The organism is Pseudomonas sp., from assembly GCF_030683065.1.
GTDB lineage: Bacteria > Pseudomonadota > Gammaproteobacteria > Pseudomonadales > Pseudomonadaceae > Aquipseudomonas.
Map to the genome: position 1 here is coordinate 115,344 of NZ_JAUXMX010000061.1, position 55,999 is coordinate 171,342.

A 55,999-nucleotide genomic window follows, 5' to 3' on the forward strand; every position below is an offset into this window, starting at 1 on the left:
GGCGCTGCGGTTGAGGCGTTCGAGAGAGGCTTGCGCTTCAGTCAGTTGATTCTTGCGCACTTGCAGGCGAATCAATGCCGCCAGGCCGTCGGGGTCGTCGGGGTTGAGCTTGAACAGTCGGTAGAGGCTTTCCTCGATCAACTCCACCTTGTTGCGGGACTCCCCGGTGCGTACCTGCTCCAGCAATTGCAAACGGGCTTCGCCGACATCGATGGCATGAATGCTGGTGCTCAGCAGCAGCAAGGCAAGCGGTAGGTGCCTGGTCATGAGCATTCCTCTAATGACTGTGGTTGCAATGCACCACGAGGTGAGAAGCGATAGCGCCCCTCGCTCCAGCCTTGGCCGAACAAACGCAGTACATGGTCGTAGTAGGCGTTCGCTTGCACGGGTTCTGCAGCCAGGCGAGCCAGTTGTTGTTGCAGCAGGTGCGGTTCTGCGACTCTGCTCAGCAAGGGCAGCAACGCCGCAGAGAATCCCGGTGGTCCTTGTCCTTCAGCCGCGCCGGTGAGGCTGTCGACGCGCAGGGGTGGGTAACCATGCCGCTGGATGTAGCGCAGCATTGGGCGAAATTGGTGGGTCAGGTTATCTGTTGGCTCCTGCATGCCGGCCCAGAGGTAGACGCGGATGGCGTCGTAGCTGCCCTGCCAGCCACTCTTGGCCGATGCCTGCCATTGTCCGTTGCGCCACTCGACCCAATCTGGGGCGAAGCCGCGGGCGCTGGTTTGTTCGAGCATGCGTTGGCTGGGCTCGAGCATCGCCGACCAGATGCTGTCTGGGTAGCGATGGGCAAAACTGTGCAGCAAGGGCAGGGGGGAGTAGCTGGGGTTGAGGGTCCAGTGGTCCTGCCCGCTAAAGCCTTTTGCTCCGGGAAGCAGCAGTGGCCCGAGTTGCGGCAGTTGGGCGACCTCATGCTGCTGAATCAGTGCCAGTTGCCGGGCGGACAGGCGTGAATACTCGTCGTGCTGCCAGAGTCTGCCGGCTTCCTGCAGGCTATAGGCCAGCCAGAGGTCGGCGTCTGCTGCAGAGTTGGCGTCGAGCACCTGCCATTGGCCGTCCGGGTTGCGCCCCCAGAGCCAGGCCGGCAAGTGCCGTTGCAGGTCGCCCTGGGCCAGGTTGTCTTCCAGCCAGCGCAGCAGGCGCTCAAAGGTATGCCGATCCTCAGCAACCAGGGCGAAGAACAGGGCATAGGCCTGGCCTTCCGAGGTGGTGATCGACCGTGAATCACTGCTGTCGATAACGCGCCCGCCGGTATCGACAAAACGTTGTTTGAACTGCTCCCACAATGGCCACTGGCAACTGGCATGCGCGGCATTGCCGAGCGGCAAAAGGACTAACAGCAAGATCATCCAGGGTTTCATCGCGCACCTCAGGCAGGGTCTTGCAAGCGACGCTTGGCCAGCAAACTGAGGGCGCTGAACATCACGCTGGCGATCAGTACGGTGCTCAGCGCAGCCAGAATTATCAGGAACAGCAGGTGGTCGGCGAGGTGGTACCAGAGCAGCAGCCACCAGGGCAGGCTGCCGACATGGTAGGTGTCGCCAAGCATGGCGGCATCGATGTGCTCTCCGTGCATCAAGGTCACTGAGCCTGCGATTCTGGCGCGGCGCTGGCTATCGAGCAGGTTTTGCTCGATCAGGCTGTAGCCACTGGCATCGCCCGCCATCAGTGCGACCACGCTGCGCTTATCATCAAATGGCGACTTGAATCCGACCAGGGCGGCCAGATTGGTTGCCGCGTCACTGATCTGTGGGGGCATGGCATTGTCGTCCGGGTGACTGAGACTGGCGGCGAGCTGCTCACCAAGGGCGCTCAGTTCCGGGCCTTGCTCGTTGCTGAATGCTGGCGCAACGGCGCCAATCAGCAGCAGGTCACGCTGGCTTAGCGCGGCATCTTGCCAATTGTCGCTGATGCTCAGGCGAGTGGCTGGATAACCCGTATAAGCGCCGATCCGGCCAATGATCGCCAGCAGCAGCGATAGCTCTGCCTGTTTTGGCTGGGAGGGTGTCAGCACCAAGGTTTGCGAGAGGTCGGCGATCCGGCTGTAGGGGTAGCCGGTTTCTGCGAAGGCCTGCAGATCGGGCATCGCCTTATAGTGATGGAAGGCAGAAAAGTCGATGCTGGAGTCAGGGTCGATCGCCGCCTGGATATTCATCGGCAGGCTGGTGGCGCAGTTGCTGGCATAGGCGCAACCGGGCAAGGCATTGAAGGTAAAGTTCATGCGCAGCTCGTTGTGTGGGCCGATGAGCTGGGCCGGTAGCATTAGCCGCTTGCTGCCTGGATGCTGCGTGAGCAGGGGCAGATTTTGCTGGGCCAGGCCGGCGATTTGTCCAGGCAGTGGATCGTTGAGGGGAAAGGCCTGGACGAAATGCTGGTTGATGCTGACGCTGAGCAGCGAAGATTCCTGCTGCAGCGGTGGCGTATAGCGATAGCGCAGGTCCAGCGGTACCCCTGGGCTACGCCAGATGAACAGGTCCGCCGGTACCCTCAGCGTCAGGCTCATCGGCGGAGGCACCAGGCCGCTCGCCTGCAATTGCATGGGGTTATCGATCAGTTCGGCGAAGCGCGTGGGTCCATCGCTTTTCACCCAGTTGGGCGCATCGTAGGGCTTTCTGGGTGGGGCTTCAGGGAGAATGCGCAGGGTGCTCGACGGTCCTTTCAAGCTGTTACTGCCCAGGGTAAGGGCGCGAGCTGCTGCGAGCACTTGCAGGTCATCTTCCCCCAGGACCAGCAGCAATTTGGCGAAAGGTGCAGTGGGATGGTCGACGATGGCCAGCGTAGGTTCGCTGACCTTTGGATAATCCTTGAGGTACATCGGGCGCTGAAGGTTGCTGGCAAATACCACCGCTGAACGGTTGGCCGGCAAGCCGCCAAAAGAAACCGGGAAGGACGCGCCGCGCCAGCCGCTGTGGATGCCGAACCAGGAGGCGAGGACGGCTGCGGCGGTCTGTTGGGTTGGGTTGGGCGTGCTGCTGAACACGAACGGCAACAGCAGGGGCGCCTTGTCACGGTGGTCGAAGAATGGCTCCGGCAGAATCGCCAGGTCGTTGCTGACCTTGAGCCGCAGGACGCGCAGCTGCAATGTGCTTTTGGCACTGAAGTCCAGCCACAGGCTGGCGTGCATGGGGTCCTCTGGCGCACTGTCGTTGCTGCCCACCAGCTCGAAGCGCAGGTGGTTGAAGTCGCGAATGAAGCTGGTATCCAGCGCGAGTGTGCGCCTGACCTCCTGGCCGAGTTCTTCTTCGAGGATCGGCAACACGCCCATCAGTTCGTCATTGAGGTACACCTTGACGTGGGAGCGCTTGGCGTTGAGCGCCGGTGATGGGGTGTAGAGCAGATGCAGCTCGGCGGCACTGATCAACTCATCGCTGCGCACACCGAATTCGGCGTAGAGGTGGCGCAACATATTGCGCAGCAGTAGCACGCCGGGTGAAGAAAGCTCGCTGAGACTCAGGCTGCGCTGATAGGTGGTGGGTTGCGTGGTGTCCGTTGTGGGCGACTCCGGCGCAGCAGCAAAGGTACTGTTCGCGATCAGGATCGAGCTGAAAAGTATGAATATGCAACGGGTAAAATACTGGATATTCATGGGTGCGGCCCTGCCTTGACGATGCTGAGTACGGGGGTGACTGGTACGAAAGAGGCGAACCACCGACCTGCGCTGCCTAGAAAAGCAATCAGCGGCTGAGCGCAACTCGGGGCATACAGCAGTGTCTGCCGATAGCCGCTGATGCCGACGCGGGCGATCCCGCTCAGGCTGCTGAGCGGCTTGTCCTGCTCGAAGCCGTCATGCCAGCGCGCCCAGGTGTCTGCGCGGGCAAACGTGCATTGCACGAAACGGCCATGGCGGCGCAGGTCCATCGGCTCCAGTTCGGCACCGAGGAGGCCTTGAGTAATGCTGCGCCCGCGGGCGGGGAATTCGAATTCCTCGTGGCCGCGCCTGAGCAACAGCGACAGCCTGGTCACGTCGGTCAGGTTCAAGTTCAACCCCTGGGGGAGCTGAATGCTCACGCCGCCGTCCGAGTAGTTGAGCAGGGTGCAGGGGTAGGCATGGCCGGATGGCAGGCGGATTCCTGCGTCGAGGTGCAGGTTAACGCGGTGTGCTCGACGGATTTGCCGGACTTCTGCCGCCACCGCCAAGGCGCCGCCGAGTATGACCAGGTTGTACAGCACCCAGCACAGGCTGATCAGTACGGTCAGGCGCTCGTCGCTCGGCCCCCAGAGTAGGCGATAGACACCAAATAGCAGGCCGATCAGGTTGAGTGCGGCGAGGAACAGGAAGGGCTTGGCCATCTTCCAGTCGAATTGGTCGTCTTCAATCAGGCCGCCCTTGGCGGTAACGTTAAAGGTGCCCTTGCGCGGGTTGAGCAAGGCGACACTGGTAGGGCGGGCGATGTACCAGGAGAGCACGGTTTCGTAGATTTCGCTCCAGAACGAATGGCGATATTTGCCCTGGATACGTGAGTTGGTCATGGTGCTATGAGCGATGTGGGGCACTACAAAAAGCAGGATAAGCAAGGCCGGGGCATAGATGATGTAGGCGTGCAGGACCAGGAAGGCCAATGGCGCCGTGAGGTAGATCAGGCGCGGTACCCCGGACAGAAAATGCAGCATGGCATTGAAGTAGCAAAGCCGCTGCCCGAGCGAAAGTCCCTGGCCAAACAACGGGTTGTCGAGACGGAAAATCTGCACCATGCCGCGGGCCCAGCGGATGCGCTGGCCAATGTGTGCGCTGAGGCTTTCGGTAGCCAGGCCGGCTGCCTGGGGAATGCGAATGTAGGCTGAGGTCCAGCCTTGGCGGTGCAGGCGTAGCGAGGTGTGCGCATCCTCGGTTACGGTTTCCACGGCGAAGCCGCCAATGCTCTCCAGTGCGGCACGCCGCAAAATGGCGCAGGAACCGCAAAAGAAGGTCGCGTCCCACAGGTCGTTGCCATTCTGGGTCAGGCCGTAGAACAGGGTGTTCTCGTTCGGCGTCTGACGGAAGTTATCCAGATTGCGCTCGAAAGGGTCGGCGGAGAGGAAGTGATGCGGTGTTTGTAAAACCCCAAGCCGCGGGCTGTGCAGAAACCAGCCCATGGTCATCTGCAGGAAGGAGCGGGTCGGGATGTGGTCGCAGTCGAAAACGGCGATGAACTCACCGTTGGTCTTGCCCATCGCAGTATTCAGGTTGCCGGCCTTGGCATGCCGGTTGTCCGAGCGGGTCAGGTAGCCAACCCCGGCTTCAGCGGCAAACTGGCGGAATTCTTCGCGTTTGCCATCGTCGAGAATCCAGATGTTGAGCTTGCTTTGCGGCCAGTCGATGCCGAGCGCCGCCAGCACGGTCGGGCGTACCACTGACATATCTTCGTTATAGGTCGGAATGTAAATATCCACGCTCGGCCACTTGGTTGCATCGGCAGGTAGCGGGCAGGGCTGGCGGTCGAGTGGCCAGATGGACTGCAGGTAACCAAGAATCAGTACTAGCCAGGAGTAGCTTTCGGCGGCCAGCAACAGCAGGCCACAACTCAAATCCAATGGGTTTTCCCAATTCAGGGTAGAGCTGTAGCGCCACCAGAAATAACGACTGGAAACCAGGATCGACAGAACGATCAGAATCAGTGTTGCGCGGCGCCCGGAAAAGCGCGCCACGCTCAAGGCGATTAGCCAGAGTAGGCCGGCAAACAGCGCTTGCTGGTACGGTTCAAGGGGTTGGGTTATGCACACCGCCAGCAACGCTATGGCCACCAGCAGTATCGGCAGCTGCAGCCATGCGCCATTGTCGTTGGACCTTGCTGGTGCCGGTTGTGCGCTGATCTGGCGGGTGCCATCGCGCGCCAGCATGCGTATATACAACGCTTGCCGGCAGCGACTTAAGGCCGGCAGGCACGAGGTTGCCAACCACGTGGCTCTTGGCGGACGTTGTTGGACAGGCTTTCTCAATAGGTACCACAGGCTCTGCAGCAACACACGCAGCGGATCCGCCGGGCGCAAGCGTAGCCAGCAAGCTTGGGGATAAAGCTGTTGCCGGTGTTCCAGCAGCCAGCGCCAGCTGGTTGACTCCAGGCGCAGCAGCGTCCAGCACAGGACGCGAAACAGCGCCATCAGCAGGGTCGGATGGCGGGTAGCGGAGGGGGAATTGCCGGCCTCGCTGGGAGACGGCTGTGCTGGCAGCGGTTGGGTGAGCTGATTCATGCGGCCTCCAGCGTTTTGACGCACCAGTTAGCCAGTGCCATGAAGTCCTGCATGGCCAGCGACTGTGGCGCGCTTTGGGCCAGTAGTTGCTTGCGCGCCAGCGCTTCGCGAACAGCCTCGTCTTCATGGATCACGCAAGGTACCAGCAGCTGCCCCAGGGCCAGGCGCCAGAGTTCCAGCAGATCGTGGGAAAGTTTCAGCGCTGGTTGCAGGCGGTTGATCAGCCAATAGTGATTGCGTGGCAAGTGCTGGTTGTCATACAGCTGGTAGTTGAGCAAGACATGACAGGCCGGGTCCGCCTCCAGCACATGCAGCCAGTGGATGTCGGGCCGCTGGTCGAGGAGGGTGAGCAGGTTCAGGTAGGGTGGAATGTTGACCAACACAAAAGTGTCGCTCGACGGCGCCAGTTGTTGCAGGGCCTGTTCAAGCAGTTCAACCGCACGCTGGGGCGTATAGCCCTTGATTGCGCGGCGGCCAAAGGGCAGTACGCAGACCCGCTCCTGTTGGCGAAAGGCAACGATCGCCTGAGCGGGACTCTGCACATCTCGCGCTGTCCATGCCTTGGGTTCGTCGAACGGCAAGCCAAAATGCAGGCTGAGAATATTGTTGGGGCACAGGTCAATCGCCAGCACAGGCTGGTGCAGAGTGGCCAGAGCGGAAGTCAGTCCGGCCACTATTGACGTAGTGCCGCAGCCACCGCGCAGCCCCTGTATGGCAATCAGGTGCATATCAGTCTGCCTTGGCGAGTTTCGCGGCTTCAACCAGTTGCAGCAGTGGGCGCAACGTTTCGCTCAGCAGTGGCCAGTCGGCGACCGAAGCAAGTACAGCCTGTTCTTGTTGCAGCTCTGAATAGCTGAAGGGCTTCAGTTGGTAGTGTTCGAGGATGAAGGCCAGGTCTTCCTGTGGTTTCACGGTCTGTCGGTGCACTGCAATTTGCGGGAAGTCCATGGTGATTTTCTCGTTCTGTAGTGGAGGCTTATTTTTGCTTTTTAGTCAATTTAATGACTTCAAGGCTTTCCATGTAGCGCTAGTGTCATATTAGTGGCGTATGGCGGAAAGTGAAGGACGGAAAGCGCTTTTGTTGATCTGCCGCAGGCATCCGGCCCCCGTCGATCAGCAGCGCAGGCAGTTCGCTGGCGTGGCTTTGCGAGCAGTGGCATTAACGGTCGACGAAGTGCGTTGGCAGGCGGCAATGGCATACTGGGTGCCCACATTCGATCGAGGAGTTCGCCGTGCAACTTGATTTCAGCGCCCTGACGCCTTTGGATGCCTACCGCTGGTTGGCGTCCACGGTCACCCCGCGGCCGATTGCCTGGGTTTCCACTGTTTCCCGTGATGGCATTAGCAATCTGGCACCGTTCAGCTTTTTTCAGGTGATCAGCGATGCGCCGCCGACGTTAATGGTCAACGTCAATCTGCGTGACGACGGCAGCCCCAAAGACACCCTGCGCAACGTGCAGTCCGGCGGCGAACTGGTTATTCAATTGGTGTCTTTTGCTCAGGCTGAAGCGATGAATGCCAGCGCTGCCCACCTGCCCCATGGCGTTAGTGAGTTCGAGCGTTGCGGCATCCCCAGCCTGGCCTGTGAGCGAGTTGCCCCGCCTCGAGTGGCTGGCGCGGCGGTGGCTTTCGAGTGTCGTGTCGCGCAGGTGCTGGCGTATCCGCCGGATAAGCCGAACTGCCATCTGATCTTTGCCGAAGTGTTGCTTGCGCATGTCGACGATGCGGTGCTCAACGATAAAGGCCGGATCGATCCGCACAAACTCGATCTGGTCGGCCGTCTGGGCGGTATGGCCTACACTCGAACCCGTGACAGCTTCGAGATGTCGCGCCCCTGAAACCAGCCCGTCAATCCGCTCTGAAAGCGACCCATACATAGCTAAAAGTGCAATCGCACCGGCTATCGGCTTGTCGCCAGCAGCCTTGCGCTTCTATCGTGCAACCTGGGCGCCGTCTACATATTGGCGAGCCGGGTTAGTCAGTGACTGGGGGAACGGGATATATGTGGACTGATCTGCAGCGGCATGTCGCCAGCTTGAGTACGGCGAAGAAACTGGCTCTGGGTTTTGCGGTGGTGCTGGCACTCACCGCGGTGGTTGCTGCCACCGGCTATTCTGCGTTGCGTGAGGTCGGTGTGCGCTCGGCATTACTGGAGCGTATGAGCGCGATCAACACCCAAGTCCTGGAGATCCGCCGGAGCGAGCAGGATTTTGCCCTGACTACCAACACCGCTCATGTCGAGCGCCTGCATGAGCAGGCTCAGGCGCTGTTGGCGAGCAGCGCCGCCCTGCAGCTTGAGCTACCGGCTGCAGAAGGCCAGGTGCTGAGCGAAGTCGACAGCGCCATCGAGCAATATCGGGCAGCCTTCAATCGTTATGTCGAACTGACCGATAACATGAGTCTGTCGCTGGAGGCGGCCACTTGGCTGGTGGTAAGTGCCTCTAACAGCCTGGATTTACTCCAGGAAGGACTGGCCGAGGATGGCGTCGATCTGCTTGAGAGCAGCCAGGGTACCCAGGGTGCCGAATCAGTGCTGCAGGCCGGGCAGATCGGTAAGGTCCATCAGTTGCTATTACAAGCGCTTGATCAGGCCCGGGTGCGCCTGCAGCAGAGCCATAGTTCTGCCGAGGTTGCCCAGGGCGAGATTCAGCAGGCTCTCGATGCGCAGGTCCTGGCCGGCGAGCTTCGCGATGCCATGGACAGTCCTGGCTACGCCTCGGTGCTGGCGGAGGTCATTGGTAATGTCGACTCGTTCAATGAGCGGCTCAAGGAATACAGCGACTTCTTGCGTCAGCAGAAGCAGGAATACGCCCTGCTGGTGGGGCAGGCCGAGCGCAGCGTCGAGCTGGTCGAGCAGGCCTATTCTAGCCAGAAGCTTGCTATGCAGGCACAGCTGCAGGCCAGCACCTGGTTGATTCTGCTGGCTGCAGCGCTGGCACTGGTGATCGGTTTGCTGTCGACCTTGGTGATCACCCTGCTAATAGTGCGTCCGCTCAAACAGGTAATTGGGCAGGCCCAGCAGATAGCCGAGGGCGATCTCAGTGTGCGCATCGAGGTGCAGCGCAGTGACGAAGTGGGGCAGTTGCAGGCCGCGATGCAGGCCATGTCGAACAACCTGCGTGAGATGGTGGGTCAGTTGCAGGGCGGGGTAAGCCAGATTTCCGCCTCAGCGCAGTCGTTGTCGGCAATCACCGAGCAGACCCGTCTGGGTGTCAATGGTCAGCGGGTAGAAACCGATCAGGTGGCGACCGCCATGAGTGAGATGGCCGCCACCGTGCACGAAGTGGCGCGTAACGCCGAGGCCGCCGCCGCGTCCACCGAGGCCGCTGACAGCCGGGTTAGTCGTGGCGCTGCGGTGGTGCGTCAGACCCTGGTGCGCATCGACCAACTGGCCGCAGCGATGGACACCACTACCAAGAGCATTGAGCGGCTCAGTCAGGATACCCAGCGCATCGATTCGGTGCTGGATGTGATCAAGAGCGTCGCCGAGCAGACCAACCTGCTGGCGCTAAATGCGGCCATCGAGGCCGCCCGCGCTGGCGACCAAGGCCGCGGCTTTGCCGTGGTCGCTGATGAGGTGCGCGCGTTGGCCAAACGCACCCAGCAGTCCACCGCAGAAATCGAAGGGCTGATCGCCACGCTGCGTGAGGGCGCGCGCCGTTCGGTGGACGACATGCAGCAAAGCGCTGCTCTGGTCGCCCATGTGGTTGAGGACGCCAATCAGACTGAAGGTGCCCTGGCCGGGATCGCCGAAGCAGTGACGCTGATTTTCGAGATGAACCAGCAAATCGCGGCGGCAGCCGAACAACAGACGGCGGTGGCCGAAGAGATCAGTCGCAGCGTGACCTCGATTCGCGATATCGCCGATCAATCGTCGGTGGCGATGGACGAAACGGCGGACTCAACTAACCGGCTGGCGCAGTTGGGGCGCGAACTACAGGGCATGGCCGGGCATTTCCGCTTGTAGTTTTTTGCCTGAAACTGCCGGCCGCGCTCACAGTTTCGTCAGCAAAGGTTTCACGGTGCTTTGCCCACCCGGTACTGACCAGTAGCATCGGCGCACTTGGATAAATGCCGGAGCAAACGATGCGCACACGATTGAATGCCTGCCTGGATGCAGTGAATCAGGTGTTGCTGGGCAAGGAGCCGCAGGTGCGCTTGGCGCTGGCGTGCCTGTTGGCCCGCGGTCATTTGCTGATTGAGGATTTGCCAGGTATGGGCAAAACCACCCTCAGCCACGCGCTGGCCAGGGTGCTGGGGCTGAGCTTTCAGCGCATCCAGTTCACCTCTGACCTGTTGCCGGGCGACATTCTCGGCACCTCGGTGTTCGACCGCGAAAGCGGGCAGTTTGTCTTCCACCCCGGGCCGATCTTCGCCGAGCTGGTGCTGGCCGACGAAATCAACCGAGCCACGCCGAAAAGCCAGAGCGCGCTGCTCGAAGCCATGGAGGAGGGCCAGGTAACCATCGAGGGCGCCACCCGGCCGCTGCCGGAACCCTTCTTCGTCATCGCCACGCAGAACCCGGTTAGCCAGGGCGGCACCTTCGCCTTGCCCGAATCGCAGCTCGATCGCTTTCTGATGCGCCTGTCCCTCGGCTACCCGGCCAAGGCGGCTGAAAAAGCGCTGCTCCTGGGCGATTCGCGGCGCTCGTTGCTGCCGCGCCTGGAGGCCATTCTCGACCATGCCGAACTGGCGCTGATCCAGGCCGAAATACCCAAGGTTCGCGCCAGTGATGCGCTGATCGATTATGTGCTGCGCCTGGTCGATGCCACCCGTAGCCAGCCGCAGTTCGCCTGGGGTCTGTCGCCGCGGGCCAGCCTGGCTTTACTTGCCGCCGCCCGCGCCTGGGCCTTTCTCGACGGCCGCGATTACGTAATTCCCGAGGATGTGCAGGCGGTGTTGCCTGCGGTGGTCGGCCATCGCCTGCGTGAGCGCAGTGATCCGACCGGGCATGGCGGCGGCGCGTTAGTGCAATGGTTGCTGCGCGAGGTGCCGGCGCTTTGAGGCAACAGCTCAAACAGCGCTGGCATCGCTGGCTAGCCCGGCGAATTCCTGCCGCCGCCAGCGTGCGCTTGACCCAACGACGGATCTTTATCGTGCCAACGCGGGTCGGCTTGGCATTTTCTCTAGCGTTGATATTGATGTTGTTGGCCGCGATCAATTACCAGAACAGCCTGGCTTATGCCCTGACGTTTCTGTTGGCGTCGGTGTTTATCGTCGCCATCCTGCACACCTACCGCAACCTGGCCGGTCTGGTGCTCAAGGCCAGTGGGGCGCGCTCGGTTTTCGTCGGCGAGCAGGGCCAGTTTCGCCTGCGTCTGGAAAGCAGCGCGCGGGCGCACCAGGCCATCGCTCTAGGCTGGCCAGGTATGGCGTATCAGACGCAGGATGTGCCCGCTCAGGGCGTTAGCGAGTGCGCGCTGAGTTTGCCGGCGCTGCGCCGCGGTTGGTTACGGCCGGGCCGTTTGCGGGTCGAGAGTCGTTTCCCGCTGGGCATTCTGGTGGCCTGGAGCTGGGTCGATCTGGATCAGGCGCTGCTGGTCTATCCACAGCCGCTGGAAGGCGAGTTGCCGCTTGCTGCGGGCGCTGATGACGAATTGCATGAGCAGGGCATGCGCGCCCTTGGCCAGGGTAGCGAGGATTTCCAGGGGCTGAAGAGCTATCAGCCTGGTGACTCCAAGCGGCGCCTGCATTGGAAGGCCTACTCCCGCGGTCAGGGGCTGTTGGTCAAGGACTTCGCCGCGCTCAGCGGGCGTGATCCGTTGCTGGATTTCGAGGCGCTGGCAGGTGATGTCGAGCTGCGTTTGTCGCTGCTCTGTCATTGGGTGCTGCAACTGTCCGAGCGCCAGCAGCCCTTTGCCCTGAGGCTACCGGGCCAGGTGCTTGCGCCGGCCAGTGGCGAGCAGCACCGCGAAGCCTGCCTGCGCGCCCTGGCCTTGTTCGGGACATCGGCATGAGCAGGCTGGCGGAAATCCCACGCAGCAGCCTGATCTGGCTGCTGGTCGCCCAAGTGCTGGTGATCATTCCGCACCTGGGCCATCTGCCGCTGTGGATCGTCGGTTTGTGGCTGGGCTGCGCGGCCTGGCGCATCCAGATTTTGCGTATGCGTACGGGCTATCCGAATGCCTGGGTCAAGGGCGGCTTGATGCTCGGTACGGCCGTCGGTGTGTTTGTTTCCCGCGGCAGCTTGGTCGGCCTGGATGCCGGGGTGGTGCTGCTGGTTGCCGCTTTTATCCTCAAGTTGCTGGAAATGCGCACGCGCCGCGATGCCCTGGTGGTTATTTTCCTCGGGTTCTTCGTGGTGGTCAGCGCTTATTTGTTCGACGACAGCATGCTCGCGGCGCTATTCAGCCTGTTGCCGGTCACCGCCTTGTTGGCTGCCCTGATCGGCCTGCAGCAGAGCAGTGTTGCCGTGCAGCCCGGAGCAACTGTTCGGCTGGCTGCCGGTTTGCTCTTGCAGGCCGTGCCGGTGATGCTGCTGCTGTTCATTTTTTTTCCGCGCATGGGGCCGCTGTGGTCATTGCCGCAGCCGAGCGAGCGCGCCGTCAGCGGCCTGGCCGAGAGCATGGCGCCAGCGGATATTGCCGAATTGAGTCGCTCCAGCGCGCTGGCCTTTCGCGCCAGCTTTGAGGGTCAGGTACCGTCACGCGACCAGCTCTACTGGCGGGCTTTGACCTTCGAGCGCTTCGACGGCCGGCGCTGGTCGCAGTCCGCCTTCGCCCAGATGCCACTGACACCTGTCTGGGCAAAACAGGGTGAAGCGCTGCGTTACAGCATCGTCATGCAGCCCAGTGCGCAGTCTTGGCTGTTCGCCCTGGATATGGCCGAAACCAGCCTCGAAAATACCCGGCAGATGAGTGATTTCCGTCTGCAGCGGGGGCGGCCGGTCGAGCGCACCCTGCTTTATCAGGTGACGTCCTGGCCGGCGGTATTGCGTGATCCTGCGGCGTCCAGCGACAGCCTGCGCCGTGCCCTGCAGCTGCCGGAGGAAGGCGATCCGCGCAGTCGCGCCTGGGCCGCTGAGCTTATGCGCCAGTACCCGCAGCCCGAGCAATTGGTGCAGGCTGTGCTCAGTCATTTCAACCGCGAGCCCTTTGGCTATACCTTGCGCCCGCCACGCTTGGGTTTGAACAGCATCGATGATTTTCTGTTCGAGAGCCGCAATGGCTTTTGCGCCCATTATGCTGGCGCCATGACCTTCGTCCTGCGCGCCGCTGGCATCCCGGCGCGGGTGGTGGCCGGTTACCAGGGTGGCGAATACAACCCCGGCGGCAACTATGTTCAAGTGCGCCAGTTCGATGCCCACGCCTGGGTCGAATACTGGCAGGCCGGCAAGGGCTGGGTGAGTGTCGATCCGACCTTTCAGGTAGCTCCGGAACGCATCGAACTGGGCCTGGAAGAGGCGCTGGCCGACGAGCAGAGTTTTCTCGAAGGTTCACCCTTCTCGCCATTGCGCCACCGCCAGCTGCCGTGGCTTAACCAGTTGCGTATGGGCTGGGACAGCCTCAACCATGATTGGCAGCGCCTGGTGCTCGGCTATCAGGGCGCGCAGCAACTGGAGTTATTGCAGCGCTGGTTCGGCCGTGTGGATGCCCGTGTCCTGGCGATCAGCCTGGTCGGTGGTGGTGGGTTGCTGCTCGGCTTGTTGGCGCTCTGGTTATTCAAGCCCTGGCAGCGCGAACGTGATCCACAGCAGCGCCTGTTCCGACGCTTCGAGCGCTTGCTGGCGCGGCATGCCGTGCAGCGTGAGCCAGGCGAAGGCGCGCGCGCCTATGCCGAGCGCGCGGCGTTAGCCTTGCCAGCCCAGGCGCAGGCCATCGCTGATTTTGCCGCCGCCTTCGAGGCGCAACGTTATGCCGGAGGCGAGGTGTGCCCGGCAGTGTTGCGTACGCACCTGACGGTATTGCGTCGGGCGTTGCCCTGGCGTCCGGGGGCCAGTCGCGATCCTTAATTGGGTGGCTGTTGCAGGCGGCACCCGGAAATTGTTGGTATTACCCTCGGCAGGGTAGTTTCCTTGCGGGCTGCTAAGCTGGCGTTTTAGCAGGTTGGGGTCGAGGGTTCTATGGGAAGCTTTATCGAGGATGAGTTGCAGCAGGTTCTGCGTCTGCAGATAACCCTGTATGCCTGCCGCGAACGTTTGCTGGCCGCGACCGATCCCGAAGCCCTGCATGATTTGCGCATTGCTCTGCGCAAGCTGCGTAGCCTGCTGCAGCCGCTACGCGGTTTGCCTGCATGTGATGCACTGCAGCAACAGGCGGCCGCACTCGGACGAATCAGTGGGCCGCTGCGCGATCTCGAAGTACTGCTCGCACATTTACAAAGCATGGATATGCACGATGCAGTTAACCGGCGTCAGTTGCGGCTGCTCGATGGCTATCGAACGTTGTTGGCCGATGGTGCGCTGCCGGCGTTGTTCACGGCACTGGATCAGTGGCCACAGCTATGGCGCCAGGCTGCGGCTGACGCCGAACTGCGCGGCTTGGCTAAACGGGTCAAGCGCCGTCTGATCAAGCAACAACGGCGCCTGGCCGAAGCCTTAGCCGACCCGGCGCACGATCGCCACCGTCTGCGTTTGTTGATCAAACGTGTGCGCTACGGTGCCGAGGCTTACCCAGAGCTGAGCGCAGTGTCGGCCAATACCCAGGCGCGCCTCAAGGCAGCTCAATCGGCGTTGGGCGATTGGCATGATCGCTTGCAGTGGTTGCTGCGGGCCGAGCAGGAGACGGATCTTGCTGCTTGTGTCGACGTCTGGCGCACGGCACTGCAGGCCGCCGAGGAGACAGCGGATCTTGCGTTACTGGTGCTGCAAGAAGATTTCACCTCGGCCGAGTAGCGGTGTGTTGCCGATGCGTCTTTTGCCCGTGTCAATTGGCCGAAACGCCGTGTCGCCCTGTTGCCTATTTCCCCTAAGATCACCCGCTATCGACGTAGTGAGGTGGTTATGGAATTTTCCGAGTTGCTCCAGGCGGTGCGTACCAACCCGCAAGCTATTGTGATTCCGCCCGAGTGGGCGCAGGGGCGGGCCAGTTTCGGTGGTTTGATGGCCGCGCTGGTGTATGAAGCAATGCGTGCTCACGTCCCTGCTGGGCGCCCACCGCGGTCGCTGGCGATCACCTTCGTCGGCCCGGCCGAACCGGATGTGCCGGTGAGTTTCCAGGTCGAGGTGCTGCGTGAAGGCAAGGCGGTCAGCCAGGTGCTGGGGCGGGCGGTGCAGAATGGTCAGGTGGTGACTCTGGTTCAAGGCAGTTTTGGCGCGCCGCGTGAGTCAGCGGTCACGGTTGCGGCTGAGCCCGCGCCGCAGATCAAACCGTTTGAGGACTGCCAAGAGTTGGCCTATGTGCGCAATGTGACGCCGGAGTTCACCCGTTTCCTGGCGATGCGCTGGGGCATCGGTGGCATGCCATTCAGCAACAATCCCTCGCGGGAAATGGGCGGCTGGGTGCGCTTGCGCGAACAAGGGGAGGCTCAGCCTGTCAGCGAGGCGCATATGTTGGCCCTGGTCGACGCCTGGCCTCCGGCCGTGCTCCCACACTTGAGCAAGCCGGCACCGGGCAGTTCGTTGACCTGGACCATAGAGTTCATTCAGCCGGTTGCCGAGCTGAGTACCCACGACTGGTGCCTCTACCGTGCGCAGATCGAGCATGCTCGCGATGGCTACGGGCACATTGCTGCGGCATTGTGGAGCCCGCGTGGTGAGTTGCTGGCGATCAGCCGGCAGACGGTCACGGTGTTCGGTTAGTCAAAGCCTCCAGCGTTTGCCGCTTGAGGCTTTGTGTCATCTACAACTTGAGCTGGCGGATGGCCCTGTTCAGTTCACCTGCCAGCGCCGCCAGTTCGGAGCTGGTGGCGGCAGAGCCGGTGGTTTGCTGCACGGTCTGCTCGGTGACGTCGCGAATGCTCACAATGGAGCGGTTCATTTCTTCAGCCACTTGGCTTTGCTGCTCGGCGGCTACGGCAATCTGGGTATTGCTCTCGCGCATTTGCGCCACGGAACCGGTGATGGCAAGCAGTGCCTCACCTGCTTCATGAGCCTGTTGCACACAGTCGTCAGCCTTGAGCGAACTTTCCTGCATGAACTCGACGGCATCGCGGGTGCCGCTTTGCAGGGATGAAATCATCAGGGTGATTTCATCAGTCGAGACCTGCACGCGCTTGGCCAGGTTGCGCACTTCATCGGCTACCACCGCAAAGCCGCGGCCCATTTCGCCAGCCCGAGCGGCTTCGATGGCGGCGTTGAGGGCGAGCAGGTTGGTCTGTTCGGCAATGCCGTGAATTTCACTGACGACGCTGCTGATTTTCTGGCTGTCGATGGCCAGTTGCTGAATCATCTGTGCCGTCTGCTGGACACCGCTGGACAATCCTGAGATCGATTGACCGACACGGTCGACCACTTGCTGACCGTTGCCCGCCAGCTGCTCAGCGTTTTTTGACTGGTCGCGCGTATCCGCTGTGTGCTGGGCAATATGGTGGACGGTGGTGGACATCTCGTTGATTGCAGTGGCCGCTTGTTCGGTCTCGCTTTGTTGGTCAAGCATGCCTTGGCGTACGTCACGCATGCTCACCGCCATGCGCTCGGCGCCTTCGTCCAGGCGCGCAGCGGTCTGCGCGACGATGCCAACCACACGCTGATAACCCGCTTGCATGGCATTAAAGGCCGTGGCCATCTGGCCTACTTCGTCACGGCAGTCGAGCGGGACACGTGCCGCCAGGTCGCCGCTTTTTTCTACCTGCAGCATCACATCCTTCAGCGTGTTGAGGTGGCTCAGCAAAAAGTGGATCAGCAGCTGCGAGGCCATCAGCAGAGCCAGCATCAGCAGGGCGACAACCAGTGCATAGCTCAGGGCGCGCTGCGCGATGACCTGCATCAGGCTGGGTGCGTAAGCCAGTACGGCGAGGCGTTGGCCCTGGCCCAGTTCGATGACTTCGGCGCCAATCAAGCCGTCTTGGGTCGACAGCGGGTCACTGTCCAGGGCTACCCAGCCGCGAGCGCGGCTCAGCTTGTCGCCCTGGTTGTTGGCCAGGCGCGGTGTCTGGCCGTCGGCAAATGCCAGTAAATGCGCCCCGCCAGGCAATGGCTGACCCGCAGGCCAGGCACTCAGGAGTTTGGCCTGCGCCTGCGCGGCGCTTTTGGCCGCGTCGACGCGTACCTGCTGTTCGAGTTGCAGTGCATACAGCACCAGCATCAGGGTGGTGAGGAAGGCAACCGCGTTAACGGCCCAGAACTTGTACTTGAGTGAAAGGTCGCGAACCCAGGAGCCCATAGATGTCTTCTTCTGATAGCGGTGAAAGCAGTTTGGCAAAGTGCCACTACTGTCTCGCGAAACTGCAATGCGTCTGTTGATCTTTATCAACAGACGTTCCGTTTATGTTAACGACCGGTTGTGTGTGGACTTTAGCAAAGCACTGCCGGTTTTCAGTCGTTGTCGCTAGTAGCCGCTGCCTCATCGATCGTTGGCAAACCAAAGAACTGCCGGGCGCAGGCGGTGCTGTGGGCCGCCAGGGTTTCCAGGCTTTCGTTACGGTGCAGGGCCACCTCTCGCAGCACTTCGGTCAGGAAGGCGGGTTCGTTGCGGCCGCTCTTCGGCTTCGGACGCAGGCTGCGTGGCAGCAGAAACGGCGAGTCGGTTTCCAGCATCAGCCGGCCAGCCGGGATTTCCCGCACCAGCGGGTGCAGGTGAGTACCGCGGCGCTCGTCGCAGATCCAGCCAGTGATGCCGATGTGCAGGTCGAGGTCGAGGTAGTTGAACAGGGCGCGTTTTTCACCGGTGAAGCAATGCACCACCGCCGCCGGTAAGCGGTCGCGATAGTCACGCAAGATCTCCAGCAGGCGCTGGTCAGCGTCACGCTCATGGAGAAATACCGGCATTTGCAGATCGACGGCCAGGGCCAGGTGCTCTTCGAGCACTTTTTCCTGTTGCGGGCGTGGCGAAAAATCACGGTTGAAGTCGAGTCCGCACTCACCCACGGCGCGCACTTGCGGTTGTTGCAGCAAGGCCTGCAGTTGGCTGGCGCTGTCGGCGTTCCAGCTACTGGCGTCGTGTGGATGGATACCCGCGGTGCTGAACAGGCGCTGACCGTTTTCATCCAGTTGGCGGCACAGTTCCAGGGCCTGTTCGCTTTGTTCCAGGTTAGTCCCCGTCAACAGTAATTGGCAGACACCGGCGGCATAGGCGCGGGCGAGCAGAGCCTCACGTTGTTCGGTGAGGCTTGGGTGAGTCAGGTTGACGCCTATGTCTATGAGTTGCATGGTGCGACCTATGGGGGTGGGGGTGGCAGCATAACAGAGCTTTTTTGTATTTTTAAAAAGCCATAAATTACAAAGCTTTAGCGTTCATTTGTAATGTGAAGTAGATCATCGGGCTGGCATCCCAAAGCGAGCTGTGCGAATCTCCGCGCCCCACGCATTCCTGGAACTAGGCGAGTGCTGCGGCCCCCCGCTTGGCCAATGACGCCAGGTGGCCGCCCTTGCTGTGGAGAGTTGATGTCGCGCTCGCTGCTTTTATTTTGCCTTTTGCTGTTGCTGCCGTTGTCGGCTGCGGCCCGCGTGGCTGGGCCGTTAGAAGTGCGCCAGCCAGCCCAGGCACGTGACTTGGCGAGCATTCGCCGCAGTGGTGAACTGCGGGTGCTGGTCAACCAGAGCCGTAACAGTTCGGGTGAAGTCAAAGGCCAGAGCATCGGAGTGGAATACCACCGCCTGCGTGCGTTCGAGCAGTATCTCAATCGGACAGTCCGCGATGGCAGTGTCCTCAAGCTGAAGATCATTCCCATCGCCAAAGATCAACTGCTTGCTGCCTTGCAGCGTGGCGAGGGTGATCTTGTGGCGCCGGGAGAGTTGCTCAACGTGCGCGGTGGCAGCCGTATTAGCGCCAGTGCAGCGATTCGCAGCAATGTGCCCATTATTGTAGTGGGGCGTCAGGGTGACCGGCGCTATCAGAGTCTTGAACAGATGTCCGGGCGTAGCCTGGCTTTGGCGGCAGGCAGCGCTGCGGGTGCTGCCGTGCATGTGATCAACCAGAAGCTGCTGCAGGACAAACGACCGCCGATCATCATTGAATGGGTCGACCCCAGCCTGGCCGTCGAGGATGTGCTGGAAATGGTCCAGGCTGGCATCTTCAGCGTTACGGCGGTGGAGCAACCGATAGCCGAACGCTGGGCCAAGGTCATGCCCAAGCTGCGCCTGGAGCCGCACCTGGTGCTGGCCAATGATGGTGATATGCGCTGGTACCTGCGCCGTGAAGCGTCGATGCTCGGTGCCAGTGTCGACCGTTTTCTGGCGGCTTATCGCGCTCCGGGCGATCTGGATGGCGCATTTCAGCGGATCTATCGGCGTCTCTACAAGGTGCACTATCCACTTGGCCGAATCGAACGCCAGCGCCTGGAGGCGGTGCGTCCGGTACTGCAGCGGCATGCCGCGCAGCAGGGCTTCGATTGGCTGACCCTGGCGGCGCTGGCGTTCAAGGAATCGACCCTCAATCCGGCTGCACGCGGTGCCGGTGGCGCCACCGGGTTGATGCAGATAACCCCGGCCGCTGCGCGCAGTGTTGGGGTCGGCAATATCGGCGTGCTGGAGAACAATGTGCAAGCCAGCGCCAAGTACCTGGCGATGATTCGGCGCAACTTCTTCAACAGCCCGCAACTCAACGAGCGCGAACGCATGGCCTTCGTCCTGGCGGGTTACAACCTGGGGCCGCAACGGGTGCAGAGCATGCGCGCCGAGGCCCGGCGGCGTGGCCTGAATCCCAATCAGTGGTTCTTCCAGGTTGAGCGAATCGCCATGGAGCAGGTCGGCATGGGCGTGGTCAGTTACGTAAACAGTGTGAACAAGTACTACCTTGCGTATGACCGCGAGCGCTATTTGCTGGAGCCACAGGAGGCAGTGGTTAGTGCGCGTGATTAATCAATTTATCCGATATTTTTTAGCCAGAATATGGGCTTTTAATATCTGATAGCTGGTTTATTCTGTGCGCCATCACCCCTCCAAGGATTGCAGCCTATGAACACCCTGATCAAATCTGTCGTCGCGACTCAAGCCGGTTATGGCCTGACTATCGTGCGTATCATCGCTGGCCTGACTTTCGCTGCGCACGGTTCGCAGAAGTTGTTCGGCTGGTTCGGCGGTTATGGCCTGGTTGGCGTTGGCCAGTGGATGGAGAGTATCGGCCTGGCACCGGGCTATCTGATGGCGTTGCTGGCTGGCAGCGCCGAGTTCTTCGGCGGCCTGGCGCTGGTCATTGGTCTGTTGGCGCGTCCGGCTGCTGCAGTGTTGGCAGTCACCATGCTGGTGGCGATGGTCACTGTGCATCTGGCCAACGGCTTCTTCATGAGCAACAACGGCTATGAATTCGCCCTGGCGTTGCTGGCCATGAGTCTGGCTGTAGTGCTTGAGGGCGCTGGCAAGCTGTCGCTGGACACCTACATCGCCGGCAAAGTGTGACTGCCCAGTAGAAGACTGCGCCGTCCTGCGGCGTCAGGCCCAGAATCGTGTTGTTTCCTGCCAAGGGGCGCTTGGGCAATCCAGGGCAAACAGCAGGCGTAGCGTATCGTTTTTCATGATGTTCGTTTCGCAAGCGCGACGCTGTCTTGACAGTATTGCGCAGGCTTCTCTAGGATGCTGACCCATGCGCCGATTTAAACAGCTACTTGCGGGGCGCCGAGAAATTTGCGGTATGCAAATTTCTGAGAAGTACTCTCAGGAGGCTTCGAAATACCGCTAAAGCGCTGGTTCGGTGTCGCCTCTCACCTGCCCGGCGGGATTAATGAGGCGGAGACATGAACATGAGTTGCCCTCAACCACTGTTTCGCTTGGCCCCGATCACCTCCGGGCTCAATCAGCGCAACCCGAAAATTCTCCTCGGTGGTAGTCACCAGCCGACCCTGCTGCGCTATCTGGATGGCTGGCCCAAGCGTTGGGGCGGGCCGCGCGCCTTTCTGATTCACTTCGTCGATGATCATCAGTCGCTGGCACGTTTTGCCAGCGACAGCTTCGATATGGCAGTGCTGCAAGCCCCCAGTGCCGAAGATCTGCACGCCACCGTGCATGAGCTGACGCGGGTTGCCCGGCAGGGTTTGATCACCCGACGCTGAATCTGGTCCTACGGGTAATCGATGGCGATCACATACCAGGTCTTCTCGCCGGTCGGAGTTGCTACCCGCACTTCGGCATCCAGGGCTTTGCCGATCAGGGCGCGGGCCAGGGGCGAGTCGATGCTGATCAGGCCGAGCTTGAGCTCCAGCTCATCCGGGCCAACAATCCGATAGCGCGACTCGTTGCCGTCCTCGTCTTCGAGGCTGACCCAGGCGCCGAAATAGATCTTGTCGGCATCACTAGGTCGACTGCTGACCACTTTCAGGCTCTCAAGCCGCTTGGTGAGAAAGCGCACGCGACTGTCGATCTCGCGCAGCATTTTCTTGCCATAGGTGTATTCGGCGTTTTCCGAGCGATCACCTTGCGCCGCTGCCTCGCTCACCGACTGGGTGACTTGGGGCCGGCGCACGTGCCAGAGCTCGTGTAGCTCGGCGCGCAGGCGCGCCTCACCTTCCGGAGTGATCAGTGCTGTGCCGGCGGAGCGGGGTGGGCGATAACGACTCATTTGACTGCTCTGCGGCCGATAAAGCGCGAGTCTATCAGCCCTCGCGCAGTACCGTCAGCGGGCTGACATTCAGCGCGCGACGGGTGCCGAGTACGCCTGCACCGCCCACCAGCATTGCCCCGATCAGCGGCAATAGCAGCAGCCAGGGATGAGCATGCCAGGTCAGATCGAATGCATAGCGATAGAGCAGGAAGCTGATCAGCTCGCAGCCAACAGCCGCCATCAGGCCACTTAGCGCGCCCAGCAGGGCGAACTCAGTCCGCCGTGCCTTGACCAGCAATTTGCGCTCGGCACCCAGTGCGCGCAGCAAGGCGCCCTGGCGGATGCGTTCGTCGAGGGTGGACTGCAAGCCGGCGAATAAAACGGCCAACCCGGCGGCGAGAACAAACAGCAAGACGAATTCAATGGCCAGGGTGACCTGTGCCAGGATGCTGCGCAGTTGTGCAAGCAGCGCTTCGACTTGCAGCAGCGTGACCGCAGGGAAGGCCCGTGACAGTTCGACCAACTGCTTTTCCTGCTGGGCAGGCAGGTAGAAGCTGGTCAGGTAGGTAACGGGCAGGTCTTGCAGGGTGTCGGGTTCGAAGATCATATAGAAGTTGGGCTGGAAGCTGTTCCAGTCTACTTCGCGCAGGTTGCTGACTTGGGCGTCGCGGTCGAGGCCGCCGACATTGAAACGCAAGCGGTCGCCCAGCTTGAGCTGCAGGCTCTCGGCCAGTTCCGACTCGACCGAGACCCCCGGCAAGTCGCCGGCTGTCGCCGCGCCCCACCATTCGCCGGCGAGCAAGGTATTGCCCTCAGGCAAGTCGGCAGACCAGGTCAGGCTGAGATCGCGGCGAACCGCGCGCTCGCCCTGGGTTTCCTTGCTGACGATTTGCCGCACCGGCTCGCCATTGATCATGGTCAGGCGTCCGGGCACAACCGGGTAGAGCGGTGCCGGGTGAGGCGAAAGTTCGGCCAGGCGGGCGGCGAAGGCATCCTTGTCGGCCGGCAATACATTCAGAGCGAAGTGATTGGGCGCCTGTTCGGGCAATTGATCTTGCCAGGTATCGAGCAACTCGCCACGCAACAGGGCGATCAGGGACATGGCCAGCAGGATCAGACCAAATGCCAGGGCTTGCCCTGCGGCGGCAAGCGGGTGGCGGAGCAGCTGGCCGAGACCCAGCCGCCAGTGCAGTGGCGAGCGAGCCAGTAGGCGACGTAGGCTTTGCAGCCCGAGCAGGAGCAGGCCGCCGAGTATCAGGGCCGCGACCAGGCCGCCGCCGAGCAGGGCGAAGGTCAGTTGCAGGTCCAGACTCAGGCGCCACATGATCAGACCAAGGGCGAACAGCGCTGCGCCGTACACCAGCCACGAACTGGCGGGTACGGGTAGCATGTCGCGGCGCAGCACGCGCAGCGGCGGTACCCGGCCGAGAGCGGCCAGCGGCGGCAGGGCGAAGCCGGCGAGGGCGACCAGGCCTGTGGCGATGCCGGCCAGTGCGGGCCATAAGCCGCCTGGCGGAATTTGTGCTGGCAGTAGCCCTTGCAACAGATAAAACAGCCCGAGCTGGGAAAACCAGCCGAGCAGGGCGCCAATCAGGCTGGCGCCGAGCCCGAGCAGGGCCAGTTGCAGGCTGAACAGGCCCAGCGCCTGATTGCGTGACAATCCAAGGCAGCGCAGCAGAGCGCTGGCATCAAAGCGTCTGGCGGCGAAGCGTGCGGCCGAGAGTGCGACTGCAACCCCTGCGAGCAGGACGGCTGCCAGACTGGCGAGATTCAGGTAGCGTTCGGCGCGGCCCAAGGCGCTGCCGATTTGCCGGTTGCCGTCACGGGCATCTTCGAGGCGCTGGTTGGCCGCCAGCTTCGTGCCGATCGCTTGCCGGTAAGCGGCCAATGCTTCTGGCGTGCCTCGCCAGAGTTCGCGGTAGCGCACTCGGCTGCCGGGCTGGACCACGCCAGTGGCGGCCAGATCATCCAGGTGCATCAGTACGCGCGGGGTAAGGCTGTAGAAGTCGCCGGCACGATCCGGCTCGTAGGTCAGGACCCGACTCAGAATCAGGTTCTTCGAGCCGACTTCAATGCTGTCGCCGACGCTCAATTCAAGCGCGGCGAACAAGCGTGCCTCGGCCCAGGCTTCGCCGGGTTGCGGGCCGGGACCGGCTTGTTCGGCGGCATAGGGTTCGGCGGCGCTTTTCAGCTGGCCGCGCAGTGGGTAAGCACTGTCGGCGGCTTTGACGCTGGCCAGTTGGATGCCCGCATCACTGGCGATCACGCTGGAGAATTCGACCACTTGGGAGTGGTCAAGGCCTAACTGTTTGCCGTTGTCGATCTGCTCCTGTGCGGCGGGCGAGCTGCCGCTGAGCAGCAGGTCAGCGCCGAGGAACTCGGTCGCTCGCATCAGCATGCCGTCATTTAACCGGGCGCTGAAGTAGCCGATCGCAGTGCTGGCTGCAACTGCAATCAGCAGGGCAAAAAACAGCACGCGTAGCTCGCCGTAGCGGGCATCGCGCAGCAGTTGGCGAGTCGCCAGTGAGAGCAGTCGAACAAACGGCATGTGAGTCATCAGGGTTCCACGTGGTCGACCAGGCGGCCGCCTTCAAGGCGGATCAGGCGTTGGCAACGATGGGCCAGGCGCTCGTCGTGAGTAACCAGCACCAGGGTTGCGCCGCGCTCGCGGTTAAGCTCGAAGAGCAGGTCGCTGATGCGCTCACCGGTGTGGCTGTCGAGGTTGCCGGTGGGCTCGTCGGCGAACAGTACGTCCGGCTCGGCAACAAACGCACGGGCTATTGCCACGCGCTGCTGTTCACCGCCGGAGAGCTGGCGCGGGTAGTGGGTCAGGCGCTGGCCGAGGCCGACTCGCTCGAGCAGTGCACGGGCACGCTGCCGGGCATCGGCATGGCCCTCAAGCTCTAGCGGCAGCATGACGTTTTCCAGGGCATTGAGGCTGTCGAGCAACTGGAACGACTGAAAGACGAAGCCCACGTGCTCGGCGCGTATGCGGGCGCGCTGATCTTCATCGAGTGCGCCGAGGTCGCGCCCGGCCAGGGTGACGGTGCCACCACTCGGCAGATCAAGGCCGGCGAGCAGGCCGAGCAGGGTCGACTTGCCCGAGCCAGAGCTGCCGACAATGGCGAGGCTATCGCCCTTGTCCAATGCCAGGGACAGATCATGGAGTATGGTCAACTCGCCTTCCGTGCTTGCAACCACTTTGCTAAGGTTGCGGGCTGTAAGAATGCTTGAGCTCATGGAGAATCCAATGCGTGCAGGGTTAATGAGTGCGGTTTTTACCCTGTTGTTCTGGGGGCAGGTCGCGCTGGCGGATACCGTGCTGGTCGTTGGCGATAGTATCAGCGCGGCTTTCGGCATTGATACCCGTCAGGGTTGGGTCGCTTTGCTGGAAAAGCGCCTGGTTGAGCAGGGTTATAAGCACCGAGTGGTGAATGCCTCGATCAGTGGCGATACCGCTGCAGGCGGCGCCGCCCGGCTGCCTGGGCTGCTTGTTGAGCACCAGCCAAGCCTGGTGGTTTTAGAGCTGGGTGGCAATGATGGCTTGCGTGGCCAGGCACCTGCTCAATTGCAACAGAATCTTGCGTCGATGATTGAACGGGCGCAGGAGACGGGTGCCAAGGTGTTGTTGTTGGGTATGCGTCTACCGCCCAATTATGGTGTGCGTTATACGACAGCCTTTGCGCAGGTGTTCGCCACCTTGGCGCAGGAGAAGCAAGTGGCTTTTGTGCCCTTCTTCCTTGAAGGGGTTGGCGGCGTGCCCGGCATGATGCAGCGCGATGGTATTCATCCGACCGCTGGCGCTCAGGCGACGCTCTTGGAAAACCTCTGGCCGACCTTGCAATCGCTTCTTTGACAGGCTTTTCCGCGGCCAGTCTTTCGGCTAATGTGGCGCCCCCGCCTAGGAGCCATCAATGCCGCGTTCTGCTTGGTCCTTGTACGCCTATCAACTTATCGAGCCGGACGAGCAGCTTGATCTGTTCGCCTGTCGAGAAGTGCGCGTGCATTTAGTTGCGCGTCAGCTCGAATTGGGCGGCTTTGCCGATCGTACCCTGTGTGGCGGCCTGTTGCCGGCGCAGCCGCTGTGGCGTGAGCTGAGCAAGACCATGTTGCGCGACACGCGATTGTGTTCGGCTTGCCGCGCAACCCTCGACGCACAGCGCCGCGGAGAACGACGTCTTTGGCCTGAGGCCGGGTGAAAAGACTTCGCCCAGCGTGTCGGCGTGTTACGCGACCATCAGAGCGCGTTCTGACCACGGCGCTAGTATCCCGGAAGGCGTCTGCGCGTCAGCCATTGTTCGTTGAAAACGATGTTGTCTGCCGATCCCCTGTTGCTGTTCAATCACTGCCCAGGGGTAGGCAAGATTGATCTGGCCTTGTTGTGCTCATCGCCAGAGCGCAGTCGTTGCAGCATTGGATATTTTTACAACCGATGTACAATCACCCAGTTGAATTGTCAGCCATTTTGAAGGATTTCCGCATGTTGTCGCGTGTTCCTGCCGTCGCCCGCTGCTTGTCACTCTGCGCATTGTTCGGCGCCAACTCCGTGGTTGCCATGGAGTGGCCTTTGCCACCACCCGGTGAGGACATCGTCGGCCAGGTGCAGGTGGTCAAGGCCAAATACGAAGACACCTTTGCCGATCTCGGCGTGGCCAACGATTTGGGTTATCTGGAAATGATTGCGGCCAATCCAGGCGTTGATGCCTGGCTGCCTGGTGAAGGCACGGAAATTGTCCTGCCTACGCGCTTTATTCTGCCGCCGGGACCGCGCGAGGGGATCGTGATCAATCTCGCCGAGTATCGCCTGTATTACTTCCCGAAAGGGCAAAACGTGGTGCATACCTACCCGCTTGGGATTGGTCGCGAAGGCTGGAGTTCGCCAGTGGCTGATGCGCGCATTACCGTTAAGACACCAAATCCAGGCTGGACTCCGCCAAAATCGATTCTTGAGGAACATGCCGCCAATGGTGATCCACTACCGGCTTATGTACCGCCGGGGCCGAATAACCCGTTGGGCCCCTACAAAATGGCATTGTCGGTGCCCGGTTACCTGATTCATGGCACGAACAAGAAGTTCGGTATTGGGATGCGTGTCAGTCACGGTTGTTTCCGCATGCTTAACCATAACGTATTGCAACTGGCGGACATGGCGCCGGTTGGCACGGCTGTGCGCATCATCAACGAGCCATACAAGTTCGGCGTGAGTAACGGCAAGATGTATCTGGAAGCGCATGCTCCTCTGGACGATACGGGCGAGTCTTCTGTTGTCGACCGCCATGCTGCTGTGATCAACACACTGCTTAAGCGTGAAGAGCTCGGCAACCTGCGGCTGGACTGGGACATGGTGCGCGAAGTGGTCGCGGCTGAAGATGGCTTGCCGGTACCCATTGCAGACTCAGGTGTGGTGATTGCCGATAGCGCATCTGCCGAGATGCTGTAAGTAAGGGGCTGTTTGCCAGTCCTCTTATAGGTGTCTTGGGTATCTACCAACCCCCTCGATCAATGCGCCAACTGGCCAAGCAGTGCGCAGTCGAATCAAGCATGGCCTCGCATGATTAACCTAAGGCTGCAGCTTTGCTGCTCAGGGCCATGGCGTGGTTGTGCGCGCGGTGGCGGGCATCGCGAATGGCTGGCGTGTGCGGCCAATCTAACCTGGGCATCGCTGGTTGAGTTGTTCGGGGTGATATGGGCGCGTTGCATGTGGCTTGTGTCTTGTGCGCGCACAAAAAAGCCGATCCGTTTAAAGGGATCGGCTTTAGTTAGCCTTGAAGGGCTATTACTTGCGGCTTGCTTTTTCCAGCATACGCAGAGCGCGCTCATTGGCTTCATCAGCAGTTTGCTGAGCCTTCTGAGCTGCGGCCATAGCGTCGTCAGCCTTGCGATAGGCTTCATCGGCACGGGCTTGAGCGCGAGCAGCTGCGTCTTCGGTAGCGGTCAGACGTGCTTCAGTTTCTTTGGTCATGCTGGTGCAACCGGTAGCCAGAACTGCGGCCAAAGCCAGAGCAGAAAGTTTCAAAACGTTATTCATCGTGTTCCCCTTGAGGTGGAATTTTCCATAAAAGCAATCTCCTAACAGGAGGAAATTGGCCGGCGTACATACTACTCATAACTTTTAGTAAGTAAATGTGGCCTGCGCAAGCGAGTGATGTTTTTTTTCATCTAAGCCACGGATGTAGCGACTATTTGTGATGTTTTGTATGAAAAACATACAGCGCTCGTTGTTTTCGCTGTGTCGCGGCGGTTGCTGCTATAAGTCCTCAGGGTTGTGGAAGTATCGCGTGCCATAGCGAGACCGCCTCTAGGCATTCGCAACGCCGCAACGATTGTTTGAGCGAGAGACAAATTGCCGGTGTATGAGCAAGGCTGGACGGCGACTTAACTATCAATAACGGAGGTTCACTCATGCTTGGGAATGCGGGGCTGCTGGCTGGTTTGGCTTTACTGATGTTCATGGCCTTGCGTGGCGTGAATATATTCATTGCCGCCTTGATCTGCGCCCTGGTGGTGGCGCTGACTAATGGCTTGCAAGCGCCACAAGCCTTGCTTGAGTATTTCCCTTTCGGCCCGTTGGGCGCCTTCACCTTTGCCGGCAAGTTCTTCGTACTGTTCCTCTGCGGCGCTATATTCGGCAAGGTAATGGCCGCAAGCCAGGCAGCTAGCAGCATCGCTCAGGCCATTACGCGCAGCCTCGGCATTGGCAGGACACTGTGGGTAACCATGCTGGTCTGTGCCTTGCTGACGTATGGCGGTGTGGTGGTGTTCGTGGTGATCTTTACCATGTATCCACTGGGAATCACCCTGATGCGTGAGGCCAATCTGCCCAAGCGTCTGTTCTGTGCTGCTACCGCTTTGGGGGCCGGCACCTTCACCATGACCGCGATGCCGGGCACGCCCTCGATTCACAATGTGATTGCTGCCAGTGCCTTGGGCACTGACCTGTTTGCTGGCGCCTGGATCGGTGTATTGGCGAGCGTATTGATGGTTGCGATGGGCATGGCTTATGTCCAGCGTGAATGGCGCCTGGCGCGTGAGCGCGGCGAGGGCTTTGAGGCTAATGCCCAGGACTTGCGCATGGAGCAACTAGCCAGTGCGCCCGGGGCCGGGCCGCATTGGGGCTTGGCTGTGGTGCCGATCCTTGTGGTTTTGGGCATCATTTTGCTGCCGCGGTTGCTGCTGTTGAGTGGTTCGGTCACGCCAGGGCAGGGGGTGTTGGGCCAGCTGCTGGGGTTCAGCCTGCAGCAGCCGATTCTCTGGCCCAGCTTGGCTCTGGTGCTTGCGACAGGCGTTGCGGTTCTTTTGTTCGCGGGCTTGCGGCGCAATACGCTCGCACTGCTCGGGCAGGGCGCTGATGACGCAATCATGCCGCTGCTGAATACCGCAGCGGTGATTGGCTTTGGTGGCGTGGTCACCCAAACGCCTGGTTTTGCTCAGTTTTCCCAATGGATTCTGACCGTAGACCTGCCGCCGCTGTTGTCGATTTTTGCCTCGGTCAGCGTGGTTTCCGGAATCGTTGGCTCTTCTTCTGGCGGCCTGCAAATCTTCATGCAGACCCTGGCGCCAAAATACCTGGAAATGGGGGTGGAACCTGAAGTCCTGCACCGTATAGCCAATATCGCCTCGGGCGGCTTTGACTCGCTGCCACACTGCGGGGCAGTGATTGCCATGCTGATGATCATGGGCTTGACCCACAAGCAGGCTTACAAGGACATTTTCATCGTGACGGTGTTGATTCCGGTGATCGCGGTGCTGTGCTGCATCGCCGTTTTGAGTGTGCTCTAGAAGAGGGCTCTCACGCCCTTGGCGTGTTCGTCTTGACATGAATGAACATGCCGAGGTCGCGTCGTCCGGAAAATATCGCTAAGGTACAGCTATTGTTTTGCAGGTTATTTTCAGCGGAGTTGCAATGAGCGAGGCGCTGTCCATTCACCATGACCTTAGTAGTCATCAATTCGAGACCACGGTGGATGGTGATCGTGCGTACCTGGCCTATATGGACCTTGGCAAGCAGACCCTGGACATTTACCGCACCTTTGTACCCAACACCTTGCGCGGTCGCGGCATCGCCGCAGCACTGACCGAGCATGCATTGCTGTACGCCGACCGTATGGATTACGTGGTGATTCCCTCGTGTTCCTACGTCGAGCGCTATATGGAGCGTCGTCAGCGCCATAGCGTCAAAGGCTGAAGGCAAGGATTATGAAAACGCCGGGCATAGCCCGGCGTTTTTACATCTGCTGCACCTAGCCGCGGTGGCGTTTGGGCAGTACATCCTTGAGTTTGGCATGCATGCTGCGCAGGGTTTTTTCGGTGCTTTCCCAGTCGATGCAGGCGTCCGTTACGGATACGCCGTATTTAAGCTGGTTGAGATCTTTCGGGATCGATTGGCTGCCCCAGCCCAAATGGCTCTCGACCATCAGGCCGACAATCGATTGGTTGCCTTCAAGGATCTGGTTGGCAACGTTGTCCATAACCAGGGGCTGCAATGCCGGGTCTTTGTTCGAGTTGGCATGGCTGCAGTCGACCATGATGTTTGGGCGAATACCGGCCTTGGTAAGTTCTTGCTCGCAAACAGCCACGCTTACCGAGTCGTAGTTAGGCTTGCCATTGCCGCCGCGCAGCACCACATGCCCATAGGAATTACCCTTGGTGGTGACGATAGATACGCCACCTTCCTGATTGATGCCGAGGAAGCGATGTGGGCTGGAAACTGACTGCAGCGCGTTGATCGCGACGGTCAGGCCACCGTCCGTACCGTTCTTGAAGCCAACCGCCGAAGACAAGCCCGAGGCCATTTCGCGGTGGGTCTGAGATTCGGTGGTGCGGGCGCCGATAGCCGACCAGCTGATCAAGTCCTGCAGGTACTGCGGGGAAATCGGGTCGAGCGCCTCGGTGGCGGTAGGTAGGCCCATTTCTGCCAGGTCACGCAGCAGCTTACGGCCGATGTGCAAGCCGTCCTGAATCTTGAAAGAGTCATCCAGGTAGGGATCGTTGATCAAACCCTTCCAGCCTACTGTGGTGCGCGGCTTTTCAAAGTAAACGCGCATTACCAGATACAGGCTATCTGACACTTCTGCGGCAAGCGTCTTGAGGCGCTCAGCGTATTCATGGGCAGCTTTGATGTCGTGAATCGAGCAGGGCCCGACCACCACGAATAAACGATGGTCTTTACCATCGAGGATGTCGCGAATCACCTGGCGACCAGTCGCGACAGTGTGCAGCGCTGCGTCAGTCAGCGGAATTTCGCGCTTTAACTGATCAGGCGTGATCAGGGTTTCGTTGGAGGCAACGTTCAGGTCATCGATCGGTAAGTCAGCCATCGTGCTTTTCATGAGGTCAGGGTCGTCAGGTCACGGGTGCCGGCCGCCAGCGATCCCCGTGTGGCGGAGCACAGCAAATATGAGCACAGCGGGGGATACCGAACCTTAGCGCGTTACGGGCGGGCTAGACAATGGGTCAAAGGTCGTTAAACAGAACGAAGCAGGGGTTACAGGCTGGTATTAGAGAACTCGGCCGCGTGGTGGGCTATCCATTCTTCTGCGATGCTCTCGATTCCCAGCCGTTCGCCCAGCTCCAGCTCGCGTTGTCGGCGGTAATGTTCGATCTGACAGACCTGTTCGACCATGCGTGCGCGAAATAACGCGTCTTCGTCGATGAAGGCGATGCCAACCAGGTAATCGTCGGGCTGTTTGCGGCACCAGGCAACCACCCCGGCGTAGCGGGCCTGCTCACCAAGTAACGGGATGCGAAGCTCTATCGCAGTACCGCGTCGAAAGCCGCATTTGGAATTGCATGCCACTCCGCCGAGGCTGATATTGTTCAGCCGTTGCTTGGGGATAAAGGCTTGTTTGCGGAGTACCAACTCCACGGGCATGTCACTGGGGTGGCGCAGAAAACGTCGCATGACAACTGACTCCCTATGCCGTCAATTTGACATCGTTCTGGGCAGTATAGTGATTGAATTGCAGCTGACCGACTTTAGATACGGATCGCGGGTCAGAAAACGTCCGCCCAGGCCGTTGTCTCCAGCCTGCATCAAGCGGTCTTGCATGGCAGCCGACTTTGACAGATACCGAGGTAAGCATGGACAAGGGAATGGGTGACAAATTAGTGCTGGCGATTTCTTCGCGGGCGCTTTTCGATCTGAGCGAAAGCCACCGCGTGTATGAGGGGGAGGGGGTTGAAGCCTATCGCCGCTACCAGATCGGGCATGAGGATGAAATTCTCATGCCCGGCGACGCTTTCCCCTTGGTCGAGAAACTGCTGGGATTGAACGCTGTATTGGGCCAGACGCGGGTGGAAGTGATTCTGGTGTCGCGCAACAGCGCTGATACCGGGTTGCGCGCCTTCAACTCGATCCAGCACTACGGCCTGGGCATCTCGCGGGCAGCCTTTGTTGGCGGTCGTAGCCCTGACCCTTATCTGGCGGCGTTCGGTTGCCACCTGTTTCTTTCGACTCACGCTGAAGATGTACGCAGTGCGCTGCGCTCGGGCTTTGGTGCGGCCACCATCCTCTCTGGCGGGGCGCGCCGGGCTGCGAGCAATGAACTGCGTATTGCTTTCGATGGCGATGCCGTGCTGTTTTCCGACGAATCTGAGCGGGTATATCAGCAGGGCGGGCTGGAGGCCTTTCAGAGCCATGAGCGTGAGTCCGCTCGCGAGTTGCTCGGCGGTGGCCCGTTCAAACCGTTCCTGGCGGCTCTGCATCGTTTGCAGCAGGAGTTTCCCGAGGAGGCTTGTCCCATACGTACGGCCCTGGTCACTGCCCGCTCGGCTCCGGCCCATGAGCGGGTGATCCGAACCTTGCGTGAGTGGAATATTCGCCTGGACGAGTCGTTCTTTCTGGGTGGGCTGGAAAAGGCCGCCATTCTCGAGACCTTCGGTGCCGACGTCTTCTTTGACGACCAGGCGGGGCATTGTGAGAAAGCCCGTGAAGTCGTTGCTACCGGGCATGTGCCGCATGGCGTGAGTAACGAGCCGCAGGCCTAGAGCTTGATGCGCTTCAAACCTCAATCTCGATACCCCGCCCGATGGCTTGCACGCCGTGTGCATATAGCCATTCGTCCTGAATGAGTAGCGTTTGGTTGACTTGCAGATTGCGCTGCTAAGCTCAAGTCAGGCCTGCCAGCTAGGCAGTCGAGGAGGCCATGTGATTCGATCGATTCTCTATGCTACCGATCTTGGTCTTTATGCACCCTATGTCTTGCAGCATGCATTGGCGCTGACGCGTGCGTTCAATGCCGGGCTATATGTCGTGCATGCGGTGGAGCCCATGGGGCTGTTTGCCGAGTCGGTGTTGCAAACCTATCTGGATGAAGAGCAGCTCAAGGAGCTGCGCAGCAAGGGCCTGAGTACGGTTATGGCGAGCATCGAGCAGCGCGTATTGGAGGGCTTTCGTGATGAGCTCGGCGAGTCTCGGCATGAGCTTGAGCTGATCCGTGCGGTGCAGGTCGTGCAGGGGGATCCGCCCCTGGTCATTCTTGAAGAGGCGCACAAGCGTGGGGTGGATATGTTAGTGGTCGGTAGCCACAGTTATGGTGCCGGCATGGATATTCCATTGGGTCGTACGGCTGCGCGTCTGGTGCAGCTGTCTGAAGTCCCGGTGTATCTGGTGCCGATGTTGCAGCACCGCGCCCGGGGTGAGTGCTGAAGTCGCTTTTAAAAACAATCCACAGAATTAAGCGAAATCGTCTAAATTCAACTGGTGACTAATGTATGTGGTTATATGGCGCCGCCGATCACTGGACGGCTGCTTATCTGCTTTGAGGGATTTTTATGAAGCTCCAGCAACTGCGCTACATTTGGGAAGTCGCGCATCACGACCTCAACGTCTCGGCTACCGCGCAAAGCCTCTATACCTCGCAGCCGGGCATCAGCAAGCAAATACGCTTACTTGAAGACGAATTGGGCGTAGAGGTCTTCGCGCGTAGCGGCAAGCACCTGACCCGGGTTACCCCGGCGGGTGAGCGGATCATTACCACTGCCGGAGAAATCCTGCGCAAGGTCGAAAGCATCAAGCAGATTGCCCAGGAATTCTCCAATGAGAAAAAGGGCACCTTGTCCATCGCCACCACCCACACCCAGGCGCGCTATGCATTGCCAGCAGTGATCAGTGCATTCATCAAGCAATATCCAGACGTTTCCCTGCATATGCACCAGGGCACACCGATGCAGATTGCCGAAATGGCCGCTGATGGCACTGTGGATTTTGCCATCGCCACCGAGGGTCTTGAGCTGTTCAATGACCTGGTGATGATGCCGTGCTACCGCTGGAATCGCTGCGTGGTAGTGCCCCAGGGCCATCCATTGAGCAAGCTGCCGAAGCTGACGCTGGAGGCTTTGGCCGAGCACTCGATTGTCACCTATGTATTCGGTTTCACTGGACGCTCCAAGCTGGACGAGGCGTTCAGTCACCGTGGCCTGACACCCAAAGTGGTGTTCACTGCGGCCGATGCCGACGTGATCAAAACCTATGTACGCCTGGGTCTTGGCGTAGGCATCGTGGCTAAAATGGCGGTTGACGCGACCCTGGATCCCGATCTGGTGGTGCTCGATGCCAGCGATCTGTTCGAATCCAGCGTGACCAAGATCGGCTTTCGCCGTGGCACTTTCCTGCGCGGGTTCATGTGTGACTTCATCGAGAAATTTGCCCCGCACCTGACCCGCGATGTACTGGCCAAAGCGGTGCAATGTCACAATAAATCCGAGCTGGAAGAGTTGTTTCGCGATGTAGAGCTGCCGACGTATTGAGTGACTCGCAAGCATGAAAAACCCGGCCAAGTGCCGGGTTTCTCATGCTTGAGGATGCCAGTGGTTGTGAACATATCGAGCGCCGTCGTGAGACCGTCTCAGGGCGTTAGCGCAATGCCAGCCGCGGGTGTTTCAGTTGGCCGCAGTAGGCGAGAATTTTTCACGTCCATTCAGTTCTTCGCGATCAGGTTGCCGGCGTGCAGGCCACACTCCTTCTGGGTGGCTTCCTCCCACCACCAGCGGCCTTCACGTTCGTGCTGGTTGGGCAGTACCGGGCGGGTGCAGGGCTCGCAGCCGATGCTGATAAAGCCGCGCTCGTGCAGGCTGTTGTAAGGCAGCTCCAGCATGCGGATATAGGCCCAGACGTCCTCGCTGCTCATCTGCGCCAGCGGGTTGAATTTGTACAGGGTGTTTTGCGCGGTGGAGAAGGCCGTGTCGATCTCTACCGCAGCGACCTGGCTGCGGGTGCCGGGGCTCTGATCGCGGCGCTGGCCTGTGGCCCAGGCCTTGGCAGTGCTCAGCTTGCGCCGCAAGGGGGCGATCTTGCGGATGCCGCAGCATTCGCCATGGCTGTCCTTGAGGAAGCTGTACAGGCCTTTTTCCTTGACCAGGGCCTCGACTGCGGCGGCTTCGGGGCTGAGCACTTCAATGGCTATGCCGTAATGCTCACGCACCTGCTCGATAAAGCGGTAGGTCTCGGGGTGCAGGCGACCGGTATCCAGGCTGAACACGTTGACGTTTTTATTCAGCTTCCAGGCCATGTCCACCAGCACCACGTCTTCGGCGCCGCTGAATGACAGGCAGAGCTCGTCGCCAAAGTGCTCGAAGGCAAACTTGAGGATGTCCTGGGGTGATTTGTTGGCATAGAGCGTCGCCATCGCGGCGACATCGAAGGGTTGGCTCATCGGGCTGTATTCCTGATTATGGTGACGTCGGGCGTCTTGTGCCGCGATGGTAGCAAATGCCTGTTATGCGGTTAAATAACGATGTTCTGCAGTACCCCTCAGTTTTGGCTATAAGCGTTGCGTTGCACAGCCTGGGACGAGCAGCTAGAGTGCCGCCTCTCTATTCAAGTGCCGTGAGGAGTGTCCTGTGGAAATCGCGTGTCTCGACCTGGAAGGCGTACTGGTCCCGGAAATCTGGATCGCTTTTGCGGAAAAAACCGGTATCGAGTCGCTCAAGGCGACCACCCGGGACATCCCCGACTATGACGTACTGATGCAGCAGCGCCTGCGTATTCTCGACGAGCACGGCCTTAAGCTGCGCGATATTCAGGAAGTGATCGCCACGCTCAAGCCGCTGGATGGCGCCGTGGAGTTCGTTGACTGGCTGCGCGAGCGCTTCCAGGTGGTCATTCTCTCCGATACGTTCTACGAGTTCTCCCAGCCTTTGATGCGCCAGTTAGGCTTTCCTGCGCTGCTCTGCCACAAGCTGATTACCGATGAAACCGATCGTGTAGTGAGCTACCAGCTGCGCCAGAAAGACCCCAAGCGCCAATCGGTGCTGGCGTTCAAGAGCCTGTACTACCGGGTGATTGCCGCGGGGGACTCGTACAACGACACCACCATGCTCAGCGAAGCCCATGCCGGCATTCTGTTCCATGCGCCAGAAAACGTGATCCGCGAGTTCCCGCAGTTCCCGGCGGTGCACACCTTTGAAGATCTCAAGCGCGAGTTCATCAAGGCATCCAGTCGCGATCTGGGCCTGTAAGCGCAGCAACAAGTTGCGAGCGAGTAGGGCGCAGGTTGTCACGTCGCGCCGAAACTCGCTGGCAGCTGGCCGCTACATCCCCTCCAGCGTTTCCAGTAAGACCTTCACCTTGGTGATGGACTCCTGGTATTCAGCCTGCCAGTCGGAGTCGGCGACTATCCCGCCACCGCCCCAGCAACTGATCTTCCCGTCTTTGGCCAGCAGGCTGCGGATGGCGATCGAGCTATCGAGCTCGCCACGCACGTCCATATAGAGCAGCGAGCCGCAATAGAGTGCGCGGCGAGTGGGTTCGAGTTCGTCGATGATTTGCATGGCGCGGATTTTCGGTGCGCCAGTGATCGAGCCGCCGGGAAAGCTTCCGGCGATCAGATCCAGGGCGTCTTTACCTGGCGGCAGCTCGCCAGTGACTGCGCTGACCAGGTGATGCACGTTGGGGTAACTTTCCAGGGCGAACAACTCCGGTACGCGCACCGAGCCGGTTGTGCAGGTGCGGCCGAGATCGTTGCGCAGCAAGTCGACAATCATCAGGTTCTCGGCGCGATCTTTTAGGCTGGCCAAAAGTGTGTCCGCCTGAGCGGCATCTTGCTCTGGGTCGCTGTCGCGCGGGCGGGTGCCTTTGATCGGGCGGGTCTCGACCCTGCCTTCGCTGACGCGCAGGAAACGTTCGGGCGACAGACTGATGATTGCGCCGTTATCGGCCAGTGCCAGATAACCGGAGAAAGGCGTTGGGCACGCGGCACGCAAGGTTTGATAAGCCGTCCAGGGCGCGCCCTGATAGGTGCTGCGAAAACGCTGGGCAAAGTTCACCTGGTAGCAGTCACCCGCCTGGATGTAAGCCTGGATGCGTTCAATAGCGTGGCGATATTCGCTTTCATCGATATCGGACTGGAACTTTTCCACCAGTTTGAACGGCAGCGCTGTGTGCGCCTGCGGTGCATCGAACAGTTTGATCAAGCGTTGTTGTTGATCATCGGCCAGCGCCGGATGAAACATCAGCTGACTGGTGCCCAGCTCATGGTCGCTTATCAAGGCCCAGGCATACAGGCCAAGTTTAGCGTCGCCCAAGCCGAGATCGTCGATGGCCTGTTCGGGCATGGTTTCCAGGCGCCGGCCGAAATCGTAGCCTAAATAGCCGATCAAACCGCCAGCGAAGGGTAGCGGGCAGTCGTCAGGTGCTGTGGCTTCGCCAAGCGCCGCCAGGTTTGCGCGCAGGCGCCGGAGAAAGTCATTGCCCGGCTCATCAGGCGCTGGCGTCAGCTCGGTTAACGGCCAGGCGCTGATAAGGTCATAGCGTCCGCGCCCGGCTGTCGGCCTGCCTGCATCCAGCAACACCGCGCCAGGCGCAGTGCAGACGATACTGAAGTAGACGGCCGGATCGGCACTGTAGGGCAGGGCGTGTATCAGACAAGTAGGCATACGGTGCTTTCAGAAGTACGCGGCAGCTGATTGTAGAGCGCTGGCAGGATTCATCCTAGAGCTTCTGTCTGCGCGTCTGTTCGGCGCAGGTGGTTCGGCGTGCTGCCGTGGGCGAGCAGGCCCGGCTCATCTACCGCATGGCCATCCAGATCAGCAAGCCCGTCTGGAATAGGCAAAACGCTACCAGGCAGGCGATGGTAAAGCGCAGGCTGCCGTCTTCGCGGCGGAACAGCTCGAGGCGCGACTCCAGTTTGCGTAGCTTTACGTCCTGTTCGCGTAACGCCTGGTCGGCGTGTTGCAACATGGCTGCCGCATCGAGCAGGTCAACTATCTGCACCTTTTCGCTACGCCAGTCGCTGTTCAGGCTGCTGACCCTGGTCGCACTGTATCGGGCTTTGAGTTGCAGGGGGTCGAGGTATTCGACAATAAACCCTTGGGCTTGCAGGCAATGATCGCGGCGCAGGCGGGCGTCTTCGTTAAGGGCGTCCTTGGCCGGCAGTGCCGCGCCTTCTACTTGGTAATGTGCACAGTGTTGCTGGGCCCAGGCAATGCCCTGGGCCAGCAGAAAGCGCCCCAGGCCGCGATTGGCCGGCTCTACCAGCAAGCCCTTTTCCGGGCCGAGACGCATCTCCTTGCTGCGGTGATCGATCCAGACCTCCAGCAGGTTCAGCTCCTTGCGCAACTGTATACCGGGCAGGTCAAGAGTCAGGCGCAGCAGGCTCTGGCCCTTGGCATGCCGCTCGACCCGGCCCAGCTGCACGAAGCGCAAGGGCCGCGCGCCGGTGTGACGGTCGACCGGCAGGGGCGTCAGGCGCAGCAGGCGAAAGTGCTCGGGGGCGAGCTCTGCCCACGCATGAGTTTTCTCGCGTGTAGCTTGCGCTTGGGCAGTGGCTTCAGGCGCAGCGTCTGGGGAGTTGGTGTCAGTCATCAAGGCGGTCCTGTGCGCGACATCAGCGCAAGGTATCGCGCTGGTACAGTACCTATCGGCTGGTTAGCGCATCGCTGGAGGCTGGCGCTGTGCCAATGCCCGTGATGAAGTCGACGATGTGCTCGGTCAGCAGGCGTGCGAGCGGTTGGCGAGCGTTGTTGTAAGAGGCAAGCTGCGCCTGTACGTCCAGCGGCACAATGCGCAGCGCGTGGTTCATGCTCTCGACTATTACCAGTTGAGCATTCGGCTTGGCGACTTTGAGCGCGTGGGCATCGGCGACACCGACCTGGATGTCGTGGCTGCCTTGGGCGATTAACGCCGGAATTTTCAGGCCTGCGAAGGCCTCGCTCGGGTTGTGTCGGAACAGTGAGATCAGGTAGGGCTGCACACTGGGGCGAAACAGCACGAGCAATTCATCCGGCACGTCTTCCGTCGTCTGGCCAGCCAGCAGCGAGTCAAGCACCCGATTGCTTTGCGCGAGCAATTTCGGCGGTAGCCGGTAGTGCAGTTGCTCGCGCAGCACCTGGTCGATAGGCCGAGAGCTGCCGGCAATCGAAATCAGCGCATCGGCATTTGCTATTGGCGCGGCCAGGCTGGCAATCAAGGCGCCCTCGCTGTGACCGATCAGGATCAGGCGACTGAAGGCTGGGTCAGCCTTGAGTAAATGGCCCCAGGCAGCTACATCAGCGACATACTGCTCGACGCTCAAGTCGCGCTCGTCCGGGGTCGCCGCACGGCTGGCGGCGATCCCGCGTTTGTCGTAGCGCACGCTGGCGATGCCCTGCTTGGCCAACGCCTGCGCCAGGCGCTTGAGACTGTCGTTGTGTCCGCCGGCGGGGTTGTTGCCATCACGGTCGGTCGGCCCGGAGCCAGCAATCAGCAGCGCGACAGGGACCGGTTGCGCGCTTTGCGGGCGCAATAACGTGCCATGCAGGATGCCGTGGTCTGTTACCAGGCTGATTGGGCGCTGCATGAAGGTATGGGGCGTGGCCTGGCTGAGGCCGGCAAACAAGGTCAGGGTCAACAGCAGAACTCGCAGCATGATAGGTACTGTGGCAGCGGGAGTAAGTTGGACGTCGCCATCGACATAAGGTTCGAGGATGAACTGGGCTTTCGCCGCAGGTATACTCCCAGCCTTTATTGAGTAAGGGTCTGGTGCGCACAAGCGTTGCGTCGGGCCTGGTGCTGATTCCCGCGGAGTATCCTGCAAATGTCCGGCAATACCTACGGCAAGTTGTTTACTGTCACCAGCGCTGGCGAAAGCCATGGCCCGGCACTGGTCGCCATCGTCGATGGTTGCCCTCCTGGCCTGGAGTTGTCACTGGAAGACATGCAGCGCGACCTTGACCGGCGTAAGCCCGGCACCAGCCGTCACACCACCCAGCGTCAGGAAGACGACATGGTGGAAATCCTCGCCGGAGTGTTCGAAGGCAAGACTACCGGTTGCGCCATCGGTCTGCTGATCCGCAATACCGATCAGAAGTCCAAGGATTACTCGGCGATCAAAGATGTTTTTCGCCCGGCTCATGCCGATTACACCTACCACCACAAGTACGGCATCCGTGATTACCGTGGCGGTGGTCGTAGCTCGGCCCGTGAGACCGCGATGCGCGTCGCCGCCGGCGCCATTGCCAAGAAGTACCTGGCGACCCAGGGCATCGTGATTCGCGGCTACATGAGCCAGCTCGGTCCGATCGAGATTCCGTTCAAGAGCTGGGACGGTGTCGATCAAAACGCTTTCTTCAGCGCAGACCCAGACAAGGTTCCGGAGCTTGAGGCCTATATGGATCAGCTGCGGCGCGACCAGGATTCGGTCGGGGCGAAGATCACGGTGGTTGCCGAAGGCGTAATGCCAGGTCTCGGCGAGCCCATTTTCGACCGCCTGGACGCCGAGCTGGCCCATGCCCTGATGAGCATCAATGCGGTCAAGGGTGTGGAAATTGGCGCCGGTTTCGCCAGCGTTGCCCAGCGCGGCACCGAGCATCGCGACGAGCTGACGCCTGAAGGTTTCGTGTCGAATAACGCCGGCGGTATTCTCGGCGGCATCTCCAGCGGCCAGCCGATCGTGGTCCACCTGGCACTCAAGCCGACGTCCAGCATCACCACGCCGGGGCGTTCGATCGATGTCGATGGCAAGCCAGTGGATATCATCACCAAGGGTCGTCACGACCCCTGCGTCGGCATCCGTGCCACGCCGATCGCCGAGGCGATGATGGCCATCGTGCTGATGGATCACTTGCTGCGTCACCGCGCGCAGAACGCCGATGTGCGGGTGACCACACCGGTGTTGCCGCAGCTGTGACAGCCAGGGCAGGTTGGGTTGAGTACAGCGATACCCAACATTGCGCTCCCTGGGTATCGCTATGTTCAACCCACCAGGCTGCGGTAAAGCCATGACCCGCGCCTTGCCTTACTGGCGTCTGTCCGGCTTCTACTTTTTCTATTTCGCGCTACTCGGCGCTACCGCACCGTTTCTGGCGTTGTACTTCGATCACCTGGGTTTTTCCTCCGCACGCATCGGCGAATTGATCGCCATTCCCATGCTGATGCGCTGCATCGCCCCTAATATCTGGGGCTGGCTGGGCGATTACAGCGGGCAACGCCTGGCTATCGTGCGTTTTGGCGCGATCTGCACGCTGCTGTGCTTTGCCGGCATTTTCATCAGCCAGACGTATGCCTGGCTGGCGCTGATCATGGCCCTGCATGCGTTTTTCTGGCATGCCGTGCTGCCGCAATTTGAAGTCATCACCTTTGCCCATTTAAAAGAGCAGGCCGCGCGCTACAGCAAAATTCGTCTGTGGGGCAGCATCGGCTTTATCGTCGCGGTGGTCGGCTTGGGCAAACTGTTCGAGTTGCTCAGCCTGGATGCCTATCCCTGGGCGCTGATTCTGATCATGGGCGGTATCGTGCTGAGCAGCTGGTGGGTGCCCAATGCCGAGCCACGCATGCGGCCAGCCATAGCGGGCGAGGGCGGCTTTATTCAGCAATTGCGTCGCCCTGGCATTCTGGCGTTCTACCTCAGCGTTGGGCTGATGCAGTTGAGCAACGGCCCGTACTACACCTTTTTGAGCTTGCACCTGGAGTCGCTTGGCTATTCGCGCGGCCTGATTGGTCAGCTCTGGGCCCTTGGGGTGCTGGCCGAGATTGTATTGTTCATGGTCATGGCCCAATTGCTGGCGCGCTATTCACTGCGCACGGTACTGTTGGCCAGCTTTTTGATCACCGCCGTGCGTTGGTTGCTGCTGGGCAATCTGGCCGATCATCTGCTGGTGTTGCTATTCGCCCAGTTGATGCACGCGGCAACCTTTGGCAGTTTTCATGCGGCGGCCATCCACTTTGTGCAGCGCAGTTTCGCCGATCGCCAGCAGGGCCAGGGGCAAGCGTTTTACGCTGCCCTGACCGGGGTTGGCGGCGCCTTGGGTGCGCTTTACTCCGGTTACAGCTGGAACAGCATTGGCCCGGCCTGGACATTTGCCATCGCCAGTCTGATCGCCTTGGTCGCGGCCATTACGGCCACGCGCATACGCGAGCCGCGACCTTAATCCGCCTACAGTTAACCAACGGGAATTCTGACTATGACCAGCCTGAGCGTATACCACGAGTCTTCTGCCGATCAGCCGAACAAGGTATTGACTCACCTGGAAGATATCGCCAGCACCCTGGCTGAAGTCGGTGTGCACTTCGAGCGCTGGCAGGCCGTGATGCCGCTGGTTCCAGGCTGCAGCGACGAGCAAGTGCTTGCCGCCTATCGCCCCCAGGTCGAGCAACTGATGAGCGAGCGCGGTTATGCTGCAGTTGACGTGCTCAGCATGAGCGATGAGCACCCGGACCAAGCCGAATTGCACACCAGATTTCTTGGCGAGCAGCGGCAAGCGGCGGATCAAGTACGTTTCTTCGTGGTGGGCAGCGGCCTGTTTAACCTGCATATCGACGATTACGTGTATGCCGTGTTGTGCGAGAAGGGTGACCTGATCGCACTGCCTGCCGGCACCCGGCAGTGGTTCGACATGGGTGAGCATCCGCATTTCGTGATGATCCGCCTGTCCAGCGCTGCTGATGGTTGGGAGGGCGAGTTAACTGGCGATGATATTGCCAGTCGTTTTCCACGTCTGGATGATTGAGCGATTGTCCGTGGTTGATGTGCCGGCTGAACTCTGGCCATCAACGTCTATCCTAGATGGGCAACCCCGCGCACAGGAGTGTCCTCATGGGTTCTACATTTAACGGGCTTATTGGCCTGGCTATCCTGATTCTGAATATCTGGGCCATCATCAGCATTGTCAAAAGCAGCGCTGAGGTCGGCAAAAAAATTCTCTGGGTGTTGTTGATCCTGTTGCTGCCGGTGATCGGTCTGGTCATCTGGGCATTGTTGGGGCCGCGTGGCAACGTCCGCTTCTAACGGCGTAGGCCGCCTACTCTGCTGGGGGCTGCTGGCGTGGCTTAGCTTGCCCGTCGCCAGTTACGCCAGCGATAACCAGGCATGGGATGCCCTGCGTGAGGGGCGCGCGCTGTTGCTGTTGCGCCATGCCAGCGCGCCGGGCATCGGTGATCCGCCGAGCTTCCAACTCGGCGATTGCACTACCCAGCGCAACCTCAGTGAGCCAGGTCGCGAGGAGTCCCGACGTTGGGGCGAGTTATTACGCACTCAGCAGATCACGCAGCCCAGGCTATACAGCAGCCGCTGGTGTCGCGCGCGGGAGACTGCGCAGGCAATGCGCCTAGGGCCGGTTGAACCTTTGCCGGCACTGGATTCCTTTTTCACCAGCCGCACGTCAGCCAGTCAACAGACTGCTGAGTTGCTCGTGCAGATCAATAGTTTGGCGCACGGCGCGCCCATGGTGCTGGTGTCTCACCAAGTGAATATCACCGCCTTGACCGGCATCTACCCGGCCTCCGGCGAAGGCCTGATTCTGGCTCTGCCGCTTGGCGCTCCTGCTCGGGTGCTGGCGCGTATACCTACGCCCTAGCAAGCCTCCCGGGTCACGCCCCCTCCCGCTTCAGGGCCATGCCAACGCGCCATTGGCCGTGCGTTTGTCAGCGTCACGCCGGCTTAAAACAGACGCTTTACTGGAAGTCGAGCAGGTCACAGGCGTGGCCAGCTGGCTGACTTTTGTGTGTGGCCGTTTTGCTGGAAAAGCAGAATTTATTTAGATAATCCAGCGATTGGCGATGCTGTGGCGCTAGACTTGCCGTGCTTTGCCCTTGTAGTGAGCGGGGCAGCCCCCATCTCATGAACTCTTCTTTATTTACAGGTGCGTGCATTTTCTATGAGTACTGCTCTGTCCATCCGGCAGTTGACCAAAACCTACGGCAATGGCTTCCAGGCGCTGCATGGCATTGATCTGGATGTAGCCGAAGGTGATTTTTTCGCCTTGCTCGGCCCCAATGGCGCCGGTAAATCCACCACCATCGGTATTCTCTCCACGCTGGTAACCAAGACCAGCGGCACCGTCAATGTGTTTGGCCATGACCTGGACCAGCAGCCTTCGGCGCTCAAACGTTGCCTGGGCGTGGTGCCTCAGGAGTTCAACTTCAACCAGTTCGAGAAAGTCTTCGACATCGTCGTGACCCAGGCTGGTTATTACGGCATCCCCGCGCGCATCGCCAAGGAGCGTGCCGAGCAGTACCTCAACCAACTCGGCTTGTGGGACAAGCACAACGTGCCCTCGCGTGAGCTGTCCGGCGGCATGAAGCGGCGTTTGATGATTGCCCGTGCCCTGGTCCATCAGCCGCGATTGCTGATCCTCGATGAGCCTACTGCGGGCGTCGATATCGAGCTGCGTCGCTCGATGTGGAGTTTTCTCAGCGAGCTGAACCAGCAAGGCATCACCATCATTCTCACCACCCATTATCTGGAGGAGGCCGAGCAGTTGTGCCGCAACATCGGCATCATCGATCACGGCCGAATCGTCGAGAACACCAGCATGCGCGAGCTGCTGAAGAAGCTGCATGTGGAAACCTTCCTGCTCGACCTGAAAGAGTCGTTGCTGGTGCCGCCGCACCTGATCGGTTACCCGGCGCACCTGCTCGACCATCACACCCTGGAAGTGCAAATCGACAATAACCAGGGCATTACCGAATTGTTTCGCCAGTTGGCGCTGCAGAACATCGAGGTGCTCAGCTTGCGTAATAAAACCAATCGCCTGGAAGAGTTGTTCGTTTCCCTGGTCGAGAAAAACCTGGCGAAGGTGGCGGTATGAGCACGGCTTATGTGAATTCCGAATTCGCCGCCAACATGGTGGCGCTGCGCACCATCGTTTACCGCGAGATCCGCCGTTTCACCCGTATCTGGCCGCAGACTTTGCTGCCGCCGGCGATCACCATGGTTCTGTACTTCGTCATCTTCGGCAACCTGATCGGCCGGCAGATCGGCGACATGGGTGGCTTCACCTATATGGAGTACATCGTGCCGGGCCTGATCATGATGTCGGTGATCACCAACTCCTACGGCAACGTGGTGTCGAGCTTCTTCGGCAGCAAGTTCCAGCGCTCGATCGAGGAGCTGATGGTCTCGCCGGTGTCGCCGCACATCATCCTTATAGGCTACGTAACCGGCGGCGTGCTGCGCGGCTTGGCAGTGGGTTTTATCGTTACTCTGCTGTCGCTGTTCTTCACCCATCTGCAGGTGCACCACTTGGGCGTGACGGTGCTGGTGGTGTTGCTGACGGCGACCATTTTCGCCCTCGGTGGCTTCATTAATGCGGTGTTTGCGCGTAATTTCGACGATATTTCGATCATTCCGACCTTCGTTCTGACGCCGCTGACCTACCTGGGCGGGGTGTTCTATTCGATCACCCTGCTGCCACCGTTCTGGCAGACGGTGTCACTGGTCAACCCGGTGCTGCACATGGTCAATGCCTTTCGCTATGGCATCCTCGGGGTGTCGGATATTCGCATCGGTGTCGCCATCGGCTTCATGCTGGTAGCCACCGCTGTGTTGTATGGCGTGTGCATTCGTTTGCTGGTCAGCGGGCGCGGCATGCGCCAGTAAGCGCTGCTGGAAACACAATATCGGGAAACATCTTTAACGGCTGAGGCATACGGCGAAGACGTTAGACTCAGCCTCTACAAAATAATTGGGGTTGTATATGTTTGCCCGTCCGCGCCCGCTATTCGCCGCATTGCTGCTGCTTTCGACTGCTTGGCCCTTGGCGCAGGCGGCTGAAGGCCCGTTGGTCGAAGTGGTGCCGGTGGAAAAAGCCCTGGTGCGCGACGAGCTGATTACCTTCGGTTCGCTGCGCTCGGACGAGTCGGTGATGATCCGCCCGGAAATCGCCGGTCGCCTGGCCACCTTGCATTTTCGTGAAGGCCAGAGTGTCGAGGCCGGAGCCTTGTTGGTCAGCCTGGACGATGCCATCGCCCGCGCCGAGCTGGCCCAGGCCCGGGCCAACCTGAACCTGGCGGAAAGCAACTTCCAGCGTGCGCAGATGTTGTTCAAGCGCGGGGCCAGCAACGCCCAGGCCCTGGATGAAGCCAGCGCCCAGCAGCAGGCGGCCCGCGCAACCCTGGCACTGTCCCAGGCGCGCCTGGACAAGTCCCGGATTCTGGCTCCCCATGCCGGAGTACTGGGGCTGCGCCATGTCAGCCCCGGTGATTACCTGAGCGAAGGCCAGGACATCGTTAACCTTGAAGTGCTCGATCCGCTCAAGGTCGACTTCCGCATTCCGCAGAAAGCCGTCAGCCAGATTCGCTTGCAGCAGATCATCGAGATCAGCCTGGACGCTTATCCAGGCGAGCGCTTCAGTGGTGAGATCTACGCCATCAACCCGCGTCTGGACGAAGCCGGGCGCAGCCAGGCGATTCGCGCCCATATCGACAATAGCGATGGGCGTCTGAGCCCCGGGCAGTTCGTCAAGGTCTCGGTGATTCTTGCCGAGCGGCCCACGGCCTTGGTGATCCCGGAAGAAGCGGTAATGCCGGTTGGCGAGCGGTTGCTGGTCAATCTGGTGGTGGATGGCAAGGTCGAGCTGCGCGAGGTCGAGTTGGGCAAACGCATGGACGGCAAGGTCGAGGTGCGTGAAGGCCTGGTCGGTGATGAAACCCTGATCAGCGCAGGTTGGCAGAAAGTACGTGCGGGGATTGCGGTGCGCACCAAGGTGGTGGAGCAAACGCCATGACCCTCTCGGATATCTGCATCCGCCGGCCGGTGTTCGCCACCGTGCTGTCGCTGATCGTGGTGCTGCTCGGGCTGATGGCCTACGACCGCCTGAGCGTGCGCGAATACCCGAACATTGATGTGCCGATCGTCACGGTCAACGTCACCTATCCCGGTGCCAGCCCGGAGATCATGGAGTCTCAGGTCGCCCAGCCGATCGAGGATGTGTTGTCCGGTATCGAGGGCCTGGATTTCGTCAGCTCCATCAGCCGCTCGGAAAACACCCAGATCACCGCCCAGTTCAAGCTGGGCTCCAACAGCGACGAGGCGGCTAACGATGTGCGCGACCGCCTGGGTCGGGTGCGCGGTTTGCTGCCCGATGAAATTACCGAGCCTATGGTGCAGAAGGTCGAGGCCGACGCGCAGCCGGTGATCTGGCTGGCGTTCTACAGCGAGCGCTACAGCGCCATGGAGATCACCGATGTGCTGGAGCGGGTGATCAAGGATCGCCTGCAGACCATCCCGGGTGTGTCGGAGGTGCAGGTGCGCGGTGCGCGCACCTTCGCCATGCGTATCTGGCTGGACCCGGAAAAACTCGCTGCGCACAACCTCACCGTGCAGGATGTGGAAGATGCACTGCGCCGGCAGAACGTCGAGATTCCCGCCGGGCGCATCGAGTCGCAGCAGCGCGAATTCACCGTGCTCTCGGAAACCGACATGAACACCCCGGAGCAGTTCAACCAGCTGATCCTCGACGACTCCCAGGGCTACCTGCTGCGCCTGACGGACGTCGGTTATGCGGAAATTGCCGCTCGCGATGAGCGCAGCATCGTCCGCTACAAGGGCCAGCCGGCCGTGTCCATGGGCATGATCAAGCAGGCTACCGCCAACCCGCTGGATATCTCCGATGGCCTGGCGGCAGCCATGCCCGATGTACTGGCATTGCTGCCAGACGGCATGCACGTGCAGGTGGCCAACGACAACTCGCTGTTTATCCGCGAGTCGATCGACAACGTATTTATCACCATCTGGGAAGCGGTGGCGCTGGTCATCCTGATCATCTTTATCTTCCTGCGCTCGCTGCGTGCCACCCTCATTCCCCTGGTGACCATCCCGGTGTCGCTGATCGGTGCCTTTGCCCTGATGAGCCTGATGGGCTTCACCATCAATACCCTGACCCTGCTGGCCATGGTGCTGGCCATCGGTCTGGTGGTGGATGACGCCATTGTCATGCTGGAGAACATCCACCGGCATATTGAAGAAGGCATGCAGCCGATGCAGGCGGCGCTCAAGGGCAGCCGCGAGATCGCCTTCGCGGTGATCGCCATGACCCTGACCCTGGCCGCGGTATTCGCCCCCATCGGCTTTATGCAGGGCACCACCGGCAAGCTGTTCACCGAGTTCGCCTGGACCCTGGCCGGCGCGGTGCTGGTCTCGGGTTTTGTCGCCCTGACCCTGACCCCGATGATGTGCGCGGTGATGCTCAAGCCGCACCAGGCGGGCCAGCGGCACAACCGGGTGTACAACCTGATTGAAGACTTTCTCAACGGTGTGACCCGCAACTACAAGCGCCTGCTGGCTCGCGCCTTGAGTGCCTGGTGGCTGGTGGTCGCGGTGCTGCTGGGGACCATGCTGGCGTGTGTGTTGCTGTTCTCCGGGCTCAAGTCCGAGCTGGCCCCCACTGAGGACACCGGCACCATTGTCGGGGTATTCAATGGCCCGGATGGCGCCACCATCGGCTACACCGGCCGTTATGCGCGGGAGATCGAGGCAGCCTACGACAGCATCCCGGAAACCAACCGCTACATGGTGATCGCTGGTTTCCCCACGGTGGCCCAGGGTATTTCCTTTATGAAGCTGGAGGATTGGGGCGACCGTTCGCGCAGCCAGTTCGAGATCCGTAACCAATTGCTGCCCAAGCTGCAGGATATCGCCGGGGTTCGTGCCTTCCCGGTCAACCGACCGCCGCTGGGGCAGAGTGCACGTAACCAGCCGGTCAACTTCGTGATTCGCTCCTCCATGGAGTACAGCGAGCTGCAAGGTTATGTCGATGAACTGATGAGCCAGTTGCGTGACTATCCTGGCCTGGAAAGCCTGGACAGTGACCTCAAGCTGAATGCGCCGCAGCTCAAGGTGAATATCAACCGCGAACAGGCGGTGGCGGTCGGCACCGACGTGGCGACCATCGGCCGCAGCCTGGAAAGCCTGTTTGGCAGCCGCCAGGTAACCCGTTTTAAACAGAACGGCGAGCAGTACGACGTGATGGTGCAGTTGCAGGGCGTCGACCGCAGCAACCCGCAGGACCTCGACCGCGTCTATGTGCGCGGCGGCGACGGCGGCATGGTGCAGCTGTCCAACCTGATCGAGGTGCGCGAGACCGTGGCCCCGCGTGAGCTCAATCACTTCAACCAGCTGCGCGCGGTGACCGTGAGCGCCAACGTCGGCTCCGGTTATACCCTGGGTGAAGCCCTAGCCCACCTGGAGAATACCGCCCGCACCGTGTTCCCGGCAGCGACTCAATACGACTACACCGGCACCTCGCGGGATTTCAAGGAATCCAGCGCCGGTATCGGACTGATCTTCGCCCTGGCCCTGGCCTTTATCTTCCTGGTGCTGGCGGCGCAGTTCGAGAGCTTCACTGACCCGCTGATCATTCTGTTCAGCGTGCCGCTGTCGATGGCTGGAGCCTTGCTGGCGCTGACCCTGTTTGGTGGCACCCTGAACATCTACTCGCAGATCGGCCTGGTGACCCTGATTGGCCTGATCACCAAGCACGGCATCCTGATCGTCGAATTCGCCAACGTACTGGTGCGCCAGGGCCATGAGTTGCGTGGCGCGGTGATCGACGCCTCAGTGCAGCGTCTGCGGCCGATCCTGATGACCACCGGGGCCATGGTGCTGGGTTCGTTGCCGCTGGCAATCGCTACCGGTGCGGGTGCCGAAAGTCGTCAGCAGATTGGCCTGGTGATAGTCGGTGGCCTGCTGGTCGGCACCTTCTTCACCCTGTTCGTGATCCCCACGCTGTATATGCTGCTGCGCCGCTGGCAGCCATTGCCGGTTGAGGCGGCGCAGGGGTGAGGGTTCAGGCTTCTTCGTACAAGAGAATACTGCCGTCTTCGCCGAGTTTGAGTTGAAACAGTTGCGGGTGCTGGCGCTGCATTTCCAGCAAGGTGTGGTGGTGGCTGTTTAACTGCTGCTGTTGCTGTTGTATCTGCATCAGTAAACGGTGTTGTTCAGCTTGCAGGTGTTGCACATGCAGCGCGTTGCGCAGCGTTTCCAGCAACTCGTAGTCGTCCCAGGGTTTGCTGATAAAGCGCTGCACCTGAGCGTTGTTGATGGCCTGTACCAGGCTGCCCCTGTCGCCGCGTCCGCTAAACAGTAAACGCATGGCATCTGGTTGCCGCTGTCGGGCGAACTGCAGGTAGGTAATGCCATCCAGGCGCGGCATATGCAGGTCGCACAGGATCAGGTTGTAAGGTGCCTCGGTAAGCGCCTGCAACGCTTGCTGCGGGTCATCGTAGGTGTCCACTTCCCAGTCCTCCTTGCGCAGCAGGCGCTTTACCGCATGCAGGATGGAGGGTTCGTCATCGATTACTTGTATACGGATCATGGGCCTACTCCGTGAGAGCGGGTTGCGGTTCCGGGATACGCACAAACAAGGTGTAGCGCGAGCTTTCGATGGCTTCAAAGGCCAGCAACTTGTCGATCAGTAACTTCGATAACACTTTGCCTTCATTGAGCAGCAGCATGCCGTTGTCGGCGTGCAGGTTGCGCGCCAGCGTCATGCCCGGTTCCAGGCGACGCGTTTCCAGGGCGCGAACATCGTTTTGGGTGACAGTGATATCGGGCATCTGCTGTGAACAGACCAGGCAGAAGTCTTCGATCAGGTCGGGGTCATAGAGTTTGTCGCTGTACTTCTGAATGAACATCAGGGCCTCGTCATGGTTCATCTGCCGTTCCAGTACCAGGCCGCACTGCAATTCGACAAAATCCACCGCCAGTTTTAGCAACCGGGCGCCGAGTGGTATTGCATCTGCCTTGAGACGGTCAGGGAAACCGTTGCCATCCCAGCGCTCCTGGTGATGGCGGATCAGTCGTGCGCTGTCCTGCAAGGGCTCCAGCGACATCAACAAGGTTTCGCTTTGCGTTGGGTAGCTGCGATAGGTTTCACGGTGTTTGCTGTGGAGCAGGTCGGCTGGAGCGGTAATCAGGGCATCCGGCCAGCTGAGTTTGCCGATGTTATAGAGCGCTGCGGCCATGTTGAGGTTGTGACTGTCGCCCTCGCTTAGACCGATATGTTTGGTCAGGGCGCGCACGATCGCAATGACTTGTTGATTGGTTTGTTTGTCACGCGGTAATCGCTGATTGACTAACAGCGAAAACACCTCGGTACTGGTTCCATAACTGCGGCGCAGTTCGTCGTAGGCCAGGTCAAGCATGTCGGCGGTTTGCTGCAGCTCTGAGGTGCGCGACTGCACGCGCTGCTCCAGAGTGGCATTGAGCTGACGCAGTTCGTCGTTCTGCTTGTGGCTGAGCAGCAGCAAACGCTTACGTTCGCGCTCGGTGTGCTGATGCGTCAGGGCTTGGCGCAGTGCGTGCAGTAACTCGTCGTCATCCCAAGGCTTGCTCAGGTAGCGGTAGATGCGCCCCTCGTTGATGGCGGCGGTGATGGTAGCGATGTCGGCATATCCGGTCAGCAGTAGGTTCATGCACTGCGGGTCACGCTTGTGCACCTCGGCCAGTAGCGTGGCACCGTCCATACCGGGCATCCGTGCATCTGACAGCACCAGATCCACCTTATGCTGCGCAAACAGCTCCAGCGCTTGAGCACCGCTGGTGGCCATGAGCAGCCGGTAGGGCTGCCCGCGTAACAGGCGGCGCAGGCTGCTGAGGATGCTTTCTTCGTCATCAACCAGTAAGACGCAGGGTGCGGAAATAGTTTCAGTGCTCATGGCGAACTCCTTGTCCGGGCGTGCGGTTGTAGTAACGGCAGGTTGATGCGAAAGCAACTGCCTTTTCCGGGTGCACTGCGCAGGCTGATATGTCCGTTATGTTTTTCGATGATATTGAATGACAGCGCCAGGCCCAATCCGGTCCCTTTACCCACCGGTTTGGTGGTGAAGAAGGGGTCGAATATCTGCCGCTGCAACTCCGTAGGGATGCCGCAGCCGTTGTCTTCAATCTCGATAAAAGCCTGGTCATGTTCCACACCGGTGCGGATCACGATGCGACCGAAATTCTCAATGGCATGGGCGGCGTTGACCAAGAGGTTCATCACTACCTGGTTAATTTGCGCGGCGATGCATTCGACTGACGGCACTGGGCCAAACTCGCGCACCACGTCGGCCTTGTACTTGATCTCGTTGTTGACCACTTTCAGGGTGCTTTCAATGCCCTCGTGCAGGTCGGCATGGGCAAAGGTTTCGTCACCGCTGTGAGAAAAATCACGCAGCGCCCCGATGATTTTCTTGACCCGATCCACGCCTTCGGCGGATTCCGCCAGCAAGCCGTTGATGTCTTCACGGATGAAGTCATAGTCGTAGCGCTGTTTCATCTGCTCTAACTCGGTGCCGCCCCATTCGTTCATCTGGTCGACCAATTCCAGCAACTGCCGGACATAGCCGACCAAGGTCTTTAGGTTGGAGGCGACAAAACCCACCGGGTTATTAATCTCATGGGCCACACCCGCTGCCAGCTGGCCGATGGCTGCCATTTTTTCTGACTGCAGCAGTTGCCGATTGGCCATTTTCAACTGCTCGCTCAGGGTGTGGAGCTCAATGTGCTTGTTCTTGAGCGCCAGCAGGGCCTCTTCCAGTGAAGGATTATTTTTCGCCGCCCGGCTGTTGTCGAAGATGGCCAGCCCAAACAGGTGCTGTCCCTCGTGTTCGAAGCGATAGAGCAGGGAGGCTTGCAGCATCGGCACGCCACGCACGCGGTCGAGCAGAATCAGGTAGGGCTGTTCATGCCAGACGGTTTGCAGCGGGTTGCCCGTTTTCCAGACTTTTTCCAGCATGGCGCGCCACTGGGGGCTGTCGACCTCAGGGAAAGCCTCATGCAGCGTCAGCCCCAGCAGGCTGGCCTCAGAACGGCCGCTGTGCTCGACGATAAAACGGTTGCAGGACAGGATGTGGGCGTCCCGATCGAGCACGAAGAAACCGGCGGCGATTTGCTCTACGGCGGCCTGGGTGTAGGTTGAGTCATGCATGACAGGTACCTCGCGTGGCGATGACTGAGCGTGCAGCCAATCTGGCGATTCGTGTCTATGGTTATCTTAGCCCTAAAAAGCAAATGATGGCATTTTGACGTCAGCCAGTCGTCGCATTCTCTGTGTAGGCAGTCGAGGTGTGTATGCACGAGCCCCTGCAAGTCAGTTATCTGTTGCAGTTCGACACCGGGCAGCCTGCCAGCTGCCTGTTTGAGTTGGGTATAGCGCCACAACCGCAGGCCGAGGAGCCGCCTTCCTGGGCGCGCCTGGACTACAAGCAGTGCCGTAATTGCCCACTAAAAGCCAGTGAACAGACCTGGTGCCCCTTTGCCAGTGAAGTGGCGCGTGTCCTCACGCCGCTGGTGCAGCACCACTCTTACGATGCGCTCACGGTGACCATCCACTGGCGTGGCCGGGTGATTGAGCAGCGCAGCACCTTGCAGCGTGTGTTGGGGTCGCTGATCGGCTTTGTCGGCGCTACTTGTGGTTGTCCGCGCACGCGGCCGTTTTTGCCGTTGGCGTTTGTGCATCAGCCCTTCAGTGAGGCCGACGAAACACTGTTTCGGGTGGTGGGGGCGTATCTGATTGGGCAGGTGTTGCGAGCCAATCGTGGATTGAGTACAGACTTTATGCTTAGCGAATTACCCGAACTGTATGGCCATTTGCGCCAGGTGAATCTGGGCATGGCCAATCGCCTGCGTTCATTGAGTGACAGTGATCACGGTGTTAACGGGGTGATTGTGCTGGATATACTGGCTTCGCAAACGCAGGATCTGTTCGAGGCACTGGAAGACAATCTGTTGCCTTACTACGGGGCTTATCTGGACTGATCAGGTGTGTGGTGGAGGCGGTGCCTCACCGCCTGTGACTAAACAGCAGACGGTGCGGCTGCGCATCTGGCCTCAGTCGACCTTGAGCACCAGCTTGCCGAAGTTCTCGCCGCTGAACAGCTTGAGCAGGGTGTCCGGGAAGGTCTGCAGGCCAGTTACGATGTGCTCTTTTGACTTCAGCTTGCCACTGGCCATCCAGCCTGCCATTTCCTGTGCGGCTTCGGCGAAGCGTGGGGCGTAGGTCATCACCACCATGCCTTCCATGCGCGCGCTGTTGACCAGCAGGTTGAGGTAGTTGGCCGGACCTTTGATCGCCTGCTTGTTGTTGTACTGGCTGATCGCGCCACAGATGATCACCCGCGCCTTGAAGGCCAGGCGGGTCAGCACGGCATCGAGAATGTCGCCGCCGACGTTGTCGAAGTACACATTCACGCCCTTCGGGCATTCGCGCTTGAGGCCAGCGATCACGTCCTCGCTCTTGTAGTCGATGGCGCCGTCGAAGCCCAGCTCATCGATCAGGAACTTACACTTGTCAGCGCCGCCAGCGATGCCAATCACGCGACAGCCTTTGAGCTTGGCGATCTGCCCGGCAATGCTGCCTACCGCACCGGCGGCGCCGGAAATCACCACGGTTTCTCCAGCCTTGGGCGCGCCGACATCAAGCAGGGCGAAATAGGCGGTCATGCCGGTCATGCCCAGTGCCGAAAGGTACAGCGGCAGCGGCGCGCGCGTGGCGTCGACCTTGTAGAAGCCCTTGGGCTCGCCGAGAAAATAATCCTGCACACCCAGTGCGCCATTTACATGGTCGCCCACGGCAAAATCCGGGTGCTGCGAGGCGATGACTTCACCGACACCGAGCGCACGCATCACTTCACCCAGGCCGACTGGCGGGATGTAGGACTTGGCATCGTTCATCCAGCCGCGCATGGCCGGGTCCAGGGACAGGTAGAGGTTCTTCACCAGGATTTGCCCGGGGCCGGGTTCGCCGATGGCGCTTTCCACATAACTGAAGGTGTTATGGCTGGGCAGGCCAACCGGGCGTTGGGCGAGGAGGAATTGGCGGTTGAGGCTGGAGGTCATGGTCGTTACTCATTGATCGGAAAGACTTGTGATAGCCCCTGGCGGTGCGATGGGCAAGGTTTGCCCTTGGCTCGAATGACGGCTAATCCATTCGGCTGATAGCAGCCGTTGGCCATAATCATTATTTTGCATAGAGCCATAACCGCTGCTCAAATAGTGCTGCTGTCGGGGGCGCTGCTCTGACTAGACTCGACGCAGACTATAACGCCTGCGAGGACACACAAATGAGTTTGAGCTTTTCCGGCCAGGTTGCCCTGGTCACCGGCGGCGCTGCCGGTATTGGCCGTGCGACGGCCCTGGCGTTCGCCAATGAAGGTATCAAGGTCGTGGTTTCCGATGTCGACGTGGCAGGCGGCGAGGGCACAGTCGAACTGATCTGTGCTGCGGGTGGCCAGGCCACCTTCGTGCGTTGCGACGTGAGCCGTGATGCCGAGGTCAAGGCCTTGATGGATGCCACGCTGGCCGCCTACGGTCGCCTGGACTACGCCTTCAACAATGCCGGTATCGAAATCGAGAAGGGCAAGCTGGCCGACGGCAGCGAAGCTGAGTTCGACGCCATCATGGGCGTCAACGTCAAGGGCGTGTGGCTGTGCATGAAGTACCAGATCCCGCTGCTGTTGGCCCAGGGCGGCGGCGCTATCGTCAACACCGCCTCGGTCGCCGGCCTCGGTGCGGCGCCGAAGATGAGCATCTACAGCGCCTCCAAGCACGCAGTCATCGGCCTGACTAAATCGGCGGCGGTGGAATACGCCAAGAAGAAAATCCGCGTCAACGCGGTGTGTCCGGCCGTGATCGACACCGACATGTTCCGCCGCGCCTATGCAGCCGACCCGAAGAAGGGCGAGTTCGCCGCCGCCATGCACCCGGTCGGGCGCATCGGCAAGGTCGAGGAAATCGCCACCGCAGTGCTCTACCTGTGCTGCGATAACGCCGCGTTCACCACCGGCCATGCCTTGGCAGTGGACGGTGGAGCAACAGCGATCTGATCGCGATGGACTCGCAGCATGCAAAAGGCGCCTAACCAGGCGCCTTTTTCGTTGGACGCACCTTAACCCTCGCCACGCGTAGCCCGGATGCAATCCGGGGAGGCTGCTCGCGGGCGGCAATTTTCCCGGATTTCATCCGTATATGGACTCCCCCCGTTTTGCCAGTGATACGCTCTTCAAACGAACCTAGGTACGACTGCTTCCGTATATCCGGCTTCTAATTAAGGCATTAGGTGCCTTGAGCCATAATGAAAATCCGCTCATG

At 60.3% G+C, this 55,999-nt stretch carries 52 protein-coding genes and 1 pseudogene (1 of these 53 running past the window's edge); 31 read left to right on the top strand and 22 right to left on the bottom strand.

The features are described from left to right. The 6 genes in view from bcsC to bcsR are tightly spaced (at most 8 nt apart) and all read right to left on the bottom strand, a layout consistent with a single transcriptional unit that may run on beyond the window. Positions 1 to 267, bottom strand: the beginning of a protein-coding gene (gene bcsC, locus Q8K09_RS19115; RefSeq protein WP_305256573.1) for a cellulose synthase complex outer membrane protein BcsC. 3,183 nt of this gene lie to the left of the window's left edge; the window shows 267 of its 3,450 coding nt (coding positions 1-267); it begins with the start codon at positions 265 to 267; its stop codon lies off the left edge, out of view. Beyond that, positions 264 to 1,358: a cellulose synthase complex periplasmic endoglucanase BcsZ gene (gene bcsZ, locus Q8K09_RS19120; protein WP_305256574.1), complete on the bottom strand. Its 1,095-nt coding sequence runs from the start codon at positions 1,356 to 1,358 to the stop codon at positions 264 to 266. The genes bcsC and bcsZ overlap by 4 nt, the downstream gene beginning before the upstream one ends. An 8-nt stretch (positions 1,359 to 1,366) precedes the next feature. Beyond that, entirely contained in the window at positions 1,367 to 3,583 is a 2,217-nt protein-coding gene (bcsB, locus tag Q8K09_RS19125) for a cellulose biosynthesis cyclic di-GMP-binding regulatory protein BcsB (RefSeq protein WP_305256575.1), read from the bottom strand. After that, positions 3,580 to 6,165 carry a UDP-forming cellulose synthase catalytic subunit gene (gene bcsA / locus Q8K09_RS19130; protein WP_305256576.1) on the bottom strand — a complete coding sequence of 862 codons (2,586 nt, stop codon included), beginning with the start codon at positions 6,163 to 6,165 and terminating at the stop codon, positions 3,580 to 3,582. The genes bcsB and bcsA overlap by 4 nt, the downstream gene beginning before the upstream one ends. After that, entirely contained in the window at positions 6,162 to 6,893 is a 732-nt protein-coding gene (bcsQ, locus tag Q8K09_RS19135; RefSeq protein WP_305256577.1) for a cellulose biosynthesis protein BcsQ, read from the bottom strand. The genes bcsA and bcsQ overlap by 4 nt, the downstream gene beginning before the upstream one ends. A gap of 1 nt (position 6,894) precedes the next feature. Then, positions 6,895 to 7,113: a BcsR/BcsP family cellulose biosynthesis protein gene (gene bcsR, locus Q8K09_RS19140; protein ID WP_305256578.1), complete on the bottom strand. Its 219-nt coding sequence runs from the start codon at positions 7,111 to 7,113 to the stop codon at positions 6,895 to 6,897. Positions 7,114 to 7,397: 284 nt separating this feature from the next. Here bcsR and Q8K09_RS19145 point away from each other — a divergent pair, with 284 nt between their 5' ends. The 8 genes and pseudogenes from Q8K09_RS19145 (at position 7,398) to Q8K09_RS19175 (ending at position 15,904) form a co-directional block, all read left to right on the top strand. Continuing rightward, entirely contained in the window at positions 7,398 to 8,003 is a 606-nt protein-coding gene (locus tag Q8K09_RS19145; protein ID WP_305256579.1) for a flavin reductase family protein, read from the top strand. A gap of 1,043 nt (positions 8,004 to 9,046) precedes the next feature. After that, a pseudogene (locus tag Q8K09_RS21390) lies at positions 9,047 to 9,277 on the top strand (HAMP domain-containing protein); the annotation flags it as partial. 141 nt (positions 9,278 to 9,418) lie between these two features. Continuing rightward, positions 9,419 to 10,132, top strand: coding sequence for a methyl-accepting chemotaxis protein (locus tag Q8K09_RS21395; RefSeq protein ID WP_370869579.1), 714 nt, complete (start codon positions 9,419 to 9,421; stop codon positions 10,130 to 10,132). Positions 10,133 to 10,251: 119 nt separating this feature from the next. Continuing rightward, positions 10,252 to 11,169 (top strand): MoxR family ATPase, encoded by a 918-nt coding sequence (locus Q8K09_RS19155; RefSeq protein WP_305256581.1) that lies wholly within the window; start codon positions 10,252 to 10,254, stop codon positions 11,167 to 11,169. Continuing rightward, positions 11,166 to 12,122: a DUF58 domain-containing protein gene (locus Q8K09_RS19160; protein WP_305256582.1), complete on the top strand. Its 957-nt coding sequence runs from the start codon at positions 11,166 to 11,168 to the stop codon at positions 12,120 to 12,122. The genes Q8K09_RS19155 and Q8K09_RS19160 overlap by 4 nt, the downstream gene beginning before the upstream one ends. After that, a complete protein-coding gene (locus tag Q8K09_RS19165) occupies positions 12,119 to 14,116 on the top strand; it encodes a DUF3488 and transglutaminase-like domain-containing protein (protein WP_305256583.1) in 1,998 nt (665 codons plus the stop codon). The genes Q8K09_RS19160 and Q8K09_RS19165 overlap by 4 nt, the downstream gene beginning before the upstream one ends. 111 nt (positions 14,117 to 14,227) lie before the next feature. Beyond that, the gene (locus Q8K09_RS19170) at positions 14,228 to 14,998 is read left to right on the top strand and encodes a CHAD domain-containing protein (RefSeq protein ID WP_305256584.1); all 771 of its coding nucleotides are present in this window, start codon (positions 14,228 to 14,230) and stop codon (positions 14,996 to 14,998) included. A gap of 108 nt (positions 14,999 to 15,106) precedes the next feature. After that, complete coding sequence (locus Q8K09_RS19175) at positions 15,107 to 15,904, top strand: acyl-CoA thioesterase II (RefSeq protein WP_305256585.1); 798 nt, start codon at positions 15,107 to 15,109, stop codon at positions 15,902 to 15,904. Positions 15,905 to 15,944: 40 nt separating this feature from the next. On the opposite strand, the gene Q8K09_RS19180 is transcribed toward Q8K09_RS19175, so the two are convergent. Together Q8K09_RS19180 and Q8K09_RS19185 are read right to left on the bottom strand one after the other, a co-directional pair. Continuing rightward, positions 15,945 to 17,426 carry a methyl-accepting chemotaxis protein gene (locus Q8K09_RS19180; RefSeq protein ID WP_305256586.1) on the bottom strand — a complete coding sequence of 494 codons (1,482 nt, stop codon included), beginning with the start codon at positions 17,424 to 17,426 and terminating at the stop codon, positions 15,945 to 15,947. A gap of 152 nt (positions 17,427 to 17,578) precedes the next feature. Then, a complete protein-coding gene (locus Q8K09_RS19185) occupies positions 17,579 to 18,412 on the bottom strand; it encodes a TatD family hydrolase (protein ID WP_305256587.1) in 834 nt (277 codons plus the stop codon). Positions 18,413 to 18,646: 234 nt separating this feature from the next. Here Q8K09_RS19185 and Q8K09_RS19190 point away from each other — a divergent pair, with 234 nt between their 5' ends. The 3 genes from Q8K09_RS19190 to Q8K09_RS19200 all read left to right on the top strand — a co-directional run bounded on the left by Q8K09_RS19190 (position 18,647) and on the right by Q8K09_RS19200 (position 21,249). After that, a complete protein-coding gene (locus tag Q8K09_RS19190; RefSeq protein WP_305256589.1) occupies positions 18,647 to 20,062 on the top strand; it encodes a transglycosylase SLT domain-containing protein in 1,416 nt (471 codons plus the stop codon). Positions 20,063 to 20,158: 96 nt separating this feature from the next. Further along, complete coding sequence (locus Q8K09_RS19195; RefSeq protein ID WP_305256590.1) at positions 20,159 to 20,599, top strand: DoxX family protein; 441 nt, start codon at positions 20,159 to 20,161, stop codon at positions 20,597 to 20,599. Positions 20,600 to 20,940: 341 nt separating this feature from the next. After that, positions 20,941 to 21,249, top strand: coding sequence for a class I SAM-dependent methyltransferase (locus Q8K09_RS19200; protein ID WP_305256591.1), 309 nt, complete (start codon positions 20,941 to 20,943; stop codon positions 21,247 to 21,249). Between the two features lie 8 nt (positions 21,250 to 21,257). Here Q8K09_RS19200 and greB read toward each other — a convergent pair whose 3' ends face one another. Genes greB through Q8K09_RS19215 form a run of 3 tightly spaced genes read right to left on the bottom strand, consistent with a single transcriptional unit; the run spans position 21,258 to position 24,977 of the window. Then, the gene (greB, locus tag Q8K09_RS19205; protein WP_305256592.1) at positions 21,258 to 21,755 is read right to left on the bottom strand and encodes a transcription elongation factor GreB; all 498 of its coding nucleotides are present in this window, start codon (positions 21,753 to 21,755) and stop codon (positions 21,258 to 21,260) included. A 34-nt stretch (positions 21,756 to 21,789) separates the two neighbouring features. Further along, positions 21,790 to 24,294 (bottom strand): ABC transporter permease, encoded by a 2,505-nt coding sequence (locus tag Q8K09_RS19210; protein WP_305256593.1) that lies wholly within the window; start codon positions 24,292 to 24,294, stop codon positions 21,790 to 21,792. After that, on the bottom strand, positions 24,294 to 24,977 hold the full coding sequence (locus Q8K09_RS19215; protein ID WP_305256594.1) for an ABC transporter ATP-binding protein: 684 nt from the start codon (positions 24,975 to 24,977) through the stop codon (positions 24,294 to 24,296). Before Q8K09_RS19215 ends, Q8K09_RS19210 begins: the two co-directional genes overlap by 1 nt. A 10-nt stretch (positions 24,978 to 24,987) precedes the next feature. Here Q8K09_RS19215 and Q8K09_RS19220 point away from each other — a divergent pair, with 10 nt between their 5' ends. From Q8K09_RS19220 to Q8K09_RS19230, 3 genes are all read left to right on the top strand, one after another. Then, the gene (locus tag Q8K09_RS19220; protein WP_370869577.1) at positions 24,988 to 25,593 is read left to right on the top strand and encodes an arylesterase; all 606 of its coding nucleotides are present in this window, start codon (positions 24,988 to 24,990) and stop codon (positions 25,591 to 25,593) included. A 58-nt stretch (positions 25,594 to 25,651) separates the two neighbouring features. After that, on the top strand, positions 25,652 to 25,936 hold the full coding sequence (locus Q8K09_RS19225) for a hypothetical protein (protein WP_305256595.1): 285 nt from the start codon (positions 25,652 to 25,654) through the stop codon (positions 25,934 to 25,936). A gap of 281 nt (positions 25,937 to 26,217) precedes the next feature. Then, positions 26,218 to 27,177 (top strand): L,D-transpeptidase family protein, encoded by a 960-nt coding sequence (locus Q8K09_RS19230; RefSeq protein WP_305256625.1) that lies wholly within the window; start codon positions 26,218 to 26,220, stop codon positions 27,175 to 27,177. Between the two features lie 336 nt (positions 27,178 to 27,513). On the opposite strand, the gene Q8K09_RS19235 is transcribed toward Q8K09_RS19230, so the two are convergent. Further along, positions 27,514 to 27,765 carry an Lpp/OprI family alanine-zipper lipoprotein gene (locus Q8K09_RS19235; protein WP_305256596.1) on the bottom strand — a complete coding sequence of 84 codons (252 nt, stop codon included), beginning with the start codon at positions 27,763 to 27,765 and terminating at the stop codon, positions 27,514 to 27,516. Positions 27,766 to 28,139: 374 nt separating this feature from the next. On the opposite strand from Q8K09_RS19235, the gene Q8K09_RS19240 reads away from it, so the two are divergent. Both Q8K09_RS19240 and Q8K09_RS19245 read left to right on the top strand, forming a co-directional pair. Next, entirely contained in the window at positions 28,140 to 29,516 is a 1,377-nt protein-coding gene (locus Q8K09_RS19240) for a GntP family permease (protein WP_305256597.1), read from the top strand. A gap of 124 nt (positions 29,517 to 29,640) precedes the next feature. Continuing rightward, positions 29,641 to 29,922 carry a GNAT family N-acetyltransferase gene (locus tag Q8K09_RS19245; protein WP_305256598.1) on the top strand — a complete coding sequence of 94 codons (282 nt, stop codon included), beginning with the start codon at positions 29,641 to 29,643 and terminating at the stop codon, positions 29,920 to 29,922. 55 nt (positions 29,923 to 29,977) lie between these two features. Here the strand turns inward: Q8K09_RS19245 and Q8K09_RS19250 are convergent, their stop codons facing one another. Next, the gene (locus Q8K09_RS19250) at positions 29,978 to 31,054 is read right to left on the bottom strand and encodes a 3-deoxy-7-phosphoheptulonate synthase (RefSeq protein WP_305256599.1); all 1,077 of its coding nucleotides are present in this window, start codon (positions 31,052 to 31,054) and stop codon (positions 29,978 to 29,980) included. A 167-nt stretch (positions 31,055 to 31,221) separates the two neighbouring features. Continuing rightward, the gene (locus Q8K09_RS19255; RefSeq protein ID WP_305256600.1) at positions 31,222 to 31,638 is read right to left on the bottom strand and encodes a PilZ domain-containing protein; all 417 of its coding nucleotides are present in this window, start codon (positions 31,636 to 31,638) and stop codon (positions 31,222 to 31,224) included. A 179-nt stretch (positions 31,639 to 31,817) separates the two neighbouring features. Between Q8K09_RS19255 and Q8K09_RS19260 the strand changes: the two genes are divergently transcribed. The 3 genes from Q8K09_RS19260 to cysB all read left to right on the top strand — a co-directional run bounded on the left by Q8K09_RS19260 (position 31,818) and on the right by cysB (position 34,484). Further along, positions 31,818 to 32,723, top strand: a complete 906-nt coding sequence (locus Q8K09_RS19260) for a 5'-nucleotidase (protein WP_305256601.1) — start codon at positions 31,818 to 31,820, stop codon at positions 32,721 to 32,723. Between the two features lie 160 nt (positions 32,724 to 32,883). Next, positions 32,884 to 33,384, top strand: a complete 501-nt coding sequence (locus Q8K09_RS19265) for a universal stress protein (protein WP_305256602.1) — start codon at positions 32,884 to 32,886, stop codon at positions 33,382 to 33,384. Between the two features lie 125 nt (positions 33,385 to 33,509). After that, positions 33,510 to 34,484, top strand: coding sequence for an HTH-type transcriptional regulator CysB (gene cysB, locus Q8K09_RS19270; RefSeq protein ID WP_305256603.1), 975 nt, complete (start codon positions 33,510 to 33,512; stop codon positions 34,482 to 34,484). A gap of 170 nt (positions 34,485 to 34,654) precedes the next feature. Here cysB and Q8K09_RS19275 read toward each other — a convergent pair whose 3' ends face one another. Then, on the bottom strand, positions 34,655 to 35,437 hold the full coding sequence (locus tag Q8K09_RS19275; protein ID WP_305256626.1) for a phosphoadenylyl-sulfate reductase: 783 nt from the start codon (positions 35,435 to 35,437) through the stop codon (positions 34,655 to 34,657). A gap of 139 nt (positions 35,438 to 35,576) precedes the next feature. Between Q8K09_RS19275 and thrH the strand changes: the two genes are divergently transcribed. Further along, positions 35,577 to 36,194: a bifunctional phosphoserine phosphatase/homoserine phosphotransferase ThrH gene (thrH, locus tag Q8K09_RS19280; protein ID WP_305256604.1), complete on the top strand. Its 618-nt coding sequence runs from the start codon at positions 35,577 to 35,579 to the stop codon at positions 36,192 to 36,194. A gap of 72 nt (positions 36,195 to 36,266) precedes the next feature. On the opposite strand, the gene pabB is transcribed toward thrH, so the two are convergent. The 3 genes from pabB to Q8K09_RS19295 form a co-directional block, all read right to left on the bottom strand. After that, on the bottom strand, positions 36,267 to 37,610 hold the full coding sequence (gene pabB, locus Q8K09_RS19285; protein WP_305256605.1) for an aminodeoxychorismate synthase component I: 1,344 nt from the start codon (positions 37,608 to 37,610) through the stop codon (positions 36,267 to 36,269). A 130-nt stretch (positions 37,611 to 37,740) separates the two neighbouring features. Beyond that, positions 37,741 to 38,538 (bottom strand): hypothetical protein, encoded by a 798-nt coding sequence (locus Q8K09_RS19290; protein WP_305256606.1) that lies wholly within the window; start codon positions 38,536 to 38,538, stop codon positions 37,741 to 37,743. A gap of 52 nt (positions 38,539 to 38,590) precedes the next feature. Then, a complete protein-coding gene (locus Q8K09_RS19295) occupies positions 38,591 to 39,580 on the bottom strand; it encodes an alpha/beta hydrolase (RefSeq protein ID WP_305256607.1) in 990 nt (329 codons plus the stop codon). Between the two features lie 168 nt (positions 39,581 to 39,748). On the opposite strand from Q8K09_RS19295, the gene aroC reads away from it, so the two are divergent. From aroC to Q8K09_RS19340, 9 genes are all read left to right on the top strand, one after another. After that, positions 39,749 to 40,840 (top strand): chorismate synthase, encoded by a 1,092-nt coding sequence (aroC, locus tag Q8K09_RS19300; RefSeq protein WP_305256608.1) that lies wholly within the window; start codon positions 39,749 to 39,751, stop codon positions 40,838 to 40,840. A 91-nt stretch (positions 40,841 to 40,931) separates the two neighbouring features. After that, a complete protein-coding gene (locus Q8K09_RS19305; RefSeq protein WP_305256627.1) occupies positions 40,932 to 42,080 on the top strand; it encodes an MFS transporter in 1,149 nt (382 codons plus the stop codon). A 33-nt stretch (positions 42,081 to 42,113) separates the two neighbouring features. Then, positions 42,114 to 42,659: an acireductone dioxygenase gene (locus Q8K09_RS19310; protein ID WP_305256609.1), complete on the top strand. Its 546-nt coding sequence runs from the start codon at positions 42,114 to 42,116 to the stop codon at positions 42,657 to 42,659. Between the two features lie 86 nt (positions 42,660 to 42,745). Then, entirely contained in the window at positions 42,746 to 42,937 is a 192-nt protein-coding gene (locus Q8K09_RS19315) for a PLDc N-terminal domain-containing protein (RefSeq protein WP_305256610.1), read from the top strand. Between the two features lie 46 nt (positions 42,938 to 42,983). Beyond that, positions 42,984 to 43,505 carry a histidine phosphatase family protein gene (locus Q8K09_RS19320; protein ID WP_305256611.1) on the top strand — a complete coding sequence of 174 codons (522 nt, stop codon included), beginning with the start codon at positions 42,984 to 42,986 and terminating at the stop codon, positions 43,503 to 43,505. Between the two features lie 300 nt (positions 43,506 to 43,805). Further along, complete coding sequence (locus Q8K09_RS19325; RefSeq protein ID WP_305256612.1) at positions 43,806 to 44,738, top strand: ABC transporter ATP-binding protein; 933 nt, start codon at positions 43,806 to 43,808, stop codon at positions 44,736 to 44,738. 11 nt (positions 44,739 to 44,749) lie between these two features. Continuing rightward, a complete protein-coding gene (locus Q8K09_RS19330; protein ID WP_305256628.1) occupies positions 44,750 to 45,529 on the top strand; it encodes an ABC transporter permease in 780 nt (259 codons plus the stop codon). A gap of 97 nt (positions 45,530 to 45,626) precedes the next feature. Beyond that, entirely contained in the window at positions 45,627 to 46,655 is a 1,029-nt protein-coding gene (locus Q8K09_RS19335) for an efflux RND transporter periplasmic adaptor subunit (protein ID WP_305256613.1), read from the top strand. Beyond that, complete coding sequence (locus Q8K09_RS19340) at positions 46,652 to 49,711, top strand: efflux RND transporter permease subunit (protein ID WP_305256614.1); 3,060 nt, start codon at positions 46,652 to 46,654, stop codon at positions 49,709 to 49,711. The genes Q8K09_RS19335 and Q8K09_RS19340 overlap by 4 nt, the downstream gene beginning before the upstream one ends. Before the next feature lie 4 nt (positions 49,712 to 49,715). Here Q8K09_RS19340 and Q8K09_RS19345 read toward each other — a convergent pair whose 3' ends face one another. The 3 genes from Q8K09_RS19345 to Q8K09_RS19355 are packed head-to-tail and all read right to left on the bottom strand — an operon-like array spanning position 49,716 to position 52,838. Beyond that, on the bottom strand, positions 49,716 to 50,243 hold the full coding sequence (locus tag Q8K09_RS19345) for a response regulator (RefSeq protein WP_305256615.1): 528 nt from the start codon (positions 50,241 to 50,243) through the stop codon (positions 49,716 to 49,718). Positions 50,244 to 50,247: 4 nt separating this feature from the next. Beyond that, positions 50,248 to 51,585, bottom strand: a complete 1,338-nt coding sequence (locus Q8K09_RS19350; protein WP_305256616.1) for an HD domain-containing phosphohydrolase — start codon at positions 51,583 to 51,585, stop codon at positions 50,248 to 50,250. Beyond that, entirely contained in the window at positions 51,582 to 52,838 is a 1,257-nt protein-coding gene (locus tag Q8K09_RS19355; RefSeq protein WP_305256617.1) for an ATP-binding protein, read from the bottom strand. Before Q8K09_RS19355 ends, Q8K09_RS19350 begins: the two co-directional genes overlap by 4 nt. A 143-nt stretch (positions 52,839 to 52,981) precedes the next feature. Here Q8K09_RS19355 and Q8K09_RS19360 point away from each other — a divergent pair, with 143 nt between their 5' ends. Further along, positions 52,982 to 53,668 (top strand): hypothetical protein, encoded by a 687-nt coding sequence (locus Q8K09_RS19360; protein WP_305256618.1) that lies wholly within the window; start codon positions 52,982 to 52,984, stop codon positions 53,666 to 53,668. Between the two features lie 72 nt (positions 53,669 to 53,740). Here Q8K09_RS19360 and Q8K09_RS19365 read toward each other — a convergent pair whose 3' ends face one another. Continuing rightward, positions 53,741 to 54,748, bottom strand: a complete 1,008-nt coding sequence (locus tag Q8K09_RS19365; RefSeq protein ID WP_305256619.1) for an NADP-dependent oxidoreductase — start codon at positions 54,746 to 54,748, stop codon at positions 53,741 to 53,743. 224 nt (positions 54,749 to 54,972) lie between these two features. Between Q8K09_RS19365 and Q8K09_RS19370 the strand changes: the two genes are divergently transcribed. Then, positions 54,973 to 55,734, top strand: coding sequence for an SDR family oxidoreductase (locus Q8K09_RS19370; RefSeq protein WP_305256620.1), 762 nt, complete (start codon positions 54,973 to 54,975; stop codon positions 55,732 to 55,734). Positions 55,735 to 55,999 lie beyond the last annotated feature (265 nt).

Coding starts and splice junctions, on each gene's coding strand:
- bcsZ (WP_305256574.1), bottom strand. CDS start 1,358: ATGAAACCCTGGATGATCTTGCTGTTAGTCCTTTTGCCGCTCGGCAAT.
- bcsB (WP_305256575.1), bottom strand. CDS start 3,583: ATGAATATCCAGTATTTTACCCGTTGCATATTCATACTTTTCAGCTCG.
- bcsA (WP_305256576.1), bottom strand. CDS start 6,165: ATGAATCAGCTCACCCAACCGCTGCCAGCACAGCCGTCTCCCAGCGAG.
- bcsQ (WP_305256577.1), bottom strand. CDS start 6,893: ATGCACCTGATTGCCATACAGGGGCTGCGCGGTGGCTGCGGCACTACG.
- bcsR (WP_305256578.1), bottom strand. CDS start 7,113: ATGGACTTCCCGCAAATTGCAGTGCACCGACAGACCGTGAAACCACAG.
- Q8K09_RS21395 (WP_370869579.1), top strand. CDS start 9,419: ATGAGTGAGATGGCCGCCACCGTGCACGAAGTGGCGCGTAACGCCGAG.
- Q8K09_RS19155 (WP_305256581.1), top strand. CDS start 10,252: ATGCGCACACGATTGAATGCCTGCCTGGATGCAGTGAATCAGGTGTTG.
- Q8K09_RS19165 (WP_305256583.1), top strand. CDS start 12,119: ATGAGCAGGCTGGCGGAAATCCCACGCAGCAGCCTGATCTGGCTGCTG.
- Q8K09_RS19170 (WP_305256584.1), top strand. CDS start 14,228: ATGGGAAGCTTTATCGAGGATGAGTTGCAGCAGGTTCTGCGTCTGCAG.
- Q8K09_RS19175 (WP_305256585.1), top strand. CDS start 15,107: ATGGAATTTTCCGAGTTGCTCCAGGCGGTGCGTACCAACCCGCAAGCT.
- Q8K09_RS19180 (WP_305256586.1), bottom strand. CDS start 17,426: ATGGGCTCCTGGGTTCGCGACCTTTCACTCAAGTACAAGTTCTGGGCC.
- Q8K09_RS19185 (WP_305256587.1), bottom strand. CDS start 18,412: ATGCAACTCATAGACATAGGCGTCAACCTGACTCACCCAAGCCTCACC.
- Q8K09_RS19190 (WP_305256589.1), top strand. CDS start 18,647: ATGTCGCGCTCGCTGCTTTTATTTTGCCTTTTGCTGTTGCTGCCGTTG.
- Q8K09_RS19195 (WP_305256590.1), top strand. CDS start 20,159: ATGAACACCCTGATCAAATCTGTCGTCGCGACTCAAGCCGGTTATGGC.
- Q8K09_RS19200 (WP_305256591.1), top strand. CDS start 20,941: ATGAGTTGCCCTCAACCACTGTTTCGCTTGGCCCCGATCACCTCCGGG.
- greB (WP_305256592.1), bottom strand. CDS start 21,755: ATGAGTCGTTATCGCCCACCCCGCTCCGCCGGCACAGCACTGATCACT.
- Q8K09_RS19210 (WP_305256593.1), bottom strand. CDS start 24,294: ATGACTCACATGCCGTTTGTTCGACTGCTCTCACTGGCGACTCGCCAA.
- Q8K09_RS19215 (WP_305256594.1), bottom strand. CDS start 24,977: ATGAGCTCAAGCATTCTTACAGCCCGCAACCTTAGCAAAGTGGTTGCA.
- Q8K09_RS19220 (WP_370869577.1), top strand. CDS start 24,988: ATGCGTGCAGGGTTAATGAGTGCGGTTTTTACCCTGTTGTTCTGGGGG.
- Q8K09_RS19225 (WP_305256595.1), top strand. CDS start 25,652: ATGCCGCGTTCTGCTTGGTCCTTGTACGCCTATCAACTTATCGAGCCG.
- Q8K09_RS19230 (WP_305256625.1), top strand. CDS start 26,218: ATGTTGTCGCGTGTTCCTGCCGTCGCCCGCTGCTTGTCACTCTGCGCA.
- Q8K09_RS19235 (WP_305256596.1), bottom strand. CDS start 27,765: ATGAATAACGTTTTGAAACTTTCTGCTCTGGCTTTGGCCGCAGTTCTG.
- Q8K09_RS19240 (WP_305256597.1), top strand. CDS start 28,140: ATGCTTGGGAATGCGGGGCTGCTGGCTGGTTTGGCTTTACTGATGTTC.
- Q8K09_RS19245 (WP_305256598.1), top strand. CDS start 29,641: ATGAGCGAGGCGCTGTCCATTCACCATGACCTTAGTAGTCATCAATTC.
- Q8K09_RS19250 (WP_305256599.1), bottom strand. CDS start 31,054: ATGGCTGACTTACCGATCGATGACCTGAACGTTGCCTCCAACGAAACC.
- Q8K09_RS19255 (WP_305256600.1), bottom strand. CDS start 31,638: ATGCGACGTTTTCTGCGCCACCCCAGTGACATGCCCGTGGAGTTGGTA.
- Q8K09_RS19260 (WP_305256601.1), top strand. CDS start 31,818: ATGGACAAGGGAATGGGTGACAAATTAGTGCTGGCGATTTCTTCGCGG.
- cysB (WP_305256603.1), top strand. CDS start 33,510: ATGAAGCTCCAGCAACTGCGCTACATTTGGGAAGTCGCGCATCACGAC.
- pabB (WP_305256605.1), bottom strand. CDS start 37,610: ATGCCTACTTGTCTGATACACGCCCTGCCCTACAGTGCCGATCCGGCC.
- Q8K09_RS19290 (WP_305256606.1), bottom strand. CDS start 38,538: ATGACTGACACCAACTCCCCAGACGCTGCGCCTGAAGCCACTGCCCAA.
- Q8K09_RS19295 (WP_305256607.1), bottom strand. CDS start 39,580: ATGCTGCGAGTTCTGCTGTTGACCCTGACCTTGTTTGCCGGCCTCAGC.
- aroC (WP_305256608.1), top strand. CDS start 39,749: ATGTCCGGCAATACCTACGGCAAGTTGTTTACTGTCACCAGCGCTGGC.
- Q8K09_RS19305 (WP_305256627.1), top strand. CDS start 40,932: ATGACCCGCGCCTTGCCTTACTGGCGTCTGTCCGGCTTCTACTTTTTC.
- Q8K09_RS19310 (WP_305256609.1), top strand. CDS start 42,114: ATGACCAGCCTGAGCGTATACCACGAGTCTTCTGCCGATCAGCCGAAC.
- Q8K09_RS19315 (WP_305256610.1), top strand. CDS start 42,746: ATGGGTTCTACATTTAACGGGCTTATTGGCCTGGCTATCCTGATTCTG.
- Q8K09_RS19325 (WP_305256612.1), top strand. CDS start 43,806: ATGAGTACTGCTCTGTCCATCCGGCAGTTGACCAAAACCTACGGCAAT.
- Q8K09_RS19335 (WP_305256613.1), top strand. CDS start 45,627: ATGTTTGCCCGTCCGCGCCCGCTATTCGCCGCATTGCTGCTGCTTTCG.
- Q8K09_RS19340 (WP_305256614.1), top strand. CDS start 46,652: ATGACCCTCTCGGATATCTGCATCCGCCGGCCGGTGTTCGCCACCGTG.
- Q8K09_RS19345 (WP_305256615.1), bottom strand. CDS start 50,243: ATGATCCGTATACAAGTAATCGATGACGAACCCTCCATCCTGCATGCG.
- Q8K09_RS19350 (WP_305256616.1), bottom strand. CDS start 51,585: ATGAGCACTGAAACTATTTCCGCACCCTGCGTCTTACTGGTTGATGAC.
- Q8K09_RS19355 (WP_305256617.1), bottom strand. CDS start 52,838: ATGCATGACTCAACCTACACCCAGGCCGCCGTAGAGCAAATCGCCGCC.
- Q8K09_RS19360 (WP_305256618.1), top strand. CDS start 52,982: ATGCACGAGCCCCTGCAAGTCAGTTATCTGTTGCAGTTCGACACCGGG.
- Q8K09_RS19365 (WP_305256619.1), bottom strand. CDS start 54,748: ATGACCTCCAGCCTCAACCGCCAATTCCTCCTCGCCCAACGCCCGGTT.
- Q8K09_RS19370 (WP_305256620.1), top strand. CDS start 54,973: ATGAGTTTGAGCTTTTCCGGCCAGGTTGCCCTGGTCACCGGCGGCGCT.